The 57,671-nt window shown below is 49.6% G+C and carries 54 protein-coding genes, 2 tRNA genes, 2 rRNA genes and 1 riboswitch (2 of these 59 only partly in view); of the genes, 37 read left to right on the plus strand and 21 right to left on the minus strand.

The features are described 5' to 3' along the window. From R0134_RS02760 to R0134_RS02775, 4 genes are all read left to right on the plus strand, one after another. A 23S ribosomal RNA gene (locus R0134_RS02760) occupies positions 1–1,680 on the plus strand; it begins 1,213 nt to the left of the window's first position. Positions 1,681–1,795: 115 nt separating this feature from the next. After that, positions 1,796–1,910, plus strand: a 5S ribosomal RNA gene (gene rrf / locus R0134_RS02765). A 34-nt stretch (positions 1,911–1,944) separates the two neighbouring features. Continuing rightward, positions 1,945–2,021 (plus strand) — tRNA-Asp (locus tag R0134_RS02770). A 467-nt stretch (positions 2,022–2,488) separates the two neighbouring features. Next, a protein-coding gene (locus tag R0134_RS02775; RefSeq protein WP_413641446.1) for an IS630 family transposase occupies positions 2,489–3,513 on the plus strand; the annotation gives its coding sequence in 2 pieces (ribosomal slippage) (positions 2,489–2,938 and positions 2,941–3,513; 1,023 coding nt in all). 127 nt (positions 3,514–3,640) lie between these two features. Here the strand turns inward: R0134_RS02775 and R0134_RS02780 are convergent. The 6 genes from R0134_RS02780 to pyrB form a co-directional block, all read right to left on the minus strand. Then, positions 3,641–4,180, minus strand: coding sequence for an IS630 family transposase (locus tag R0134_RS02780; protein WP_319782623.1), 540 nt, complete (start codon positions 4,178–4,180; stop codon positions 3,641–3,643). Further along, positions 4,141–4,662: a helix-turn-helix domain-containing protein gene (locus R0134_RS02785; RefSeq protein ID WP_319782624.1), complete on the minus strand. Its 522-nt coding sequence runs from the start codon at positions 4,660–4,662 to the stop codon at positions 4,141–4,143. The genes R0134_RS02780 and R0134_RS02785 overlap by 40 nt, the downstream gene beginning before the upstream one ends. Before the next feature lie 352 nt (positions 4,663–5,014). Further along, positions 5,015–5,512, minus strand: coding sequence for a 6,7-dimethyl-8-ribityllumazine synthase (locus R0134_RS02790; RefSeq protein ID WP_319783370.1), 498 nt, complete (start codon positions 5,510–5,512; stop codon positions 5,015–5,017). Between the two features lie 149 nt (positions 5,513–5,661). Beyond that, a riboswitch (FMN riboswitch) is annotated at positions 5,662–5,837 on the minus strand. Between the two features lie 125 nt (positions 5,838–5,962). Further along, entirely contained in the window at positions 5,963–7,885 is a 1,923-nt protein-coding gene (locus R0134_RS02795) for a RecQ family ATP-dependent DNA helicase (RefSeq protein ID WP_319783371.1), read from the minus strand. A 201-nt stretch (positions 7,886–8,086) separates the two neighbouring features. Then, positions 8,087–8,545: an aspartate carbamoyltransferase regulatory subunit gene (pyrI, locus tag R0134_RS02800; protein WP_319783372.1), complete on the minus strand. Its 459-nt coding sequence runs from the start codon at positions 8,543–8,545 to the stop codon at positions 8,087–8,089. Positions 8,546–8,550: 5 nt separating this feature from the next. Next, positions 8,551–9,474 carry an aspartate carbamoyltransferase gene (gene pyrB / locus R0134_RS02805; RefSeq protein WP_319783373.1) on the minus strand — a complete coding sequence of 308 codons (924 nt, stop codon included), beginning with the start codon at positions 9,472–9,474 and terminating at the stop codon, positions 8,551–8,553. Between the two features lie 316 nt (positions 9,475–9,790). Here pyrB and R0134_RS02810 point away from each other — a divergent pair. The 11 genes from R0134_RS02810 (at position 9,791) to htpX (ending at position 19,765) form a co-directional block, all read left to right on the plus strand. Further along, positions 9,791–9,867 (plus strand) — tRNA-Trp (locus R0134_RS02810). Positions 9,868–9,919: 52 nt separating this feature from the next. After that, positions 9,920–10,315, plus strand: coding sequence for a DNA polymerase III subunit psi (locus R0134_RS02815; RefSeq protein WP_319783374.1), 396 nt, complete (start codon positions 9,920–9,922; stop codon positions 10,313–10,315). Continuing rightward, positions 10,291–10,779, plus strand: coding sequence for a ribosomal protein S18-alanine N-acetyltransferase (gene rimI / locus R0134_RS02820; protein WP_319783375.1), 489 nt, complete (start codon positions 10,291–10,293; stop codon positions 10,777–10,779). The genes R0134_RS02815 and rimI overlap by 25 nt, the downstream gene beginning before the upstream one ends. Positions 10,780–10,911: 132 nt before the next feature. Further along, positions 10,912–11,931, plus strand: a complete 1,020-nt coding sequence (locus tag R0134_RS02825) for a M23 family metallopeptidase (protein ID WP_319783376.1) — start codon at positions 10,912–10,914, stop codon at positions 11,929–11,931. A gap of 126 nt (positions 11,932–12,057) precedes the next feature. Then, a complete protein-coding gene (locus R0134_RS02830; RefSeq protein WP_319783377.1) occupies positions 12,058–13,350 on the plus strand; it encodes an NRAMP family divalent metal transporter in 1,293 nt (430 codons plus the stop codon). A 485-nt stretch (positions 13,351–13,835) separates the two neighbouring features. After that, positions 13,836–15,362, plus strand: coding sequence for a Re/Si-specific NAD(P)(+) transhydrogenase subunit alpha (locus R0134_RS02835; protein WP_319783378.1), 1,527 nt, complete (start codon positions 13,836–13,838; stop codon positions 15,360–15,362). A 4-nt stretch (positions 15,363–15,366) separates the two neighbouring features. Next, the gene (pntB, locus tag R0134_RS02840) at positions 15,367–16,746 is read left to right on the plus strand and encodes a Re/Si-specific NAD(P)(+) transhydrogenase subunit beta (RefSeq protein WP_319783379.1); all 1,380 of its coding nucleotides are present in this window, start codon (positions 15,367–15,369) and stop codon (positions 16,744–16,746) included. A gap of 165 nt (positions 16,747–16,911) precedes the next feature. Beyond that, on the plus strand, positions 16,912–17,433 hold the full coding sequence (locus R0134_RS02845; RefSeq protein ID WP_319782624.1) for a helix-turn-helix domain-containing protein: 522 nt from the start codon (positions 16,912–16,914) through the stop codon (positions 17,431–17,433). Further along, a complete protein-coding gene (locus R0134_RS02850) occupies positions 17,394–17,933 on the plus strand; it encodes an IS630 family transposase (protein ID WP_319782623.1) in 540 nt (179 codons plus the stop codon). The genes R0134_RS02845 and R0134_RS02850 overlap by 40 nt, the downstream gene beginning before the upstream one ends. 229 nt (positions 17,934–18,162) lie before the next feature. Beyond that, positions 18,163–18,732, plus strand: a complete 570-nt coding sequence (locus R0134_RS02855; RefSeq protein ID WP_319783380.1) for a LemA family protein — start codon at positions 18,163–18,165, stop codon at positions 18,730–18,732. Positions 18,733–18,814: 82 nt separating this feature from the next. Continuing rightward, entirely contained in the window at positions 18,815–19,765 is a 951-nt protein-coding gene (gene htpX, locus R0134_RS02860) for a zinc metalloprotease HtpX (protein ID WP_319783381.1), read from the plus strand. A gap of 104 nt (positions 19,766–19,869) precedes the next feature. Here the strand turns inward: htpX and uraH are convergent, their stop codons facing one another. Next, positions 19,870–20,181, minus strand: coding sequence for a hydroxyisourate hydrolase (gene uraH / locus R0134_RS02865; protein WP_319783382.1), 312 nt, complete (start codon positions 20,179–20,181; stop codon positions 19,870–19,872). 38 nt (positions 20,182–20,219) lie between these two features. On the opposite strand from uraH, the gene R0134_RS02870 reads away from it, so the two are divergent. The 6 genes from R0134_RS02870 (at position 20,220) to R0134_RS02895 (ending at position 24,522) form a co-directional block, all read left to right on the plus strand. Continuing rightward, positions 20,220–20,585, plus strand: coding sequence for a hypothetical protein (locus R0134_RS02870; protein ID WP_319783383.1), 366 nt, complete (start codon positions 20,220–20,222; stop codon positions 20,583–20,585). 6 nt (positions 20,586–20,591) lie between these two features. Beyond that, a complete protein-coding gene (locus tag R0134_RS02875; protein ID WP_319783384.1) occupies positions 20,592–20,966 on the plus strand; it encodes a HAMP domain-containing protein in 375 nt (124 codons plus the stop codon). Between the two features lie 9 nt (positions 20,967–20,975). Then, on the plus strand, positions 20,976–21,632 hold the full coding sequence (locus R0134_RS02880) for an ATP-binding protein (RefSeq protein WP_319783385.1): 657 nt from the start codon (positions 20,976–20,978) through the stop codon (positions 21,630–21,632). A gap of 113 nt (positions 21,633–21,745) precedes the next feature. Then, positions 21,746–22,420 (plus strand): AzlC family ABC transporter permease, encoded by a 675-nt coding sequence (locus R0134_RS02885; protein WP_319783386.1) that lies wholly within the window; start codon positions 21,746–21,748, stop codon positions 22,418–22,420. Continuing rightward, positions 22,417–22,746, plus strand: coding sequence for a branched-chain amino acid transporter permease (locus tag R0134_RS02890; protein WP_319783387.1), 330 nt, complete (start codon positions 22,417–22,419; stop codon positions 22,744–22,746). The genes R0134_RS02885 and R0134_RS02890 overlap by 4 nt, the downstream gene beginning before the upstream one ends. Before the next feature lie 204 nt (positions 22,747–22,950). Then, the gene (locus R0134_RS02895) at positions 22,951–24,522 is read left to right on the plus strand and encodes a ParB-like protein (RefSeq protein WP_319783388.1); all 1,572 of its coding nucleotides are present in this window, start codon (positions 22,951–22,953) and stop codon (positions 24,520–24,522) included. Between the two features lie 208 nt (positions 24,523–24,730). Here R0134_RS02895 and R0134_RS02900 read toward each other — a convergent pair whose 3' ends face one another. Then, positions 24,731–26,818 (minus strand): catalase, encoded by a 2,088-nt coding sequence (locus R0134_RS02900; RefSeq protein WP_319783389.1) that lies wholly within the window; start codon positions 26,816–26,818, stop codon positions 24,731–24,733. A gap of 401 nt (positions 26,819–27,219) precedes the next feature. On the opposite strand from R0134_RS02900, the gene R0134_RS02905 reads away from it, so the two are divergent. From R0134_RS02905 to R0134_RS02920, 4 genes are all read left to right on the plus strand, one after another. After that, on the plus strand, positions 27,220–28,107 hold the full coding sequence (locus R0134_RS02905) for a putative selenate ABC transporter substrate-binding protein (RefSeq protein WP_319783390.1): 888 nt from the start codon (positions 27,220–27,222) through the stop codon (positions 28,105–28,107). Continuing rightward, positions 28,104–28,793, plus strand: a complete 690-nt coding sequence (locus R0134_RS02910; protein WP_319783391.1) for an ATP-binding cassette domain-containing protein — start codon at positions 28,104–28,106, stop codon at positions 28,791–28,793. The genes R0134_RS02905 and R0134_RS02910 overlap by 4 nt, the downstream gene beginning before the upstream one ends. A gap of 51 nt (positions 28,794–28,844) precedes the next feature. Continuing rightward, positions 28,845–30,338 (plus strand): ABC transporter permease, encoded by a 1,494-nt coding sequence (locus R0134_RS02915; protein ID WP_319783392.1) that lies wholly within the window; start codon positions 28,845–28,847, stop codon positions 30,336–30,338. Positions 30,339–30,465: 127 nt separating this feature from the next. After that, entirely contained in the window at positions 30,466–30,813 is a 348-nt protein-coding gene (locus R0134_RS02920) for a hypothetical protein (protein ID WP_319783393.1), read from the plus strand. Between the two features lie 91 nt (positions 30,814–30,904). On the opposite strand, the gene fabG is transcribed toward R0134_RS02920, so the two are convergent. From fabG to R0134_RS02935, 3 genes are all read right to left on the minus strand, one after another. Further along, positions 30,905–31,657 carry a 3-oxoacyl-ACP reductase FabG gene (gene fabG, locus R0134_RS02925; RefSeq protein ID WP_319783394.1) on the minus strand — a complete coding sequence of 251 codons (753 nt, stop codon included), beginning with the start codon at positions 31,655–31,657 and terminating at the stop codon, positions 30,905–30,907. A gap of 413 nt (positions 31,658–32,070) precedes the next feature. Next, positions 32,071–33,384 (minus strand): urate hydroxylase PuuD, encoded by a 1,314-nt coding sequence (locus tag R0134_RS02930; protein WP_319783395.1) that lies wholly within the window; start codon positions 33,382–33,384, stop codon positions 32,071–32,073. 479 nt (positions 33,385–33,863) lie between these two features. Further along, positions 33,864–34,529: a tRNA-uridine aminocarboxypropyltransferase gene (locus R0134_RS02935; protein WP_319783396.1), complete on the minus strand. Its 666-nt coding sequence runs from the start codon at positions 34,527–34,529 to the stop codon at positions 33,864–33,866. Between the two features lie 220 nt (positions 34,530–34,749). Here R0134_RS02935 and prfC point away from each other — a divergent pair, with 220 nt between their 5' ends. From prfC to deoD, 5 genes are all read left to right on the plus strand, one after another. After that, a complete protein-coding gene (gene prfC / locus R0134_RS02940) occupies positions 34,750–36,339 on the plus strand; it encodes a peptide chain release factor 3 (protein WP_319783397.1) in 1,590 nt (529 codons plus the stop codon). A 288-nt stretch (positions 36,340–36,627) separates the two neighbouring features. Next, complete coding sequence (locus R0134_RS02945; RefSeq protein ID WP_319783398.1) at positions 36,628–37,452, plus strand: TatD family hydrolase; 825 nt, start codon at positions 36,628–36,630, stop codon at positions 37,450–37,452. A gap of 78 nt (positions 37,453–37,530) precedes the next feature. Then, positions 37,531–38,400, plus strand: a complete 870-nt coding sequence (gene deoC, locus R0134_RS02950) for a deoxyribose-phosphate aldolase (RefSeq protein ID WP_319783399.1) — start codon at positions 37,531–37,533, stop codon at positions 38,398–38,400. Positions 38,401–38,450: 50 nt separating this feature from the next. Then, complete coding sequence (locus R0134_RS02955; RefSeq protein ID WP_319783400.1) at positions 38,451–39,719, plus strand: phosphopentomutase; 1,269 nt, start codon at positions 38,451–38,453, stop codon at positions 39,717–39,719. 111 nt (positions 39,720–39,830) lie between these two features. Beyond that, complete coding sequence (gene deoD / locus R0134_RS02960) at positions 39,831–40,550, plus strand: purine-nucleoside phosphorylase (protein WP_319783401.1); 720 nt, start codon at positions 39,831–39,833, stop codon at positions 40,548–40,550. A 736-nt stretch (positions 40,551–41,286) separates the two neighbouring features. Here the strand turns inward: deoD and R0134_RS02965 are convergent. Continuing rightward, a complete protein-coding gene (locus R0134_RS02965; protein ID WP_319783402.1) occupies positions 41,287–41,637 on the minus strand; it encodes a hypothetical protein in 351 nt (116 codons plus the stop codon). A gap of 119 nt (positions 41,638–41,756) precedes the next feature. Between R0134_RS02965 and R0134_RS02970 the strand changes: the two genes are divergently transcribed. Next, positions 41,757–42,083, plus strand: a complete 327-nt coding sequence (locus tag R0134_RS02970) for a hypothetical protein (protein WP_319783403.1) — start codon at positions 41,757–41,759, stop codon at positions 42,081–42,083. Between the two features lie 70 nt (positions 42,084–42,153). Here R0134_RS02970 and R0134_RS02975 read toward each other — a convergent pair whose 3' ends face one another. After that, the gene (locus R0134_RS02975; RefSeq protein ID WP_319783404.1) at positions 42,154–42,855 is read right to left on the minus strand and encodes a hypothetical protein; all 702 of its coding nucleotides are present in this window, start codon (positions 42,853–42,855) and stop codon (positions 42,154–42,156) included. An 87-nt stretch (positions 42,856–42,942) separates the two neighbouring features. Between R0134_RS02975 and serB the strand changes: the two genes are divergently transcribed. Beyond that, on the plus strand, positions 42,943–43,920 hold the full coding sequence (gene serB / locus R0134_RS02980; protein ID WP_319784291.1) for a phosphoserine phosphatase SerB: 978 nt from the start codon (positions 42,943–42,945) through the stop codon (positions 43,918–43,920). Here serB and R0134_RS02985 read toward each other — a convergent pair. Next, positions 43,880–46,150, minus strand: a complete 2,271-nt coding sequence (locus R0134_RS02985) for a PilZ domain-containing protein (RefSeq protein ID WP_319783405.1) — start codon at positions 46,148–46,150, stop codon at positions 43,880–43,882. The two genes, serB and R0134_RS02985, sit on opposite strands and share 41 nt — an antisense overlap. A gap of 76 nt (positions 46,151–46,226) precedes the next feature. Between R0134_RS02985 and radA the strand changes: the two genes are divergently transcribed. Beyond that, the gene (gene radA / locus R0134_RS02990) at positions 46,227–47,597 is read left to right on the plus strand and encodes a DNA repair protein RadA (RefSeq protein ID WP_319783406.1); all 1,371 of its coding nucleotides are present in this window, start codon (positions 46,227–46,229) and stop codon (positions 47,595–47,597) included. Positions 47,598–47,822: 225 nt separating this feature from the next. Here the strand turns inward: radA and R0134_RS02995 are convergent, their stop codons facing one another. Further along, complete coding sequence (locus tag R0134_RS02995) at positions 47,823–48,185, minus strand: PilZ domain-containing protein (protein ID WP_319783407.1); 363 nt, start codon at positions 48,183–48,185, stop codon at positions 47,823–47,825. 13 nt (positions 48,186–48,198) lie between these two features. Beyond that, the gene (gene rsd, locus R0134_RS03000; RefSeq protein ID WP_319783408.1) at positions 48,199–48,669 is read right to left on the minus strand and encodes a sigma D regulator; all 471 of its coding nucleotides are present in this window, start codon (positions 48,667–48,669) and stop codon (positions 48,199–48,201) included. Between the two features lie 414 nt (positions 48,670–49,083). Here rsd and hemE point away from each other — a divergent pair, with 414 nt between their 5' ends. Then, positions 49,084–50,151, plus strand: coding sequence for a uroporphyrinogen decarboxylase (gene hemE / locus R0134_RS03005; protein ID WP_087037165.1), 1,068 nt, complete (start codon positions 49,084–49,086; stop codon positions 50,149–50,151). A 177-nt stretch (positions 50,152–50,328) separates the two neighbouring features. Here hemE and mepM read toward each other — a convergent pair whose 3' ends face one another. Together mepM and znuA are read right to left on the minus strand one after the other, a co-directional pair. Further along, on the minus strand, positions 50,329–51,675 hold the full coding sequence (gene mepM, locus R0134_RS03010; RefSeq protein WP_319783409.1) for a murein DD-endopeptidase MepM: 1,347 nt from the start codon (positions 51,673–51,675) through the stop codon (positions 50,329–50,331). A 322-nt stretch (positions 51,676–51,997) separates the two neighbouring features. Further along, positions 51,998–52,990 (minus strand): zinc ABC transporter substrate-binding protein ZnuA, encoded by a 993-nt coding sequence (gene znuA / locus R0134_RS03015; protein WP_319783410.1) that lies wholly within the window; start codon positions 52,988–52,990, stop codon positions 51,998–52,000. Positions 52,991–53,075: 85 nt separating this feature from the next. Here znuA and znuC point away from each other — a divergent pair, with 85 nt between their 5' ends. Both znuC and znuB read left to right on the plus strand, forming a co-directional pair. After that, positions 53,076–53,813 (plus strand): zinc ABC transporter ATP-binding protein ZnuC, encoded by a 738-nt coding sequence (gene znuC, locus R0134_RS03020; RefSeq protein WP_319783411.1) that lies wholly within the window; start codon positions 53,076–53,078, stop codon positions 53,811–53,813. Then, a complete protein-coding gene (gene znuB, locus R0134_RS03025) occupies positions 53,803–54,591 on the plus strand; it encodes a zinc ABC transporter permease subunit ZnuB (protein ID WP_319783412.1) in 789 nt (262 codons plus the stop codon). The genes znuC and znuB overlap by 11 nt, the downstream gene beginning before the upstream one ends. A 183-nt stretch (positions 54,592–54,774) precedes the next feature. Here znuB and R0134_RS03030 read toward each other — a convergent pair whose 3' ends face one another. Together R0134_RS03030 and R0134_RS03035 are read right to left on the minus strand one after the other, a co-directional pair. After that, complete coding sequence (locus R0134_RS03030) at positions 54,775–55,386, minus strand: uracil-DNA glycosylase family protein (RefSeq protein ID WP_319783413.1); 612 nt, start codon at positions 55,384–55,386, stop codon at positions 54,775–54,777. Between the two features lie 34 nt (positions 55,387–55,420). Next, the gene (locus tag R0134_RS03035) at positions 55,421–56,365 is read right to left on the minus strand and encodes a D-2-hydroxyacid dehydrogenase (protein ID WP_319783414.1); all 945 of its coding nucleotides are present in this window, start codon (positions 56,363–56,365) and stop codon (positions 55,421–55,423) included. Between the two features lie 154 nt (positions 56,366–56,519). Between R0134_RS03035 and R0134_RS03040 the strand changes: the two genes are divergently transcribed. Next, the gene (locus R0134_RS03040) at positions 56,520–57,098 is read left to right on the plus strand and encodes a YjaG family protein (protein WP_319783415.1); all 579 of its coding nucleotides are present in this window, start codon (positions 56,520–56,522) and stop codon (positions 57,096–57,098) included. A gap of 99 nt (positions 57,099–57,197) precedes the next feature. On the opposite strand, the gene cobU is transcribed toward R0134_RS03040, so the two are convergent. Continuing rightward, positions 57,198–57,671 carry the 3' portion of a bifunctional adenosylcobinamide kinase/adenosylcobinamide-phosphate guanylyltransferase gene (cobU, locus tag R0134_RS03045; protein WP_319783416.1) on the minus strand. The gene runs 45 nt beyond the window's last position, so 474 of the gene's 519 nt are visible here — the last part of the coding sequence; its start codon lies beyond the right edge, outside the window; it ends in the stop codon at positions 57,198–57,200.

A 57,671-nucleotide genomic window follows, 5' to 3' on the forward strand; every position in this document is an offset into this window, starting at 1 on the left:
GAAGCATGCTGGAGATATCAGAAGTGCGAATGCTGACATGAGTAACGATAATGGGGGTGAAAAACCTCCACGCCAAAAGACCAAGGGTTCCTGTCCAACGTTAATCGGGGCAGGGTGAGTCGACCCCTAAGGCGAGGCTGAAAAGCGTAGTCGATGGGAAACGGGTTAATATTCCCGTACTGACGTGTACTGCGATGGGGGGACGGAGAAGGCTAAGTGAGCCAGGCGTTGGTTGTCCTGGTGAAAGGGTGTAGGCAGCGTGTTTAGGTAAATCCGGACGCGCAATGCTGAGGCCTGAGACGAAATCGCTACGGCGGTGAAGTCACTGATGCCCCGCTTCCAGGAAAAGCCTCTAAGCTTCAGGTACACGTGAATCGTACCCCAAACCGACACAGGTGGTCGGGTAGAGAATACTAAGGCGCTTGAGAGAACTCGGGTGAAGGAACTAGGCAAAATAGTACCGTAACTTCGGGAGAAGGTACGCTGAGGCATGTGAAATCCCTTGCGGATGGAGCGTGACTCAGCCGCAGTGACCAGGTGGCTGGAACTGTTTATCAAAAACACAGCACTGTGCAAACTCGTAAGAGGACGTATACGGTGTGACACCTGCCCGGTGCTGGAAGGTTAAATGATGGGGTTAGCCTTCGGGTGAAGCTCTTGATTGAAGCCCCAGTAAACGGCGGCCGTAACTATAACGGTCCTAAGGTAGCGAAATTCCTTGTCGGGTAAGTTCCGACCTGCACGAATGGTGTAATCATGGCCACGCTGTCTCCACCCGAGACTCAGTGAAATTGAATTTGCGGTGAAGATGCCGTATACCCGCGGCTAGACGGAAAGACCCCGTGAACCTTTACTATAGCTTGGCACTGAACATTGGCCCTACATGTGTAGGATAGGTGGGAGACTGTGAAGTAGTGACGCTAGTTGCTATGGAGTCAACCTTGAAATACCACCCTTGTATGTCTGATGTTCTAACGTAGGCCCCTTATCGGGGTTGCGGACAGTGCCTGGTGGGTAGTTTGACTGGGGCGGTCTCCTCCTAAAGAGTAACGGAGGAGCACGAAGGTTGGCTAAGTACGGTCGGACATCGTACGGTTAGTGCAATGGCATAAGCCAGCTTAACTGCGAGACGGACAGGTCGAGCAGATACGAAAGTAGGTCATAGTGATCCGGTGGTTCTGTATGGAAGGGCCATCGCTCAACGGATAAAAGGTACTCCGGGGATAACAGGCTGATACCGCCCAAGAGTTCATATCGACGGCGGTGTTTGGCACCTCGATGTCGGCTCATCACATCCTGGGGCTGAAGTCGGTCCCAAGGGTATGGCTGTTCGCCATTTAAAGTGGTACGCGAGCTGGGTTCAGAACGTCGTGAGACAGTTCGGTCCCTATCTGCCGTGGGCGTTGGATGATTGAGAGGAGCTGCTCCTAGTACGAGAGGACCGGAGTGGACGAACCCCTGGTGTTCGGGTTGTATCGCCAGATGCATTGCCCGGTAGCTACGTTCGGAATCGATAACCGCTGAAAGCATCTAAGCGGGAAGCGAGCCTCAAGATGAGTCATCCCTAGGGCTTTACGCCCTCTGAAGGGCCGTTGGAGACTACAACGTTGATAGGCAGGGTGTGTAAGCGCAGCGATGCGTTGAGCTAACCTGTACTAATTACCCGTGCGGCTTAACCATACAACACCCAAGAAGTGTGAGACCTTGCGGTCAAGAACAACAAACACAAATTATTTAAATCAGAGCACCTAAACCTGCTTTGATACAAAATCAGCCTTCCAGATTACAATTTATGCCTGGCGGCCATAGCGCTGTGGAACCACCTGATCCCATGCCGAACTCAGTAGTGAAACGCAGCCGCGCCGATGATAGTGTGGCAGCTGCCATGTGAAAGTAGGTCACTGCCAGGCAACTCATTTAGTATCTTAACTATCCCATCTTTGCGGAGTGGTAGTTCAGTTGGTTAGAATACCGGCCTGTCACGCCGGGGGTCGCGGGTTCGAGTCCCGTCCACTCCGCCATTTTAAAGAAGCCCTTAGCTTATTGATAGCTAAGGGCTTTTTGCTTTTTTATCCTCGTTAAAACTCCTCATTTTGACATTATCAAATCCACCTCCGTCACCAAACCGTGACCATCTGATGAGCAGGCTCCTGTTTTGACTGGTGTTCATCACTACGGTTATCTTCTCTAGTGTTCCAACTGCAATGTCATGGGTATGCCAGCCAACACTATCCATTATCACTATCGCATGCCGGTCTGGCTCAGTAATGTCAGCGATCTGTCTTAGGTGAGTCCGCATTGTTTCTGTGCTTGTCTAGGGCATCACAAGGGCTTGATCTATTGCTCTGTCTGGGTAGACGGAGCAGAAAAAATAGGCATATTCAAACTGCTGCTGACGGACAACTCTTTATACCAATTACACTAAAGATATAGTCTAATATAATTACTAGGCTTTTATCGTTATCGGTACTTAACTATGTCCGACTCTATCAAGAATACCGACTTTGTGGCGCTGGCCAAGGCAGAAACCAATGCTCGTAAACGTATGCGACTACTCGCATTAGCGCATTTCCAAGAAGGTCATTCCCGAACTGATATCGCGCGATTTCTCAAAGTTAATCGTAATAGTGTTAATCGATGGGTAGCCAATTTTCTACTTCATGGCTTAGCGGGACTCGACAGTGTTCGCCCTTCGGGCCGTCCAGCTCACCTTACAACTGAACAACTATCTCAACTGAGTGACTATATCGATCAACAAAGTCGAGATACCAGTGGTGGGCGGTTACAAGGACTTGATATTCAAGCCTATATTGAGAAAGAATTTGGTGTGTCTTATCAGATAGCCAATATATATCGTCTGGTCCACCAGCTCGGGTTTTCTTGGATAACCAGCCGTTCACGCCATCCTAAGCGGGATGAGTTAGCACAAGATCTTTTTAAAAAAAGTTCAAACTAGAGACCATTCTTAGCATTCCCGGCCACGTTGCACTCAGCAAAGTCGATGTTTGGTTTCAAGATGAAGCTCGATTTGGGCAGCAAAATACGACCACGCGTTTATGGGCTAAACGCGGCAGTCGACCAAGGGCTGTTCAGCAGCAACAATTTGAGTATGCGTATCTTTTTGGTGCTGTGTGTCCAGCAACGGGAGCGACAGAGGCGTTACTGAGCCCAGTCGTTAATCGAGAGATGATGAAAGTACATTTAGCGCTGATATCAGCCCGTACCGAGCCCGGTCGACATGCCGTGGTCATCATGGATGGCGCGGGGTGGCCCACTGCTGAGTGCGCCAATGCGTTTCCCAATCTCACTATGATTAAGTTGCCCCCTTACTCTCCCGAACTGAATCCTATCGAACAAGTATGGAGCTGGCTCCGGCAACATACACTGGCCAATCGTTGCTTTAATGATTACAACGACATTATTGATGCCTGCACATCAGCATGGCAGCACTTTATTACCGACGTAGATCGGGTGAAGTCGCTTTGTCATCGAAGCTGGATAAATCTGACTTAATGATTAATGTAATTGGTGTTATTAGGGTGTGAGAACTTGAACAATACGAGTTTGCTCTTTCTATCAATAGCTTATCGACAAACGTCAACAGACCCTAGACAAGCAGAATAAGATTATTGCTAAGTAATCACGCATAACTTATGTGGAAGTCATTACCCACTCCCTTGAATAGCGTTGATACTTCATTCACTAACTTGTCTTTCTTCCAAGAGGTAAAGCTTCGCCAGTGATATTTAGCTTGCTTCCACAATATCTCGATCAAGTTCAATTCCGGGCTGTATGGGGGGAGATAAAGCAGTACAAACTGATGATCATACAGCCACTTATCTCGCATCGAGGGGGCGATAAAATGATGGATTGACGCATTGTCCACGACCACAATCGTCAATTTATCCTGGCAGGAAGATTGCGCCAACTTATCTAAAAAGGGTACCACGTGTTGCCGTTTCACTGAGTGTTCAAAAAGTTCAAAATGCAGCTTACCGGTAGCATAGTTCAGTGCGCCAATCACATTCACACGCTTACGGCTTGCACTGGCATCAGCGAGATGAGTGACACCGAGTGGTGCCCAGGCCCGCTGTACATTCGGTACGCAGGAGAAGCCACTTTCATCGCAGTAAAGAAGTTCTATTTTGTCTGCTTTGGCCCTTCCTTGGAGTCTTGCCAAGCGGCCTTTTGCTTCCTGGAAGGCTGCTTCGTCTCTTTTTTTTCGAGGCTGAGCCGGGTTCGTTTGAAAGATAGCTTTCTGGCTCTTAGTCCAACCGAAAGGCGGTCCAAACTGAATGAAGGGGCATCAGGATATTGGTCGCGAACGCGGACAGCTATCTTAGCCAGCGTCAGTGGCTCAGAGCGGGCAATATCTGCAGCCATATCCAACATTTCAGCTGTCAACTTGGGCGGTCGGCCGCCTTTATGCCCAGTCAAAATGCCGACCAATCCCGTAGTTCTCCAGCCTTTTGTCCAGTTGTAGATCGGTTGATCGCTTATCCGAAACATCTGGGCAATCTGGACAACCGTAGAGCCATCATTCAGCGCGAGCAGTGCGAGAGCCCTTCGTCTGAAATCTGGGAAAGGATGGTGTTTTGACATCTCTTTCAGAGTGATAGTTTCTTCGGCTGTTAGTGGTTGTCCTAATAAGTGTCGCTTCATATCTGGGCCCACAAAATGGCATCTATAATGACAGTGTAGATCCACATGAGTTACGCGGCATTACTTACCTAAGCAATCGGCCATAACAGATGTGGAATCATCGTTCTCAGCGTCAATGCTGCAGGCTCATACGTACGAACACTTCCACATTAGTTACGAAGGATTACTTAGAGCATGATTATTTAGAAGAAAGTTATCTAGAAGAAAGCTATTTCGAGGAAGGTTATCTAGAAGAAGGTTAAAGCGGAGTCAGTGGATAAAGCCATATTATTGTTATCGGTTAATAAAACGCTGGGTATTTAAAAAAAACGGGCATTACGCCCGTTTTTATATTGCCTAGAGTGCGCTTTCTTTAACGTTGAGTGAGCGCTTTTGCTTGAGTAGTCATGCGCATAGCACCATCGGCAGCATGGGCAAGCTCTTGCCCTTTCTGTACAAAGTGGCGGCTAAAATATTGCTTGTGTTCACCGTGCTCATGAAAATGATGAGGAGTAAGAATGGCAGTAAGTACCGGGATTTCAGTTTCTAGCTGTACTTGCATCAAGCCGGTGCACACGGCTTGTGCCACAAAGTCGTGACGATAAATTCCACCGTCGACCACTAAGCCGCTGCAAGCAATGGCAGCGTAATGGCCAGTTTTAGCTAGCAGCTTAGCTTGCAGGGGAATTTCATAAGCCCCGGGTGCAGTAAATACATCAATTTTATCAGTATCATAGCCGAGTTCGGCAAGCTGGCTACGAAAGCCCTCTAGCGCCTTAAGTACGATGTCGGTATGCCATGAGGCGTGAATAAAGGCAATGCGTTGGTCGCGAACATTAAAGTCGCTTTTTTTCGTTAAGCTCTGATCCATGGGTAAATCCTATTATAAAAATCACTGAATCAGGGTGAACGTACAGGCAAGCACAGCATAGGCGAAACTAGATTCGCAAAAGGCTGTGGGTCTTTGGTCAGCACAAACCACACTTAACGGTGCAGTAAAACTGTATTAAAGGACATGTCTGACGCTCTCTCACATCCGGACTATCACCGTCGGCTCTGGAATCACACCAGATCTGCTAGACCCTTATCGGCTGAGTAATCTAGCCAGTAAGGCGCTCGCGGGCTTCATGGTTGGCCTGTTGTGGCCTCTTATGTTTACCGCCGGTGGGGAATTGCACCCCGCCCCGAGAACGAAATCGGTTATACCGATACGCCAATATAGATTTTTATGCTTGGTTAGTAAAGCCCTAGCCTTTTAGATGGCTGCCCACCGTGCATTATAGGCTGTAAGTTAAGGGTAAAATAACCGGCGTCATGTTTCTTACACCTCACGCTCAGCGACCAACGCCTGACGAATATCGTTAAAGCTGTGCTGCTCTAGTTTGGCAAAGCCGGCTTGTTGCTTGGCCTTTAAGCGGTTAAGCAGGGGCGTGCTGATACCCGATAAAAAACAGGCCAGCGTATGTGGACTTAATGGCTCAGGGTTCTGTTCTTGCAAGGGCTGACACCAGTGCTGTAATTGTTCGCGACTGGGTAACGCTGGAATGTTGGGTTTGGGCAACTGGGCGGGTTTACCTGCGCACACCGAGCAATGGCCGCACGCTTGCGGCGCATTATGGTCGGCAAAGTAGCCGGCTAAATGATGGCTTAAGCACTCGGGGCTTTCAAAAAACTGGATCATTTCTTTAAGACGGGCAATTTCGCTTTGTTCTTTTTGGATAAAGAGCTGATACAGACGTGCCGTTTCTTGTTCTAGATTTATCTGGGGCTGCAGTACTTTATACACTTCAATCATCTGTTTGCTTTCGAGGCTGATCAGACCCTGCTGATGCAAATAATCCAGTGCACTGATCACGCGCTGACGCTCGCCGCGGCTCTGTTGCCAAATAAGATCAAAGTCAACTTGGCACCAGGTTCGAGCCTGAGGAGAGCCATGAAACACGGCACTTAAAAATGCCTGCCGCTCAGGGTTAAAGCGGTTAAGAATCTCATCGCTTGAGGCCAAAAATTTAAAACGATAATCCCCGTAGTAGCTGTATTGCGACTCTATTATGTGGTTGAGCTCCAAGTACACCAGTAGGGTGCGCAGCGGCAGTAAGCGAATATTGCAACTGTTGGCCAAGCGGATAGGCATGATTTCCCAAGGCTCGCCGTTAGTAGGAAGTTGTTCGAGTAAGGCTGCAATGGCTTCTGGCTCTGGGGTATCGCCGTACACAAAATTTTCTAATACATTCAAGCCCGCCTGATTGCCCAGCAGCGTGCAGCGAGAGGCTTGGCCATCTCGTCCGGCGCGGCCAATTTCTTGGCTGTAGTTTTCAATCGACTTGGGCAAGTCAAAGTGAAATACCCGACGAATATCTGCCTTATCCACACCCATGCCAAAGGCGATGGTGGCCACGATGCACGGAATTTCCCCCGCCATAAACGCCTGTTGTAGCGCTTGGCGTTTATCTTGATCCATGCCAGCATGATAGGCCTGAGCGTTAATCCCCGCTTGACTGAGCTGTTTGGCGACCAGCTCGGCGGTGTGTTGCAAGGTCACGTACACGATAGTGGGTGCGGCGGGGTTTTGTGACACTTGTGCAATTAAGGTGGCGATTTTTTCGCTTTCTACCACCGGCAGCACTTCCAGATACAAATTAGGGCGATAAAAGCCGGTGATCACCACGTTTTCTTTATTCAGGGCAAATTTTTGCTGCATGTCGTTTATCACGGCTGGCGTGGCGGTGGCGGTCAGCAGTAACACTTGTGGAATATTCAGGCTGTGGCAGTAAGCGGGCAGTTTCAAATAATCTGGGCGAAAGTTATGACCCCATTCAGAAATACAGTGCGCTTCGTCGACAACCAGTAGCGAGATAGGTACTTGGCCGATAAATTGGCGAAAGCGTTCGTTTTTCAGCCGTTCTACTGAAATCATCAATACCTTAATACGGCCTTCGCGTACGCCTTGCATCACGGTCCGGCTTTCTTCAAAACTTTGGGTGGAGTCGATACTGGCGGAGGGAATATTCATGCGCGCTAAAAATGCCAGCTGGTCTTGCATCAAGGCGAGTAATGGCGAAATGACTAAGGTGAGATGCGGCAATAATACCGCCGGCAATTGATAACATAAGGATTTTCCAGAGCCGGTCGGAAAAATGGCTGCCGCCGACTGGCCCGCCATAATAGTGTTGATCACCGTTTCTTGGCCGGGGCGCAGGGTAGAAAATCCAAAGTACTGCTGTAACGTCTGATGTAAATTCATATACCGCCAACCCATTGCAAACAATGCTAACTAGCTTGGCTGGCGCTCAGGCCTTTGGCAACCTTAAAACCTGCGGCAAGCCTTTGAAAGGCAATGCTGAATGCTGAATTTTTAATGTTGAATAAAAATAGGGCATAAAAAAGCCAAGATCCTTAAACGGGATCTTGGCTGTAGCTTGGTGCTCAGCGCTTATGCAGCTATTTAAAACGCCATAAAGTCTTGGTGGAAGGATTTTTCGCAGTAATTACAGCGAAAACGCACCTGACCTTTAATGGCGCGCACTTTAAACTTGCTGCTGACCGGCTCGTTATGGCTGATGCAATTGGAGTTAGGGCACGAAAAAATGCCCTCAATGCGTTCTGGCAATTGCAGCTGTAGTTTTTCTACCACGCCAAAGTCTTCGATTAAGTTAACGGTGGCATCGGGGGCAAACAGCGCCAATTGGTTGGCTTGTGCCGCAGACAGGCGTACGTTTTCTACCTTAATAATATCTTTGCTGCCCAGTGCTAACGACGGTAAATTCAAGCCGACGGTAATTTTTGCTTTGGTTTGGATCAATCCAAACAGTTGCAAGATCTTGATACCTTGGCCGGCCGGAATATGATCGATAACGGTGCCATTATGGATGGCTTCCACTTGCAGTTGGCTTTTATGCATCATATCTCTCAAATGTTCTCGTTCAACACCAGCGCCAGCAGAGCTTGACGCGCATAGACACCGTTTTCTGCCTGCTCAAAATAATAGGCATACGGCGTGTCATCCACTTCTATGGCTATCTCGTCGATGCGCGGCAGTGGGTGCAAGATTTTAAGGCTGTCTTTGGCGCCCTCAAGCACTTCGGGCGTGAGCACGTATTTGGAGGCCACATGCACATATTCGGTTTCATCGAAGCGCTCTTTCTGCACGCGCGTCATGTAGATAATATCCAGCTCATCCATGACTTCTTCCATGCTGTCGCAAATTTCGAAGTTAATGCCTTTTTCAGTTAACTCATCACATAAGTAATCGGGCATCGACAGCGCTTGGGGAGCAATAAAGTAGAATCTACAGCCAAACAAACTCAATGCTTGAGTCAAAGAATGCACGGTACGGCCATATTTAAGGTCGCCTACGAAGGCGATGGTCAGCCCTTGTAGGGTGCCTTGGGTTTCATAGATGGTAAATAAGTCGAGCAGGGTTTGCGTCGGGTGCTGATTAGAGCCGTCGCCGGCGTTGATCACCGGTACCGAAGAGAATTCGGAGGCCAAGCGGGCGGCGCCTTCTTGGGGATGGCGCATCACGAAGGCATCACCGTAGGAGCTGATAACCTTGACCGAGTCGGCCAAGGTTTCGCCTTTTTTGGCTAGAGAGGTGCTGGCGCTATCGGAAAAACCGATCACAGAGCCGCCTAAGCGCTGAATAGCCGTTTCAAACGACAACCGCGTTCGAGTAGAGGCTTCAAAAAAACAACTGGCCACCACTTGGCCTTTTAATAGGTCTGGATGGGGCTGAGTTTTAAGTTTTACGGCGGTATCTATGATCAACTCAAGCTCAGAGCGAGAGAAGTCAGAAATCGAGATAATATGTTTTTGATATAAGGGATTTGCCATCAGCGACGCTCTTGCAGGTGTAAGGTGAAGGCCACAAAAAAGCCCCGATAGGGGGCCATGAGAGCTAGTTGATTACAAACGCTGGCGCCTTCGCTCTCAAAGTGCGGAGCGAGTCTTGAGACGAATAACGGGTTAGACACTGCAATGAGCATTTATTCACCACTCCAAGCGCTTGCTAATCAGGCAGATTATAGAGAAATGTCCAGCAGAAGCAAAATATCTGATGAAGTTGACGAAAGATTGAGCGAACACACTGCTTAATGGCAAATAGCACTTTACCTTTGGCTAAGGTCCTCTATAATCCGTCTCGTATTGCAGGGGTGTAGTTCCAATTGGTAGAACGGCGGTCTCCAAAACCGACGGCTGGGGGTTCGAGTCCCTCCACCCCTGCCAAATTTTGTAAAAAGCCAGCCTAACCGCTGGCTTTTTGCATTCTGGAGTACTGATGACGCCGACTCAATCGCAACTTTGGCAGTTTTTAGGTTTGGCGCACTGGCATTGTGCGCACCCAGAGCGACTGCCTTTAGCGCCCATGCCAAAGGTAGCGCCTGCTGAGGTGCTTATTATCTTCGGTTCTGCTGCCAATCTATCCTCGCGCTTTATTGCCGACTTATTAGTGGCGCTGTCTTTAGATAAATCCCAATTACAGAGCATGAGCCAAGCTGATTGGCTGGCGGCAAATAAGCCAACGGCTCGGGTATTGTTGGGACTGAATGTAACGGGTGAGCTTGACGCTTTTCACTGGCAGGCCAACTTACCTCTTGCTGTCTCACCAGTACTGACTTCATCACAAAAACGCGCCTTATGGAGCTGCTTATGTCGCTGTTATTTAGAGCATTAACACCAGAAGACTTAGATGCCATGCAGCGCTTAGAGCAGTCGGCACACAGCCACCCTTGGACGCGAAAAACCTTGGCCAGCAGCTTTGGTCAACGCTACTTTACCGGTTCGCTTTGGACGGCTGAGTCAGGCCTTGGTGCTGAAGAAGGCTCTGAAATGCGCCCTGAATTAGTCGGCTACTTTATTGCCGATGGCGTGCTGGATGAAAGTACCTTAATGAACATTTGTGTGGCGCCCGCTGCTCAAGGACAAGGCTTGGGTCGCCAGTTACTGGATCTTTATTTGGCGGCCTGTGCTGAGCGCGGCATTACCCAGCATTGGCTGGAAGTGAGAGCCTCTAATCTTAAGGCACAAGCCTTATACCTCTCGGCAGATTATCAAGAATATAGCCAGCGTCCAGATTATTATCCCACCCCCACGGGCTGGGAAGATGCGGTATTAATGGCATTTAAAGTGTACGACTAACGAGTTGTTCCTATACTTAGCCTCTCGGTCTCTTTCAAGGATGAAAGCATGGGAGATGTACGGTTAGCTATCAGCAGTAGGGCGCTTAGCGGCGCCGCCTTCACGAAATGTATTTTTGGATTGGGCATATTGATGCTTGGGGCCAGTAGTGCACAGGCCGATATCTATCGCTATCGTGATGCCAATGGTATGGCTCACTACACTGATAATCAGCTGTTTATCGCTAAGCGCTTACCTACCAGTGGCCAAGAGTATGAGTTGAATCGCGATGGGGTGTTAACCCGCGTGATAGAAAAAGAGGATGGCCATTATCTGTTGATGCTTAATCGCCTCGATAAGGCCGTTAACCTCAGTCTGCAATTTTATGACACGCGCAATGTGGTGATTCCTCCCGAGCTGCAGAAAACGCTCTTGCTCCCTGCTAAAACAGAAACCGTGATTGGTAAAGTTACTGCCAATGGCTCGGGTGATTGGCGTTATCAATATAAATTTTCTTATCAATATGGCGCTTCAAAGGGTCAGTTAGCTAAAAAAAATGTGTCCAAGCTCAAGACTGGCGCGCATAAACAACGGGATTACTTTCCTGCCTCACGCACTCCTAGCCTGCAAAACTCAACGTCAAGTCTGGTTTATCGTGGCAAGGCTTCACATCTGAATTATCAGGGCGGGGCTCACGATCTCGGCTCACCCGTAATTGGTCGTTACCGTATTAGTCAGGGGTTTAATGGCGCTTATAGCCATAATAAGCTCGATAACCGTTATGCTTTGGACATCGCTTTGCCCGTCGGCACGCCTTTATATGCCAGCCGAGCCGGGGTAGTAGTGGCGGCGGTGGATACTCATGTGGGCGGCGGTTTGGCCCCGCAATATCGTGGCAAAGCTAATCACTTGCGAGTGCGCCACAGTGACGGCAGCATGACCTTATATGCTCACTTACAAACTGGCTCACTGCGGGTGGCCAAAGGGGACAAAGTACGACTAGGGCAACCGATAGCTGCGTCCGGTAATACGGGCTATACGTCAGGCCCACACTTACATATGGCGTTGCAAATAGATAACGGCGGGCAACGCGAGTCTATTCCTTTCACCTTACAAGGCAACCAGCCGCTGGCAGGGAAATGGCTTTCGGGCACCGCGTGGGGGGATGAATAGACAGGCATGCGGTACAGCTACAAGGTATCGCCTGCATTTAGCTAGAAAAGGGTTGCATTATGGTATTGTCTGTCGCCTCATATTGCTCTTTTAAATGCACACACTATGAAGCGACAGGATATAAAGATGGCAGAGTTAACGGGTGAGGCACAGCAGGGCTCACGCAGCATAAGTCACTATATGCAGGTATTGGGCCCTGGTATTTTAGGGGCCGCGGCGGCCATTGGCGGCTCGCACTTGGTGGCCTCCACCCAAGCGGGCGCCATTTACGGTTGGCAGTTAGTGGGCCTTATCCTATTAGTGAACCTGCTTAAATATCCCTTCTTTCAAATTGGCGCCCGTTACACTATGGCCGCCGATGAAACCCTGATCCAAGGTTACGATCGCATTGGTCGTGGCTATCTCTATTTATTTACTGCTCTCAACTTAGTTGCATCGGTGATCAGTACCGCCGGCGTCGCCATGCTCTGTGGCAGTATTTTAGGGCTGTTTATCGGCGACAGCTTAACCGTGACTCAGCTCAGCATGATAGTGCTGGCGGGATCCTTGGTGTTTTTATTGACCGGCCACTACAAGACCCTAGACCGCGTGACCAAATGGATAATTGTAGGACTGGCGATTGCCACCGTCTCTGCCGTTTGTTTAGCGCTGAATAAAGGCGGTGTGGCCCCGCCAGATTTTGTATCGCCCAGCCCCTGGAACTTAGCCTCGGTCGGCTTCTTAGTGGCCTTAATGGGCTGGATGCCAGCACCCATTGAGCTGTCTACTTGGAACAGTGTGTGGTTGCGCCAGAAAAAAGCCTTGAACAAGAGCTTGGATTATAAAGATGCACTGGTGGATTTTAACGTCGGCTACATTACCTCTACCTTACTGGCGCTGGCATTTGTGGCTTTAGGTGCCTTGGTGTTGCACGGCAGCGGCGTGAGCTTGGCGACGTCGGGCATTGGCTTTGCGCATCAATTAGTGGATGTCTATGCCAGCGTGATGGGGGAGTGGAGCCGTTGGCTGATCGCGGTGATCGCCTTTCTTTGCATGTTTTCGACCACAGTGACGGTATTAGATGGGTACAGCCGCGCGCTCAGTGAGTGCTTCGTACAATTTGGTCAGCCCCAGGGCAGTGGCCCTACCGATAATGGTAGCCGTTATACCTATCCGTTAATGATCGCCATGGGTATTATTAGCGCCTTTATTATTATGTTCTTTAAAGGTGCGCTGCTGGCCATGCTGGAATTGGCCATGATCTCGGCCTTTATCAGTGCGATGGTATTTGCGTGGCTAAACTATCGTTTAATGTTTTTACCTCAAGTTTCTGAGCGCTATCGGTTAGGCACAGGTATGCGAGTGCTAAGCTGGCTGGGCATCCTATTTTTTGCTAGCTTTAACCTGCTGTTTGCTTACTGGTACTGTTTTGTGAAATAAAAGAGCGGTTGCGCCGTAAAAATGAAGAATGAAATAAAGATATAAATAGGAAATACTGACTCAGCCAAGCTGCTGACGTTAGTGCGTTACTTAAACCTTACCTGAGCACAGAGCGAGCATTTGGCTGGCCCTGTGCTTTTTAATGTCACCCCAACAGTAGAATCTACTTTTGTGACCGCGCGCGCTAAAACGCCGCGCTATTGGGGGGCAATCGGTGCTAACGTAGCTAACTAGGTCGTTTGGTTACGTAAAATAAAGTTAGGTCACGTCAAATAAGAGTGAGAACGCTTAATATAAGCGCAATGCTGAACTGTTTTTAGCAAAAGCAGGCCGAGCCCGAGTCTTAAATAAACGTTAAGTTAGGCGCTAGCTGCGCTTAAACCTAAATAACAGCGCCAGTTTGCGCCGGGTAAAGAAGTCACTGCTCACGTGACTAAGTAAGTAAGGAGCAATGCTGTGGTATCAACATTAATTAGGGATGTATTATGTTAATCGCAATTCCAAAGGAAACCTTTAGCGGTGAGACACGAGTGGCGGCTTCGCCCAAATCGGTCGAGCAGCTGTGCAAGTTAGGGTTTGAGGTGAGCGTGGAGCAAGGCGCAGGTAGCCAAGCCAGCTTTGATGACAGTGCCTATCAAGCGGCAGGCGCTACCTTAGTGACCGCCGACCAAGTATGGCAGGCGGCCATTATTTATAAGGTGAATGCGCCCAACGAGGCGGAAATTGCTCAGTTGCAAGCGGGCACCACCTTAGTGAGCTTTATTTGGCCAGCCCAAAACCCCGAGCTGGTTGAACAGCTGAAAAATAAAGGCGTCACCGTGCTGGCCATGGACATGGTGCCGCGTATCTCGCGTGCTCAGTCGCTGGATGCGCTGTCATCCATGGCCAACATTGCCGGTTATCGTGCGGTGATTGAAGCCGCACACGAATTTGGCCGTTTTTTTACTGGTCAAATTACCGCAGCAGGCAAAGTGCCCCCCGCTAAAGTGCTAGTCATTGGTGCGGGTGTGGCTGGCTTAGCGGCCATAGGTGCGGCCGGCTCACTGGGTGCCATAGTGCGCGCTTTTGATACGCGCGCGGAAGTTAAAGAGCAAATTCAATCCATGGGCGGCGAGTTTTTAGAGCTGGACTATGAGGAAGACACTAGCTCCACTGACGGTTATGCCAAAGAGATGAGCCAAGCGTTTATTGACGCAGAAATGGCGCTCTTTATGCAGCAAGCCAAAGAAGTCGACATTATTATTACCACCGCCCTCATCCCCGGGCGCCCAGCACCTAAGCTGATTACCGCCGAGATGGTGGCCGAGATGCAGCGCGGCTCCGTGATTGTGGATCTTGCGGCACAAAATGGCGGCAACTGTGAGTTGACGAAACCTGGTGAGTTATTTGTGACCGATAATGGCGTAAAAATTATTGGCTTTACGGATCTCAACGGTCGGTTACCGGCGCAGTCTTCCACTTTGTATGCCACCAACTTGGTGAACTTAGCCAAGCTTTTGTGTAAAGAAAAAGACGGCCAGATCAACGTCGACTTTGACGACGTGGTATTGCGCAATATGACGGTGGTAAAAGAGGGCGAAGTGACCTTTCCGCCACCGGCCATTAGCGTGTCTGCGGCACCCAAGCCACAAGCGAAGGCAACAAGCACTGCTCCAGTTGAGCCGAAAAAACCGAGCCGCCTGAAATATTATGTGGCCGGCGGGGGAGCATTGTTATTTGCTTGGTTGGCAGCGGTAGCGCCGGCGGAGTTTTTATCTCATTTCACCGTGTTTGTCTTGGCCTGTATCGTGGGTTATTACGTGGTGTGGAACGTATCGCATTCTTTGCATACGCCTTTGATGTCGGTTACTAACGCCATTTCAGGAATTATTGTGGTTGGCGCTCTATCTCAAATGGGGGACGGAGGCTTTGTTAGTTTTCTGGCCTTCGTGGCCATATTGATAGCGTCAATTAACGTATTTGGCGGTTTTACCGTTACCCACCGCATGCTAAAGATGTTTAGAAAGGGCTAATCGTATGTCACACGGATTTGTAACTGCATCATATATTGTCGCTGCTGTGCTCTTTATTATGAGTTTGGGTGGTTTATCTAAACAGGAGTCGGCCAAGGCCGGTAACTGGTATGGCGTGGCAGGTATGGCGATTGCCTTGCTGGCCACCATTTTTAACCCGGAAGTCACCGGTATTGGCTGGATTCTCGTGGCCATGGTGATAGGGGCGGCCATTGGTATTCGCTTGGCGCTTAAGGTCGAGATGACCCAAATGCCGGAGTTGATTGCCATTTTGCACAGCTTCGTCGGCTTAGCTGCCATGTTTGTCGGCTTTAACACCTATCTGGATCATGAGCCGTTGTTTGGCGCCATGCTCAATATCCATAATGTTGAAGTTTTTCTCGGGGTGTTTATTGGTGCCGTCACCTTTACGGGCTCCATCGTTGCTTTTGGTAAGTTGCGCGGCTCTATTTCCTCTAAGGCACTGCAACTGCCGCACCGCCATAAGCTAAATTTATTGGCGATAGTACTGTCTGCGCTGTTATTGATTTGGTTTGTACAAGTAGAAGGCTCAACCTTCCCCTTGTTATTGATGGCACTGATTGCACTGGCCTTTGGCTGGCACTTAGTGGCCAGTATCGGCGGTGCCGATATGCCGGTAGTGATCTCCATGCTTAACTCCTACTCGGGTTGGGCGGCAGCGGCGGCAGGCTTTATGCTGTCTAACGACTTGCTGATCGTAACCGGTGCTTTGGTGGGCTCAAGCGGTGCCATTCTGTCTTACATTATGTGTAAGGCCATGAATCGCTCCTTTATCTCAGTGATTGCCGGTGGCTTTGGTAGCGATGCGGTGAGCAGTAGCAGTGAAGACGACGATCAGGGCGAGCATGTTGAAATGAACGCTGAAGATGTGGCCGACATGCTGAAAAACTCCACCTCTGTGGTTATCACGCCCGGTTACGGCATGGCAGTGGCACAGGCGCAATATCCGGTGGCCGAGTTGGTTTCTAAGCTTCAAGCGGCAGGCATTAAAGTGCGCTTTGGTATTCATCCTGTAGCGGGGCGCTTGCCCGGCCACATGAACGTGTTATTAGCCGAAGCTCGTGTGCCTTACGACATAGTGCTGGAAATGGATGAAATCAATGATGATTTCAGCGATACGGATACGGTATTGGTGATTGGTGCCAACGACACGGTTAACCCGTCTGCGGCTGAAGACCCGGCCAGCCCGATTGCCGGCATGCCGGTATTAGAAGTGTGGAAAGCTCAGCAGGTGGTGGTGTTTAAACGCTCCATGAATACCGGTTACGCGGGTGTACAAAATCCACTGTTCTTTAAAGATAATAGCGTGATGTTGTTTGGCGATGCCAAAGACAGCGTGGATCAGATCTTGAAAGCTTGGTAGTGGTTAGCTACTGAGCCTAGGGCTCGATTAGTGTTAAGTGAAAAGAGCAGCCTAGCTGCTCTTTTTTATTTTTCATTTAGACTGTTCGTTTAGGGAGCTAAGTAATGCCGCGTAACTCATGTGGATCTACACTGTCATTATAGATGCCATTTTGTGGGCCCAGATATGAAGCGACACTTATTAGGACAACCACTAACAGCCGAAGAAACTATCACTCTGAAAGAGATGTCAAAACACCATCCTTTCCCAGATTTCAGACGAAGGGCTCTCGCACTGCTCGCGCTGAATGATGGCTCTACGGTTGTCCAGATTGCCCAGATGTTTCGGATAAGCGATCAACCGATCTACAACTGGACAAAAGGCTGGAGAACTACGGGATTGGTCGGCATTTTGACTGGGCATAAAGGCGGCCGACCGCCCAAGTTGACAGCTGAAATGTTGGATATGGCTGCAGATATTGCCCGCTCTGAGCCACTGACGCTGGCTAAGATAGCTGTCCGCGTTCGCGACCAATATCCTGATGCCCCTTCATTCAGTTTGGACCGCCTTTCGGTTGGACTAAGAGCCAGAAAGCTATCTTTCAAACGAACCCGGCTCAGCCTCGAAAAAAAAGAGACGAAGCAGCCTTCCAGGAAGCAAAAGGCCGCTTGGCAAGACTCCAAGGAAGGGCCAAAGCAGACAAAATAGAACTTCTTTACTGCGATGAAAGTGGCTTCTCCTGCGTACCGAATGTACAGCGGGCCTGGGCACCACTCGGTGTCACTCATCTCGCTGATGCCAGTGCAAGCCGTAAGCGTGTGAATGTGATTGGCGCACTGAACTATGCTACCGGTAAGCTGCATTTTGAACTTTTTGAACACTCAGTGAAACGGCAACACGTGGTACCCTTTTTAGATAAGTTGGCGCAATCTTCCTGCCAGGATAAATTGACGATTGTGGTCGTGGACAATGCGTCAATCCATCATTTTATCGCCCCCTCGATGCGAGATAAGTGGCTGTATGATCATCAGTTTGTACTGCTTTATCTCCCCCCATACAGCCCGGAATTGAACTTGATCGAGATATTGTGGAAGCAAGCTAAATATCACTGGCGAAGCTTTACCTCTTGGAAGAAAGACAAGTTAGTGAATGAAGTATCAACGCTATTCAAGGGAGTGGGTAATGACTTCCACATAAGTTATGCGTGATTACTTAAGCAATCGGCCATAACATGTGTGGAAACATAGTCCTTAGCGTCAACGCTGCTGGGCCATACGGTCGAACACTTCCACATTTAGTTACAATGGATTACTTAAGAGCTAAAGATAGGCGAGAGTTGGTGTTATCAAGAGCGGTGCGTATAATCTATTTAACACTTTTCTAACCCCTCAGTGAATAGCTAACCAATTCATTGAGTAGCAAGCTAACAGGGGATGTATGGAATATATAATTTTAGTGATAGCGGTTGCCATCTTATTTTGGGCAGTCACCGTCTATAACAAGTTAGTGTCACAGATTGAAGCCGTGCATAACTCAGAAAAAGAGATTTCGGTGCAGTTAGACAGACGTGGTAAGGTGTTCGACAGTCTGATCGCCGCTGTTAATCGTTACCTGAGCCATGAAAGTGATGTGTTTACCAAGGTCACCGCCTTGCGTGCGCAAACCCTAGATCCCAATGCTTCACCAGAAGTGGTGAAGCAGGCGCAAGATGAATTGTCTAAAGTGGTGAGCAGTGGCTCTATCAACATTGCGGTAGAAAGTTACCCAGAGCTAAAATCTGATCGCAATATGATGCAACTGCAAGAAGAGATAGTGTCTACCGAGAATAAATTATCCTTTGCCAAGAAAGCGTATAATAACGCCATTGAACGCTATAACGTCACGAGAAACAGTTTTCCAAACTTGGTAGTCGCCAATATATTTGCAGATTTACATCAAGATTTTGAATATTGGTCTTTAGATGAAGCTAGCATTAAGACAGAAGAAGCCCGCCGCGTACAATTTTAACTTAGGCTATATGACTGTCTAGAACATTAAACAGCCCCGAAAGGGGCTTTTTTAAGCCACTTTCTATTGGCGGTGAACGATTATGGATTTTAGAGCGTCAATTGCGATTAATAACCGTAAAACTAAGCTGGTCGTCGTCACCTACATTGCCATTATGTTACTGGTCGGCTTATTGGCGGATATTGCTTTTCGCCCGTTATCTAATAACGGTCTGCTGTATGATATGCAGCTGTATATTACCTTTGCCGCCATTCCTTATATTACCTTAGGCATTCTGGCTTGCACCTTGATTGGCATTGTTATTATCAGTAAGTTTGGTCATAAGATGATGTTGTCAGGTTCGCAGTATCGAGAGCTAAGCCCACAAGCCGAGCTTGCTGCACAAGACCGCCAAGTGGTGAACATGGTGGAAGAGATGGCTATTAGCGCCAACCTTGGTTATGTGCCGCGAGTATTTGTGATGGAAACCGAGCAAATGAATGCCTTTGCCGCCGGTTGGAATCAGCACAACGCCTTGGTGGCTGTCACCTCAGGCTTACTGGGTAAGCTCACCCGCAGTGAGGTGCAGGCGGTAATTGCTCATGAAGTGGGACATATCTTGCACGGAGATTCTAAGCTGACTTTGTATGTGGGTATCTTGGCGAACGTGATTTTAACACTGACCAATATTTTGGGCCGAGTATTTTTGTTCTCTCGCAGCAAAAATAATAATGCCAACAAGGCCAAGATGCTGTTGCTGGTGCTTAACTTTGTGCTGCCCATTATCACTCAAGTGCTTTATCTATACCTTTCGCGCAGCCGAGAATATATGGCGGATGCAGCAGCGGTGCAGTTAACGGGCGATAATCAGGCCATGATCTCGGCGCTGCAGAAAATATCCGGTGATTACGAGGTACATAAAGATGACCGAGAAAAATACGAGTCCTTTACCGAAAAATACCGAGCGGCGGCTTATATATTCAGTAAAGGCGACTCTCTTTTTTCGACCCATCCCTCTATCGAAAATAGATTGAAGAAGCTACGTGGCGAATAGCGCCGATTAGCACCACACTCGCCGCAGCGCGTGTCGTTTTTATAGGCCTAATAAGCGCTTAATTCTTTTCTCAACTCTTTTCTTAACTTTTTTATTAACTAGGCTTAATTGCCGCGATAAGTCGAGAAGCCGTAAGGGCTGAGCAATAATGGAATATGGTAATGCTCGACGCTGGCATCGGCCGAGAAGATAACCGGTACTTCGGGGAAGAAAGTGTCGGTATCGTGCTTTTTAAACCAGTCTCCAGTTTCAAAGGTCACGCGATAGGTGCCTTGCTCCAGCTTTTTACCTGCTGGATATAAAGCAGGAATACGGCCTTGTTCGTTGGTCACGCCTGTATTGAGCTGAGTCCAGTTATCACCCTGCTTTTGTTCCAACACCACTTCGACGACGGCTATCAGCCTAAGCTTATCCACACCATGCGTGGCATGGGTTATGTGTGTGAGGTGCGTGCGTGAAGTGGCGCAACTCGCTTAGCCTAAAACTGGCACTGATGTTTGCACTGGTGAGCACTTGCTTACTAGGTGGGATTGGTTTTTATCTTAATTACTCGCTGCAACGAGAGTTGGTGTGGCGCGATGATCAAAGCCTGCTCGGGCGTTTGGAGCACATAGAAGCACTGTTAAGCGAGAGCGACAGTGTGACCGAGTTGCGCAGGCGGCCACAGTTATATGCCAATATGCTGGGGAATCAAGACAGTCTGCTCTGGGTATTAGATGACAGCGGTACGGCCTTGATCAGCGTGAATCCCGGCCAGCTGCCGTTACCCACGTTAAGCCAAAGTGAGTACTCACAATTGGGCTTTGATGATGACAAGTAGGCGCGATTGGCCTGGCGTTATGTGGAGCATGATGGCCAATCATTGCTGATGATTGCCGTTAAGTTATTAGCACTCCGTGAGCAAATGCTGGCCGCCTATCGCTTGAAGTTACTGCTGACGCTGGCGGTGGGTGCCTTGATGGCGTTTGTGCTGGGCGGCTGGGTGAGTCGGCGAGCGTTGCAACCTTTGCGAGCGCTAGGGAGCAAGGCGGAGTCGATTGACGTGCGTCGCTTGCACGTGCGTTTGCATAAAGCTGATTTGCCCCAAGAGCTGCAAGGTTTGCAACATAGCCTCAATCAAATGCTGGCGCGCCTAGAAGCAGGTTTTACCCAGCTGTCGCGCTTTTCTGAAGATTTAGCCCAGGAAGTGCGCACCCCCTAAAATAATTTAATGGTGCAAACTGAGCGCACCTTACGTAAACCTCGGCCTTTGGAAGAATATGAAGGCCTATTGGCCTCTCATCAAGAAGAGTATGAGCGTTTATCGCGCATGGTCGACAGCATCTTATTTTTAGCCAGAACAGAACAGCCACAAGCGTCGTTGAATCAGAGCTGGGTCAATTTGAGCAAGCTGACAGAGCAGTTGTGTGAGTATTTTGAAGGCATGGCCGAAGAGGCACAGATGGCGCTGCTGAATGAGGTCAGCTTGACCAGCGCTCAGGGTGTGGATGCTAAGCAAGCACTTACTTTGGTGTGGGCTGATGAAGATTTATTACGCCGTGCATTAGCAAATCTGCTGAGTAATGCCTTGCGCTACGGTGCCAAGGGACAGCCTATTCGGCTCAGCAGTTATCATCAGTCAGGCAAGACCGTGACCCAGGTGAGTAATCAGGGGCCGGTAATCGCCGAGCCACAACTAGCGCCGTTATTCGAGCGCTTTTATCGCTGTGATCCGTCCCGTGCTAACCCTAGGCAAACCGGCGGTTTGGGTTTGTCGATTGTGCGCTCTATTATGCAATTGCATCAGGGGCGGGCTTGGGTCGAGAGCGAGAACCACGGCGTGCGTTTTATGTTGGTGTTTCCGGATCAGGAGCCGTTAGTAGTGTGATCCGCCGTTTGCTATCAAAAAGCCGAAACTGATCGCCATTTCAGGGCTATTACCTTGCTAAACACAGATAAATCCCTTACTTTTTAGCGTTTTATAGCTATTAAGGAAAGTAAATGGCCAGTTGGCGTAGCGCCTTGTCGCTCACATTTCCGGTGATGATGGGGTATTTACCCTTGGGAGCCGTATTTGGCGTGCTGTGGGTGGATGCAAATCTAACTTGGTATTGGGCGCCCTTGATGAGCATCATTGTGTATGCGGGCGCGCTGCAATATTTGGCGGTGGGCATGCTGGCGGCTGGCATCGGCTGGATTGATCTGGCGGTGGCCTCCTTGCTGGTGAATTTTCGCCACCTTTTTTATGGCTTGTCGCTCTACCATTTATTACCGAAAGGCGTGCTGGGCAAGCCCTATTTTATTTTTGGTATTACCGACGAAACTTACTCTTTGCTGAGTGCCTCCGGTCAGGTAACCGACAGTAAAACTGCGCTGCAAGTGGTGGCCTTTAATCAAGGCTATTGGATACTGGGCACTTTGATTGGCATGGTACTGGCGAAAGGCCTACCACCTGGCTTACAAGGTTTAGACTTTGCCCTCACGGCGTTATTTACCGTGTTGGCGGTAGAACAAATTCGAGCGAAAAAAGACTGGGGAGCAGTCCTGCTTGGGTTAGTGGCCGCCGCAGTGGCGGGATTCTGGGTCAGTGAGTACTTCTTATTGGCCGCCTCCATTATGTTGGTATTAGTCTTATTGGCATGGCCGCAACCTCGATTACAGGAGGATAAAGCATGAGCGAACTGGATTATCTTATCAGCGCGCTGATCATGGCGGCGGTCACCTTTGGTTTGCGGGCGTTTCCGTTTGTAGCTCGCGGCTTTATTGCCCATCATAAACGCATCCAAATACTAGGTCGGCGCTTACCGGTGGCCATGATGGTACTGTTGACCCTATATGCCATGAATGTGCACAATTGGAGCCAGCCCAGTGATGGTTACGCACAAATTATCGCTGTAATAGTAGTGGCCGTGCTGCAGTTATGGCGCCGACAAGCCTTGCTCAGTATTTTAACCGGCACGCTGGTTTATATGGCGCTGATGAACGGCTGGTTTGGGCTGTAAGCCCTGAGTTATAAGCACTGACTTATACTTTCTGGGCTCAATATTAAGCACCTCTCTTGTTACTCTGGCTCACGGCGAGCCAGAGTTGGCGTCATTCTTTATTTATTCATATAACTTTCACTCAGGCTTCATCCTGTGTCGTTACGCTGCGAGCATCTTATAAACTGATAAGCGGCGGACTTAACGTCTATGAATATAAAAAGCATGTATATAAAAAATGTGCATACCAAAACAGCCTTACCAATCAGCCTAGCGCTGTTATTGATAACTATTCCTGCTTTGGCAAGCGATAACACGCCTAAATCTAATCCTAAACCTATAAATATTATTCAGTTGAGCTTGAGTGACTTGCGACCCACACAAGCCATCGTCGGCTTTGATCAGGTTTACTATAAATTAGGGAGCTTTCAGTTTGACGCCGAGAAGTTGTATGACGAAATATGCGAAGTGAATGGTCAACAAGGTGTGGCAACGCTGCCTGCCACCGCCACACCTAACCTCGCCGCCAGTTTTAGCTGCCAGCAGCCCGTAGGCACACAGCCACAAGGTATGAAAACCGTGGTTATCGGCCCTGATGATCACTACTACCTCACCGATGGTCACCACACATTTAACGTATTTTGGCAGATGCCCCAAGGCGGCCCTGACTTTAAGGTGCACGTGCGGGTCGAGCAAGACTACCGTCACCTAAAATCAATGGCCGACTTTTGGCAAACCATGGCGGCTGATGGCCATGTTTGGTTATCGAACCAAGATAGCCACGCCATTACGCCGGCAGAGCTGCCGCCTACATTAGGGCTGGCAGGTTTTGGTAATGACCCTTATCGTGCCTTGATGTATTTCTCCCGTGACGTGGGCTGGAATAAACCCCAAGCGCCGATTCCTTTTTTAGAGTTTTATTGGACGAAAGAGCTGCGTAAAGGCATAGATGTGAATGACTTTGATTTGGCTAGCGCCGCCGGTTATCGCCAAGCGATTGAGGCCAGTAGTCGATATCTACTCAACGTGAAAACCGATGATGTAGGCGGCTCGGGTTTATCTGCAACAGCCATGGGGCGTTTTGATGAATTTCAGCAAGCTGGGCTGGATAAACTGCTGCGAAAAGCTGGCAAAGTAGATTACATGTTGCGCTATAAAACGGCGTCTAGCGGCAATGGCTTAGCTTACGATCAAGCCGTGCTCAACGCCCCCAGTGTGACTCAGTTAAATCCACTCACACTTCAAGCTAGTCAGAGTTATAACGCCTATCCCGCCACCGTGGGCAGCACTAACATTAATGCCATTGTTGAAATTCCGGCCGGTACTTTGGCTAAATGGGAGTTAGATGGGGAAGACGATAGCCGCATTATTTGGGAAATGAAAAACGATAAACCGCGCATTGTAAATTACCTCGGCTATCCCGGAAATTACGGCACTATACCGCGCACTGCTTTGCCGAAAGAGCTCGGAGGAGACGGAGATCCATTGGATGTGTTGATCTTAGGTCAAGCCATAGCGCGGGGTGCCGTGGTCAGTGCACGCTTGATTGGCGTTATGGAAATGCTCGATCATGGTGAGCAGGACGATAAGTTAATCGCAGTGTTAACCCAAGACTCGCCATTTGCACAGGTGCAAACGTTGGCTCAGTTAGAGACTGAGTTTCCCGGCGTGAAAGACATAGTGAGTACTTGGTTTACTAGCTATAAAGGGGCGGGTGCGGATATCAAAGTATTGGACTGGAAAGATGAGCAGGCGGCGCGTGCTATTTTGCGCCAAGCGCAAGCGCAGTTTCCATAATGGTCATTTTCATTTTTTCTCGCGATTAACCTAGCCCGCTTAGTGCGGGCTGTACACGCTTTTAAGTGTGTGGCGCGCGCGGCTTTAATGGCCATCATTAATAAAGCTCAACTAAGCCATAACTAAAACCCCAAGCTGCTAGCTCGGGGGTTTAGTTTGTATACGCGTCTTGTAAAGATGCAGTATTAGCCGTTATGTCCTAATCACATTATGCAAGATCACGCACCTTGGGTTCACGTTCCCATAAGCGCGATTTAGCATGTTCAATAAAGGCATTTACATCAGCCAGTGGCGTGATAAAAGCATCTTTCTCAATCGGTAGCTTACTTAAGATATGTTTATCCGTGGCACCGCAATAGGCTATCGCCTTGCAATGCACGTAAGCGTCAGTGAACCAGTCTAACGTGGCACTGTCTTTGGCCAGCTTTTTAGCCTGCTCTGGCATAATAATACTGACCACCGCATCAAATAGCACAGACGGTGCTCCCGCGATGCGCTCTGCCGATTGAATACGCGTACCGTCATCCAGCACTACTTCACGGCCAGGAGCTACAATCTTCACGCAGGCGCCTTGTGCGTGAGCCGCCTGCTTATATTTTTCTATCTCACTTTTCTTTGAACCTTGCGCCACTAAGATACCAATCAAGCGACCTTGTAAACTGTTTGGAGTGCGACCAATCGTCTGTAAGGCAGCAGAGGTAGCCATCTCTTGCACGGGGGCAGCGGCAGTAGCCGCGGCTGGCAACTCCATGCCTAGCGCTTTTGCCACACGGCTCGCCAAATCTTCATCAATATGGCGCAAATGACTGAGCGTGCGACTACGCACATGCGGCGTGTCTACTTTGCCCAGCTCAAAAGCATAAGCGGAAGCAATGTGTGCTTGCTCGGGCGGCGTCTGGCTAAGATAGAACATACGAGGCTGGCTATAGTGATCAGCGAACTTTTCTGCACGAATACGACCTTTAACGCCATCATCAAGCGGCTCTGCGAAGGATTTAAAACCGCGCTTGGCACTTTCACGCGGCATATTGGGATCCAAGCTTTGCGGTTCATAAGCGACACGACCTTTGGGCACTTGCATCTGCATATGGCCGTCACGCTGCATATTAGCAAACGGACATTTAGGCGCGTTGATGGGTATTTGTGCAAAGTTAGGTGAGCCTAAACGTGATAGCTGAGTGTCTAAATAGCTAAATAGTCGGCCTTGTAGCAAGGGATCGTTACTGAAATCAATACCGGGTGGCAGATGCGAAGGGCAAAATGCGACTTGCTCCGTTTCAGCAAAGAAGTTTTCTGGATAGCGATTGAGTACCATTTTTCCGACTATTTTAACGGGTACCATTTCTTCTGGGATTAGTTTGGTCGCGTCTAAATGATCAAACGGAAACTGCTCTGCTTCTGCTTCACTAAATAATTGCACTCCAAATTCCCATTCTGGGAAATCCCCATTATTAATCGACTCAAATAAGTCGCGACGGTGATAATCCGGATCTGCACCGGAGATTTTTACGGCTTCATCCCAAGTGGTCGATTGCACACCCAGTACCGGTTTCCAATGAAAGCGGACAAAAGTACTGTTGCCGTCTTTATTAATGAGGCGATAACTGTGGATGCCAAAGCCCTCAATCATGCGCAGGCTGCGTGGTAGCGCGCGATCGCTCATCAGCCAAATCACGTTATGCATGGTTTCAGGGCTGAGAGAAACAAAATCCCAGAAAGTGTCATGGGCTGAAGCTGCTTGAGGGAAACCACGGTCTGGTTCAGGCTTAACGGCGTGCACCAGATCAGGAAATTTCATGGCATCTTGGATAAAGAATATTGGCATATTATTACCGACGATATCCCAATTTCCTTCTTCGGTATAAATCTTAACCGCAAAACCCCGCACATCTCTCGGCGTATCTTTTGAACCTTTGCTGCCCGCAACGGTGGATATACGAGTGAATAATGGCGTTTGTTTATTGGTTTCGCTAAGGATCTTGGCGGTGGTGTAGTCTGCTAGTGACTCAGTTAGCTCAAAATAACCGTGTGCCGCACTGCCGCGCGCATGAACAATGCGCTCAGGAATACGCTCATGATCAAAATGGTTAATTTTTTCACGTAATACAAAGTCTTCAAGCAGGGTGGGGCCACGACTACCGGCTTTAAGTGAGTTTTGATTGTCAGCAATCACCACGCCTTGCTGGGTGGTCAGCGCTTGCGTGTCAGCGCCAGCATCTTGATGGGTCTCACCCCCATTACCAGATGTAAGATTCATCGTGTTAGCGGGGTCAGTATGATCAATGTTTTTTTTCATTATTCACCCTAGCTGTTGTTTTAGTTAATTTTATGGGCCATAAATTCTGTTTTTGCTCACTTATGTGTAAGTAGATGAGTATAGAAATAAGCGGTGTTTCAATGGGTGGCGGGCAATATTAAAATTAAAGCGCCAAGTATAGATACTAGCCGAAGTACTAAAGCGTGCTTAAAAATGGAAAAATACCGACTCATAAGATGAGGGTTACTCTTTCTGTTAATGCTAGCGCTACCGCGCAGGGCATGTTTCTAGGAGATTTATATAAGCTCGCATGAGCGGGTAACGAAGAAAATTACGGACTCATTTGTTAGCTTTCTGTTTTATAAACCCGTTAACAATGCAGGCCTATTGGGAGAAATAAGGCTATAATCGACCTCCGTTTATTTTGGATTCGATCCGTTATGACTACTTTTATTACGGCTTGCACGCGACTGCGTGCCGCTTTGTTCAGTATCTTGTGTTTAGCCGGCAGTGCGATGGCACAGGCTGAGGCGTTCGTGTTTACCGCGATCCCAGATCAAGATGAGCGCCACCTCACCGAGCGTTTTGGCAAGATAGCCGACTACCTGAGTGAAAAGCTCGGGGTAGAAGTGCAATATTTACCGGTTAAAAGCTATCCCGCTGCGGTAAGTGCATTTCGTAACGATCAAGTACAACTGGCTTGGTTTGGCGGCCTCACCGGCGTACAAGCTCGCGAATTAGTGCCCAATAGCGAAGCCATCGCCCAAGGTAAAGAAGACACAGAGTTTGTGAGTTACCTCATAGCCCACACCAGCACCGGCCTTGAAAAAAGTGAGCAGTTACCCGCTGAATTAGCCGGTAAGCGCTTTACCTTTGGCGATAAGGGCTCTACCTCTGGCCGTTTAATGCCGGAATTTTTCTTGCGTGAGCATTATGGCAAGGCACCCAGTGAGTTGTTCTCGCGGGTGGGCTTTTCTGGCGATCATAACCGTACCTTGAGTTTGGTGCAGTCCGGTGCTTTTGAAGTGGGCGCGCTTAATTACGCGGTGTGGGACGCAGAGCTGGCCAAGGGCAATATAGACACCAGTAAAGTGCAGGTGATTTGGGCCTCGCCCAGCTATCCGGATTACCAGTGGACCATTCGCGGCGATGTAGACGCACGCTTTGGTACAGATTTCAAAGAAAAGGTACAAAAAGCCTTGTTAGAGATGACGGATCCCACCTTATTGGCCGCGTTTCCGCGATCTGGCTTTGTGCCTGCTACTAACCAAGATTATACGCCTATTCGAGACACCGCCGTGGCCATTGGCTTAACGGACGCCGAGTGAGTTTAGGCACTTGCTCAAGCCTAAGCCTGCCGTTGTTTCGCTTGCAGCAACATAGCCTAGGCTATGCGGGAAAAACCATATTGCATGAGCTGAGCTTGGACATTCAGCCCGGCGAGCGGGTGGCTTTGTTGGGCAAGTCCGGTAGCGGCAAGAGTACCTTGCTGCGCCAACTACGCGCTCAGCAGGCTGATAAAGTAGCCTGGTGCCCTCAGCAACCCGGGTTGGTGCCTATGTTATCGGCCTTTCATAATATTTATATGGGCCGACTGGCGAGCCAGCCGTTCTGGTATAATCTCGCCAATTTAGTGCGCCCACAAGCTAAGCCTAAAGCCGAAATAACCGAGCTGGTCGCGAGCCTTGGTTTAAGTGAACAGCTTTGGCAGCCAGCGGAGCGCTTATCCGGTGGCCAGCAAAGCCGTGTTAGCTTGGGCCGTGCCTTATATCAACAGCGCCCTATCTTTATGGGCGATGAGCCCGTGTCCGCCTTGGATGAACGCCAAGCAGATGCATTATTACAGTTGTTGTGCGCCCGCCATCACACCCTAGTGTTGGCGCTGCACAATGTGGAGCAAGCGCTGGCGCACTGCACTCGTATCATAGGGCTCGCCGGCGGTCGTGTACTGCTGGACGCACCGGCTCATACCTTGAATGCCGCCGAGCTTAACGCCTTATACCTCAGCCACTGATGCGCAGCCTTAACACCATTCTCGTCATGCTAATTCTGTGAGCCCTTACCTGTGAAGCCTGCTACCGGCCCCACGCGCGCCATGCTTAACACCAGCTTGCTGTTTGTGCTGCTGGCATTGTTGTGCTTGCCGTGGGCGGATTTATCCATTCAAGCCTTTGATCCTTGGCAAGAATTAGCCCGACTGGGTGCCGGACTGGCTCAGCCGAGCTGGCCAAGTTTTAGCTTACTGGGTACGGCACTGGCCAATACCCTGGCCTTTGCCATACAAGGGGTGGCGCTGGGGGCTGTGGGTGGCTTGTTATTAGCAGCGGGTTATCGGCATGCGGGTATTCGTCGCTTGGCGGCGGGTTTGCGTGCTGTGCATGAATTATTTTGGGCGTTGCTATTTATTCAGCTGATCGGTATAGCACCGCTGACCGGCGTGTTGGCCATAGCACTGCCTTATGCGGGCACCTTTGCCAAAGTATTTGGTGAGCTGTTTGAAGAAGCAGATCCCGCCCCTGAGCAAGCGTTAGGGGCAGACTTAGACACGAAAAACCAGCTAGGTTGGTGCTCTCGACTCTTTTATCTGCAGCTGCCGCTGTGTTGGCGACCCATGGTCAGCTATTTTGGCTATCGGCTAGAGTGCGGTATTAGAAGCTCGGCGGTGCTGGGCTTTATTGGTTTGCCGACCTTGGGTTATCACCTGGAATCTTTGCTGCGCCAAGGTTATTACGCAGAAGCCGCCAGTTTTTTTTATGCGCTAGTGATAGTGATTGCCACCTTAAAATGGTGGTTGCGCCCTAAGTTGTTATTGGTGTATTTGGGCGCCGCTTTGTGGTGGTTACCGCCTCAAGCCAGCATGAACTGGGCGCTGACGGTACGCTTTTTTACCCAAGACATAGTGCCTTCCCCCTTGCGCCGTGGCGACTGGGCTGAGCTGTGGCCTTGGCTGCAAGAGCTGGCCTGCCAACAAATATTGCCAGGCTTGGTGAATACGCTGGTATTGGCCTTATTGGCGTTAATCGTGATGGCGGTGTTAGCGCTGTTGTGGTTCCCGACTATTTCACGCCGCTTTGGTAATGGCGCTACTCGCCTTGGCAGTCATTGGGGGTTAGTGCTGATGCGCGCCTTGCCTGAGTATTTGCTGGCGTTTATTGGCACGCTATTGTTAGGCCCGAGCATGCTGCCGGCCATAGCTGCGCTGGGCTTACACAATGGCGCCATCGTGGCCCACTTATTGGGCCAGCAACTGAATAATTTAACCTTTCGTGAAGATGCACCTAAAGGATTAAATCTGTATTTTTTTGAGGTGCTGCCGCGCTTATATCGGCCCTTTATGGCGTACAGCCTGTACCGTTTTGAGAATATAGTGCGTGAAACCGCCATCCTCGGCATGCTGGGTATTCCGACTTTGGGCTTTTTTATTGACTCGGCGTTCAGTGAATTTCGCCTCGACCGAGCCTTGGTATTACTGCTGGTCTGTGCGGGCTTAAACATAGGCGTAGATGCCTTGGCTCGGCGTTTACGTCGCAGTTTGCATCTAAGTGAAACTACTAAATGACTATAACCTGTGTTACGTAGTTAGCCTGTGTTATCTAGTTTCTTGTTTATGCATTAGTATTCTGTCTATATTGTAAGCAGGGAGAGAAGGATTACCTCCCATAAAATAGTAAACTAAGGTGGTAAAAATGAATAATATACTAAAAATAAGTGCGCTTAGCGTTACTGTGTTACTGACAGTTGCCTGTACCGGAACGCCCACCAAAGGCGATCAAATGCTGTCTCACAGTGCTTCCGCTAAAGACATTGGCAAGATGTGGAATGAAGGCAATAAGCTGGTTAAAAAAGGTGAAAAGCTGCAGGCCAAAGGTGAGCGTCAGGTCGATGATGGTCAAGATGACATCAAAAAAGGCCAAGATCTGGTTGATGATGGTAAAGACAACATCAAAGAGGGTAAAAGCATGGTCCGTGAAGGCCAGCAGTTGCTAAAGCAAAGTGAAGCCCAATATAGCGCGCATTTTCCTAGCGGGTCTTGATAACAGACTGATTAGTTACCGTTACTAAATTAAAAAAAGCGCAGCAGCCAAAGGCTGCTGCGCTTTTTTGCTAAGAGAGGTCGGTATCCTCTTATAACACCAAGCCGCCGTCTATTTTCAGCACTTGGCCGGTAATGTAGCGTGCACGATCACTGGCTAAAAATAATACGCCATCGGCGATATCTTGCGGCTCACCTAAGGCCCCGAGGGGAATACGCGCTGTCATTTTTTGCAGCACAGCTTCAGGTACTGCTTGGGTCATTTCGGTATTAATAAAACCCGGTGCTATGCAGTTTGCACGTACTTGTAAGCCGCCGTGTACCAGCTCTTTGGCCCAACCTTTAGTCATGGCAATAATGCCGCCTTTGCTGGCTGCATAGTTACTTTGGCCGATGTTGCCATCTGTGCCCACCACAGAAGAAATGCTAACGATGCTGCTTTTGCCTTTAGCTTTTAGCAGGGGCAGCATGGCTTGGGTCATCAAGAACACCCCTTTAAGATTCACTTCCAGCACTTGGTCCCACTGGGGTTCTGTCATCTTACCTAACAGAGCATCGCGGGTAATACCGGCGTTATTGACCAATACATCAACACAACCTTGCTCATCGGCAATACGTTGGCGCAACACCGCCAGTGCCTCTGCATTACATACGTCCAAGGTAATGGCGGTGATATTTGGGTAATCACCAATCCAGCTGTCAGCGGGGGCCATATTAATGTCACAGGCATAAATCCGGCTAGCGCCAGCTTTGGCCAAGGCTTCACTAATAGTACGGCCTAAGCCGCGAGCGGCACCGGTCACCACACATACTTTTTCTTGCATATCATAATAAGTCGGCATCATTGTCATCCCATAGAAGTGAAAGGACGGCCTATGACGAACGACCGCGCTAGGTTCGATTGTAACCCTATTTTTGCGCTGCATTGTTACTATATTCTGAAATAATCTTAAGCAGGCTGTTGATATAGAGTTTTTAATTGGACGTTAGTGGGGGTGTTTATTGTGCTATGCATTATTTTCTTTAAGCGAGAAAGGCTAGGCTTGGGATTAGGAGAGAGGTTAGGCGTGGGATTAAGCGAGAGATACGACTGTGTTCAGCGAGATGCGAACTCATATCCGCGAGCAGCGACGCATCCATTAGCCTCTATTAGCACGCAAGAATAGCAGGGCCGATGGGAAGGAATTAGAGAAGGAAGCTGGGGGCTAAAAACAAAAAGACCCGCACGAGGCGGGCCTTTTTAATTGCGAGGACCTACTTAGTTGCCGTTCCAGGCTGCAACTAGGTCACGCTCTTCGTCAGTCATGTGCGTCATGTTGCCCAAAGGCATGTACTTATTCGCCACAACTTGCTTTAAGTGCGCCGCTTGCAACAGAATTTCTTTCTGTGAGTCCAGCACTATGCCCAGCGGAGGAGCCGCAAAGCCAAAGCTTTTATCTGGGTTTACTGCATGGCACTGCACGCAACGGTCGTTCATCACGGCTTCAACTTGTGCCAAGGTCACTTCACCGCTTGCAGCAACTGTGTTGTTTGCTTCAACAGCACCCACCACTTCGCTATCTACTACCGCAACGTCGGTCGCTGCTTCAGGAGCAACAACGCTGCTCTGAGTCACAGGTGCTGGAGCTTCCACCGCTTTCTTAGGAGCTGGCGCGCCAACCCATACTGCAACCAAAATCAAAGCCACGCCGGCAATGGGGTAGCCTGGGCGAATTTGACCGCGATGCATCAATACAAAGTACTGACGAATCAAAGCACCGGCAAAGATGAACAACACCATGATCACCCAAGATAATGGGTGGCTAAAGGTGAACGAGTAGTGGTTGCTCAGCATCAGCAGCACTACGGGCAGCGTGAAGTAAGTGTTGTGTACTGAACGCTGTTTGCCACGTAACCCGTCAATTGGGTTTGGTTTGTCACCGGCTTTCATGGCGTTAACCATGCGGCGCTGGCCCGGAATAATCCAGAAGAACACGTTAGCAGACATGGCGGTGGCCATTACGGCACCGGTCAGCAAGAAGGCAGCACGGCCAGAGAAGATGTGCGTGCTTAGGTAAGCAACAACAACCATCATCACGCCAACAGCAACACTCAGAATGCCGTCACGAGTCATGTTAGGGCTAATGCGCTTACACAATTCGTTATAGACAACCCAACCTAACAGCAGGAACGCCAAGGCAGCAATGTTTGCCTGGGTGCCAGTCATGTTAGCGGCCCATTCCCACGGGCTGTTGCGGTTAACCAAGTAAAAACTAGGCTTAGTCAGGTACAACATGGTGAACAAACCAAAGCCTGACAACCAAGTGGTGTAGGCCTTCCAGAATGACCAATGCAGGTCTTCTGGCAGATCTTCTGGGCTGCTTGCATACTTTTGGTTGTGGTAGAAACCACCGCCGTGTACGGCCCACATTTCACCGAATACGCCTTTCTTCTTACAAGCTTCGCCTTTAGGCGGCTTCAAGCCGTTATCCAGCATAACGAAATAGATGGACTCACCCAGCCATGCAATGGCTGCGATGACGTGCAGCCATCTGATTAATAAGTTACCAAAATCCAGCAGATACGCTTCCATGGTCTTACCTTCTCTGTTTCAAATTTATTAGTTAGGACCCTAGCGCATCGAAACAGGTGCCCAGCTAAAAAGCTGAGGGCTGAGACCACATGCGCTGCCTTCGTGTGTGCAAACTGTGTACGATTTCAAAAGTAAAATGTTGACAATTTGTGTGTAGATTTTTTTCAATTACGTGATGAATGTCAATGCTATTTAACCATTAAATTTTACAAAAAAGGTTTAAAATTTAAAGGTGGCATCCAATTGTTATGTAAAATCTTTATTTTTCAAAGGCTTACGTTTTTGTCTTGTTAGTCAGGAAAAGCGCAACTAACGAGATAAAAAAACAATCACCTAACATTCAGCGGCAACATCATAACGGACTTTGTGATCAAATGAGCAGCTATTTTCTGAAAAATTGTATCTTAAATGCTAAACACTTGCTGCGGGTTGCCCTCGATTTAAAATATTGTACACAATATCAGTGGCTTGGCTCAGTGCTATTTGGCCCCCGTTTGTGGCGCGTTTCCCTTATGGACCTGAAATTGGCCGACTCTAGCCTGTAATAACGCCCGTAATGGCGCCGGTGAAAACTCAGGATGCAATTTATGCAGCACATGACAGACACTTTCTAAGGTCGACAGCGCTTGGCCGCCCGGCCCTTTGCGAATGGCATAAGCACTGGCCGGTGCCTGACTAAAGCTCAGGGTAGGTAAAGCCTTAAGCCAAGGGTTAAGGTGCAATAACAGCCGCGTTTTGCGCCATGTCCCATCCAACACAATTAAACCGCCAATCTGCCTGTTTTTCGTTTGCATTCCTGTAGATAGCTTAGCTGCTGATAGTTTATCTGCAGCTAGCTTACTTGCTGAGCGCTTAACTTCTAATAGAGAGTGTTGCTGGGTATCGATATCCAGCGCCGCCGCATCCGGATAGAGCAACCACCAATCGCCATGAGCTAAGGTGGGCGGCGGGGTGAGCGTTTCAGCCACCTCCACGCGAATATCGGGCACGCTTAAACGCAGCAACGGCACCGTGCTTTTGGCGTGTTTGGCTTCCAACGGATGTTGGTAAATAATCACCGGCATTGGGCAGGGCTGTGGGCGTACATACGCACACAAACAGGCCGCGTGCGGTAGCTGACAAGAACAACAATACGTGCGAGACATTTCTTTTATTCACCCTATAAAATCCTCACTTATGATAACCACAAGGTGGGTGCGGTTGAAGTAAAGCAGGCCGCCGGCCATTTTTACTGGCGCAAGTTTTAACTCTTGATTGAGGATCTGCCCCAGATCAGAGACAATAGCCACCGTTTTATTCGTCGCTCCTTGAGTTTGCGCCTGTGATGGCGTTTGACTCCTTCATCAAAGTAGAAGAAATCCGACCATGTCAGCACAGTCATTCCTGCAGGAAGTCGCCAAGCGCCGCACCTTTGCCATCATTTCGCACCCGGATGCGGGTAAAACCACCATTACCGAAAAGGTGCTGTTGCACGGGCATGCGATTCAAACGGCCGGTACCGTTAAGGGTCGTGGCTCAAACCAGCATGCTAAGTCTGACTGGATGGAGATGGAAAAAGAGCGGGGCATTTCAGTTACCACCTCTGTGATGCAGTTTCCTTACAATGACTGCCTGATCAATCTGTTGGATACGCCCGGCCACGAAGACTTCTCAGAAGATACCTACCGCACCCTCACCGCCGTCGACTCCTGTTTGATGGTGATTGATGGTGGTAAAGGCGTAGAGGACAGAACGCGTAAATTAATGGAAGTGACGCGCCTACGCACCACGCCCATCGTTACCTTTATCAACAAGCTGGACCGTGATATTCGCGACCCCATGGAGCTGTTGGATGAAGTTGAAAACGAGCTCAATATTATGTGCGCTCCCATTACGTGGCCCATTGGTAGTGGCAAGTGGTTTAAGGGCGTGTATCACTTAAAAAATGATGAGATAACCCTTTATCAGCCAGGCATGGGTCATGCTATTCAAGAGATCCGTGTCATTAAAGGCTTAGATAACCCTGAGTTAGAAACGATTCTGGAGGCCAGAGAGCTGGCCGAGCTGCGCGATGAACTCGAGCTGGTGATGGGTGCCTCTAACGAGTTTGATCACGAATTGTTTTTAGCCGGCGAGCTAACGCCGGTTTATTTTGGTACTGCACTGGGTAACTTTGGTGTGGATCATGTGCTGGACGGTTTTAGTAGATGGGCGCCAGCACCCATGCCGCGCACTACTCATGAGCGTGAAGTAACAGCCACGGAAGATAAATTTTCCGGCTTTGTGTTTAAAATTCAAGCCAACATGGATCCGCGCCATCGTGACCGCATCGCCTTTATGCGCATTGTGTCTGGTACTTATAACCAAGGCATGAAGATGAAACACGTGCGCCTTGGTAAAACCGTGAGCATTTCTGATGCGGTAACTTTTATGGCCGGCGATCGTGAACGTGCTGAAGAAGCCGTAGCTGGCGATATTATCGGCCTGCATAACCACGGCACCATTCAAATTGGCGATACCTTTACTCAGGGTGAAGATCTAAAGTTCTCCGGTATCCCTAACTTTGCGCCGGAATTATTCCGCCGCATTCGCTTGCGTGATCCACTTAAGCAAAAGCAGCTACTAAAAGGCCTAGTGCAGTTATCAGAAGAGGGCGCGGTGCAGTTATTCCGCCCCATCGATAACAACGACCTTATCGTAGGTGCAGTGGGTGTGCTGCAGTTTGATGTAGTGGTATCGCGCTTAAAGTCAGAATATAACGTGGATGCGCTTTATGAGGCGATTAACGTCTCTACCGCGCGCTGGGTCTATTGCGATGATGAGAAAAAGCTCGACGACTTTGAACGCAAGATGTCACAGAACTTGGCACGAGACGGCGGCAATAACCTCACTTATATTGCCCCGACCATGGTGAACTTGAACCTCACCCAAGAACGCTACCCTGATTTTGAGTTCAGCAAAACCCGCGAGCACTAAGCTTTACGCGAGTGAGTAAACATAAAACGCCGGCATCCAGCCGGCGTTTTTGTTTCTCTGCGGATCGCAGCAAGGGAAAGGGCTAAAAATATTTTTGCCACGGAATCCACGGAACCCACGGACAAGAGCCAGTTCAAGGGCGACAAGAACATGAGCTTTAGATTTGTAAGGTCTTACCCCTGATATCTTTCGCTGTTTTCACTTTTATCTCTATTTTTCCGTGTTCTTCCGTGTATTCCGTGGCAAAAGGTCTTTAATCGTTAATAACGTTTCTTATCAGGAGATTAAATGCTGCTCACCGACAGTCATTGCCACTTTGATTTTGCCGCCTTTGGTCCTGATTCGGGCACAGAGCGAGCCGAACACTGGCTGCGGGCACAAGCGGTAGGCGTGCATCGTTTAGTGATCCCTGGGATCGAAGCTGCACAATGGCCGACGCTACCTAAGTTGTGTGCGGCACATAACGGGCTTTATTACGCATTAGGCCTGCATCCCTGGTGGTTGGCTAAGGCCGAGAGCGCGCTAGAAAAAACCAACAGCGGGTTAGCTAATGCAGCTCTAGATTGGCCAAGCGAACTGACAGCCGCGCTTGAGCGTGCCAAAGACGATCCACGCTGGGTGGCGGTAGGAGAGATTGGGCTGGATAAGCATTTACCACTGGCGTTAGAGCAACAAGAAGCTGCATTTATTACTCAGCTAAAACTGGCCATTGAATATCAAAAGCCGGTGATCATACACAGTAACGGCACCCACGACCGCGTTTTAAAATGGCTGCGGCGGTATCCCGTCATCGGCGGCGTGGTGCACGGTTTTTCTGGCTCTAGACAGCAAGCGGAAACTTTCTGGCAGCTTGGGCTACACATCGGTGTCGGTGGCACCATTACTTACTCCCGCGCCAATAAAACCCGCCAAGCCATAGCTGCCTTGCCGATAGAGGCGCTAGTGTTAGAAACCGATGCCCCTGATATGCCGCTTAGTGGATTTCAAGGTCAGCCTAATCATCCCACTCAGTTGCCCTTAGTGCTGAGCGCCTTGGCTGCACTGCGCCAAACCGATGAAGCGAACTTAAGCCTACAGCTGGAGCGCAACGTGGAGCGCTTGTTTGGCTGGTAGCGTTAGCTATTCGCACTGGCAGGTAGCTCGTTCCTTTCGGCCATTCTGATATGCTGATAAAAATAGTGGGAGTTGTATATGAAGCAGTCTAATTTGTCTTTAGCTGCTGCCGCAAGGCAAGCGCTTTTTTCCGCAGCAAGGCAAGCCTTGGCCATGATGGACTTAACCAGCCTTAATGATGACGATACCGAACACAGCATTCAGGCGCTCTGCCAACAAGCGGCCACGCCCTTTGGTAATGTGGCGGCTATTTGCGTCTATCCGCGCTTTATCAAAACGGCTCAAGCTGCCTTACATACGTTAGGACTTAGCGAGCAAGTGGCCATCGCTACTGTGGTTAACTTTCCCCGTGGCTTAGATAGCATCGCTCAAGCTGAGCAAGATATTCGCGGCGCCATTACCGCCGGTGCCCAAGAGATAGACTTGGTTCTGCCTTATCAACAACTGATGGCGGGCGATAACGCTTTTGCACTGGCCATGGTGCAAGCGGCTAAGGCGGTGTGCGTTAAGGCGAGCCCCGAGCCACACATGGATAAACCAGTGCTTGATAAAACTAAGCTTAATAAATCAGTGTCATTAAAAGTCATTATCGAAAGTGGTGAGCTAGCCACGGCGGCACTTATCACGCAAGCCAGCGAACTGGCCATTAAAGGTGGCGCGGACTTTATTAAAACCTCCACTGGTAAAGTGGCGGTGAATGCTACTTTAAATGCAGCTGAGCTGATGCTGATAGCCATTCGTGATAGCGGCCAAAACGTCGGCTTTAAAGCCGCAGGGGGCGTGCGTACCGCTCAAGATGCCCAGCAGTATTTACAATTGGCTGCGCGTATTATGGGAAAAGATTGGCTAACGCCGACTCACATGAGATTTGGTGCCTCTAGCCTATTGGCGCAACTGTTAAATACATTGGATGAACAGCCAACAGTGCCATCGGCGACGGGCTATTAAGACAATTTATTTAAGACTGAGCTAGCGCCTAACTCGTACAAGGAAACCTTATGAAACGTGCAGTGGTATTAGTACTCGACTCTTTTGGTATTGGCGGCGCACTGGATGCGGCCGAGTTTGGCGATCAAGGTGCCGACACCTTGGGCAGCATTGCCTTGGCTTGTGCCGAAGGCCGAGCTGATCTTGCTGATGCCAATGGCAGTCAGCATAGAAGCGGCCCTTTGCTGCTACCTAATCTAGCCAAGTTAGGCTTGTTTCATGCCCACCTTGCCAGCACCGGCCAAGTGGCAGCAGGGGTGAGCTTGCCCGATAGCGTTATCGGCAGTTATGGCCATGCTCAAGAAATCTCATCAGGCAAAGACACGCCATCTGGCCACTGGGAATTAGCAGGAGTGCCGGTATTGTTCGACTGGGGTTATTTTTTAGATACTGAACATAGCTTTCCGGCCTCACTAGTGGCGGATCTCATTGCTCAAGCCAAATTGCCGGGCATATTAGGTAACTGCCATGCCTCTGGTACCACTATCTTGGAACAGTTAGGCGAAGAGCATGTGCGCACTGGCCAGCCGATTTGCTATACCTCCGCCGATTCGGTGTTTCAGATTGCGGCTCATGAACAGCACTTTGGCCTAGCGCGCTTATATGAAGTGTGTGAAGTAGCCCGCGAGCTATTAATGCCCTACAACATAGCACGCGTGATAGCGCGGCCCTTTGTTGGTGGCGAAAAGGTTGGTGGCGAAGAGTTTGGCCAAACACCAGCGGACTTTGTTCGCACCGGTAATCGTCGTGACTACAGCATTACGCCACCGGCACCCACAGTGCTCGATAAATTGGCGACGGAGCGCCAAGGCCAAGTAGTGTCGATTGGTAAAATTGCCGATATTTATGCCCACTCGGGTATTACAAAAAAGGTGAAAGCCACCGGCTTGAATGCCTTGTTTGATGCATCGTTGGCTGAGCTCGCATGCGCAGGCGATAATACCTTGATCATGACTAACTTCGTGGATTTCGACTCTAGCTTCGGCCACAGGCGCGACATTGCCGGTTATGCAGCCGAGTTAGAGGCCTTTGATCGCCGTCTGCCTGAATTATTAGCGCAACTTAAACCTAACGATCTCTTGATCCTTACCGCCGATCACGGCTGTGACCCTAGCTGGCCCGGTACCGAGCACACCCGCGAACAAGTACCGGTATTGTGTATAGGTGCAAGATTAACGGCCGGATCTTTAGGCCCGCGCGATACCTTCGCCGACATCGGCCAAAGCCTAGCCCAGTACTTTGGCACCAGCCCCATGGACTACGGTACTTCGTTTTTGTGAAAGGCGGCCATACGCGATACGTATCACGCGTTACGTTAAGGCTAACACTCTCTTTTTTTGACTTACAGCGTATGGCGTAAAGCGTACCGCTACTTGCGACAGGAACCTATCATGGCGACTCCTCATATTAATGCCGAGCGGGGCGATTTTGCCGATACCATTTTAATGCCGGGCGATCCGCTGCGCGCACAATACATAGCCGATACCTTCTTAACTGACGTTAAACAGGTTAACGAAGTGCGCAATATGTTGGGTTTTACAGGTCGCTATAAAGGCCGTGCGGTGTCGGTAATGGGCCATGGCATGGGCATACCTTCGGTGTCGATCTATGCCAAAGAATTGATCACCGAGTTTGGCGTGCAGACTTTGATCCGCGTCGGATCCTGCGGCGCGGTGCGTGACGATGTTCAGCTGCGGGATCTGGTGATCGGCTTAGGTGCTAGTACGGATTCTAAGGTGAACCGCATGCGTTTTATGGATCATGACTTGGCCGCATTGGCGGACTTTGATCTAGTGAGTAATGCAGTAGCGGCGGCCAAAACCTGCCAAGTACCGGTTAAGGTGGGGAATTTATTTTCTGCAGATTTGTTTTATTCACCTCAGCCAGAACTGTTCGAGCTAATGAAACAATACGGGATCTTAGGCGTAGAGATGGAAGCGGCAGGTTTATATGGCGTGGCCGCCCAATACGGCGCCCGCGCCGTGACCTTATGTACGGTATCGGATCATATTCTGCGCAAAGAAGCGCTCAGCTCAATGGATCGACAAAATACCTTCAACGATATGATAGAAGTGGCGCTGGAGTCGGTGCTGTTGGGAAATGCAGTTTAGCGCGTCGGTGGAGGCAAGCCTGCTGCCTCTTTAGCTTCAGCCTAAATTAATGTTATGAGTGCAGAAAAATATCTAATCTACTCGTCCGTAGCTGCGGTCTGGATTAGTTCAAAAAATTCCGCTGAAGCGGAACTGCCGAATAAATTGGCAGGCTACAAAACAGCGTTAATTACGCATCGTGATTATCTTTGCGTGCGTTCTGTGTACTTGCGTGGCAAAAATTATTGAGACTTTTATGACGCGCGTTAGCGCCACAGGTTGTGTTGGGCGGTAGATAAAGGATTATTCGCGAGTTGCAGGAGTAAGAAGCCTAGCGGTTGCTCGTCTTAGTACAAGGGGCGAACATGAGTGAATGCGGGTATGTTATCCGCTACTGCTGCTGTTATTGCTTCGGGTTCGAGAGCTGGTGCTGCTGTCGCTCTGATTCCGCTTCTGCTACCTGAGATGTAGCCAATCAGTGCCCATATTCGCCGTATTACATTCCTACCGAAATGAGCCAAAGCTGCCCGATTGATGCTTATTTTTCACGAGTTGCCTAAAAATAAGCATCAATCCTTGGTTATGTAGCTGTTTCCAGCATATTTCATTACTGAAAAGGTCAAGCAACGTATATTTTTTCTTTAAGGGTCGTTATTGGCGCTTATTTAATATGGGTGGTTCGTTAGGACATATTAGGTTGTGCTTGTTGGGACTTGACAGGGATCCTTGAAGACAACTTAGTTTCGCTGGCATGAGGCTATTTCACGCTCACGAATATTCGGAAGGGCTCAGCCTCGATTGCGCGCATTAATTGGCCGACCCGAATCTCGTACTGCCGCGCCTGCGTAGTGAAAGAGATCTCTTCGCGTGCATCGGCAACGTCAAGGACGGTAACTACGGTGTTTACGCCCTCAAGCATCTGGATCTTAGCCTGCTGATTTGCGCCGGTACGCATGAGGTAGCAGAGCACATCATCTGGTGGTGCTTCGCCCTTAATTTCCACAGAGGTCGCGCCGTGCGCGAAGCGTATTTCAGTACATTCTTCAGTGGCATATGCCCCAAAGGACAGTATGCAGATGCCGAGCATTATGTTTGACAAGCTTCTCATGACATTTCTCCCACAAAGCGATGACCAAGCCGATTTCTTTCCTCATTATTGTAGGCAAACAATAACTGTGTGGGGATGGATGGGGCTAGAGAGATTGCTTGATAACGGAAGGCATTCCGATGGCTACAGAACGATTTATTGTGCAGCGGCTGCCTTGTCGTTCTGAGATGTCGACCATTTTGGAGGCATTGAATACTAACTCCAATTACAAAAATCACAGAAACAATAGCTTAAGTTGCATCACAAACGATGAGTGTCATTACATTAGAGTCGGTGGAGGCAAGCCTGCTGCCTCTTTAGCTTCAGCCCAATTAGCGTACTCAGTACTGAATGTCATCTACTCGAACGTAACCGTAGCCTTCATGAGCACCAAAAATTCCGCTGAGGCGGAACTGCCGAATAAATTGGCAGACTACAAAACAGCGTTAATTGCTAGTCGTGATTAACGGGCTCGGTGATAACGAATAGCTGCACAATTGAGAGTCGGGTACTGATTTAAAAAATTCGTTTTGATCTTTATTTTTCTGTGCCTTCCGTGGCACTAAGTCTTGAGTCTCTTAATGCTCGGCGCTGGCGCCAGTGTTGTATGCCCATGCCTAATAACAAGCCGAACACTAAGCACAAAGGGAATAACCAACTTAAATGATGCTCTAGCTGGCGCCACAGGCTGTGTTGGACGAGGGATAAAGGATTGCTGGCTAGTTGCAGTCGTAAGAAACCCAGCGGCTGGTCTTCTTGATATAAGGGACGCACGTAAGTGAGAGCGGGTGTTTTATTCACTATAGAAGCTGGTTTTTTAGCTTCAACTGAAGGCTCTTTAGACTCGGCTTGTGTCTCAACTTTTGCCTTAGCTTCTTGCTCAGCTTTTTCCTTCAGTGGGGTATCTTCTTCCTCTGCTGGCTCCGCCACTGATTCCGCTAACAGGTGACCATCGTTGCTGTAGAGCTGTGCGGAACTAACAAGCTCGGCTGCGGCCAGCTCTGTGACTAAGCGCTGCGCTTTGGTAGTGTCGTCGGCCAAGAGGGCGCGCACGGCTGCAGGCTCTGCATAATCTACCAAGGGTTTGGCTAAGGCGTGCTGGGGTAAGGTTTGCCATGCGTAGCCTAATTTTGCGACCTGCAACCCTTGCCAAGCGGTGAGCAGCAACAGTAATAAAACCAGCAGCCAGAGCCGCAGTTTAGGGCGAGATAAATGAGGGTAGTGCAGTCTTTTCCACATAGGCCGCAATATTGTCTCTTGCTTGGTCAAAAAGCAATACGCTACCCTAGCGCTAAGTCTTAGTGAGTAAGGATAAGTTAAGTGACACTGTTAATGGATGTTTTGCCCGAGCAGTTAGGGGAATGGACTGACGCATTATCTGGCCAATCTTATGTTTGGCAGGCTGGAACGCTCGTGTCCGGTCAGTTAGATGCACCAAAAGGGCACTTAGTGCTGCTTGCTGAGCAACTGACTAAGTCTGCGTTACAGCAAAGCTTGCAGGTATTGGACGCCGCCGGCGTGCGCGTTGAAGTGGCTAGCCTCAAGCGTATTGCCGAGCGTGAGGTATTAAATTTGCGTTTATCTGCTTGGTCGCCGGAGTTGAAAGCGCATTTACAAGAAATTGCCACCAGCTGGGATATCGCCTGTGTGCCGGCTTTGCCTAATGGCGCACAGCCCGGTTTAGTGCTGATGGACATGGACTCCACTGCTATTCAGATTGAGTGCATTGATGAGATAGCGCTGTTGGCTGGTGTGGGTGAAGAAGTGGCGGCGGTAACGCGTGCGGCCATGGAAGGGGCGCTGCCGTTTTCTGAAAGTTTACGTCGTCGGGTCGGCGCATTAGCCGGTGCCGATGCGGCAATTATCGACCAAGTGATCGCTAAGATGCCCTTAATGCCCGGTTTGCTGACGCTGGTGGCAGGCTTAAAAGCCATGGGGTGGAAAGTGGCTTTGGCGTCTGGCGGCTTTACGCCTTTTACTGGTCACCTTCGTCAAACCTTAGGCTTGGATGCAGATTTTGCTAATACCTTAGAAATTAAAGACGGGCGTTTTACCGGTAAGGTGCTGGGCGATATTGTGGACGCCGAGGCCAAAGCGCGCATTTTGTGTGAGCTGGCCGAGCGCTATGATATACCGCTCAGCCAGACGGTGGCGGTGGGTGATGGCGCCAACGACTTACTGATGCTGGCTCAAGCCGGATTAGGTGTGGCGCTGCATGCTAAGCCTTTAGTGCAAGAGCAAGCGCCAGTATGCTTAAACCTGCTTAGCTTGGAAGGGGTGTTGGGCTTAGTACAGACTGCTTAACCGCAGCTTTACGTCGTACCGCTTCGGTAATATCAAATACCTGGCTCAGAGCAGATAACTCGGCTAACTGTTGTTCCAGTTGCTGAGTTTTATATAAAGAGGTCTGAGTCAGGGTGTTCCATTCTGGTACCAGATGTTCAAGCTGGCGCAATTGTAAGCGGTTGATGACCACTAAACTCACGTTCAGCTGCTGGCTGTGGCGCGGGTTGAGTAAAAAAGCCTGACGCTTAGGCTCAGGATCGATCAACAACCAGCTCTGTTGGCTAGAGTCTACTGCCTTGGCGGTCCAAATCTCATAGCTATGATGACTGCGGCCATCGGGGCGTAATAATTTAGTGTAAATAGACTGCCACTGCTGGCGGGATATTAAGCGACTAAAATGTGCCTGCTGAAATTCATTCGATAAAAAGCTCATCAAGCTCTGTTGTAATAAGCAGGCGATGGCTCCTTGCAGGTAAAAGCCGCCGTCGTTTCGGCCCAGCACAAAGGTGGGTGAAGGCGGTTGCTGCAAGGTTTGTCGGGTCAACCAGGTTAACCAAGCCGGCGTATGGTGGGTATTGGGCCGCGCCCTGAGCTTGTCTTGGTTTTGTTCGAGTAAGGCGTTAAAAAACTGATAGCCCGCGTGGCTTTCTTCCGCGCCTTCAATACGCAAGTGCACCACTTTGCCATTGCCACTCACATTCACCACCCGATAGGGCAGCCCTTTAAGCTTCCATTCGCGGCTGCGTTGATTAAGCTCCGTCAGATGCACCTGTACTAAACAAGGGATATCGAGGCGTATCGGCTCGGCTAATACCAGCTTAAGGCCACTATTAGAGAGATCTTCCGTTTCACCCATCAGCACTTTATTGCCAACACTCAGCTCCATGGTGCTTTGCAGTTTAAAGCGCGCTTCTCGCCGCTTTGATGCCTGACGACCCAAGGGCGTAACCGTGGCTTGATGCAGGCTGGCTGGCACCATAAAAGGGGCCAGTTGCTTAAGCGTACTGTCGATGGGCCACTGAGATTGGGGGGCGGGAATGGGCGTGAGCCACAGCTGCCACTTTAGTTGCTGTAAATGGCGCACCCCTTGAGCGTCTAGTGCGCCCGTGGCCTGATCCCCATAATGCAGTGGGCGTATGCTCAGGTAATAGCAAGTTAAGGTGTTGGCCCGTATGCCTTCATTAATAAAAGCGGCATAGGCGTGATGCTTAATGAGTTCATCTTGATTGGCGACAAAATAATAGGGCTGCTGGGCGCCGGAGTGGCAAAAACTGTACAGCAGGCTGGGCTTATCGGCCTGTTTAGCTAAATGCAGCACCCGCTCGGGTGATAGTAATGTTGGCAGCAAATCGCCGGGCTTGGCTTGTTGCCAAGCACTCAGGGTTTTAGCGCTATGGCGATTGGTTAATAGATGCTGCAGCTTGCCCTCGCCATCAAAGAACAACGAGCAGCTTAAACTGGTTTCTAATAGCGCCTGGCCCCAACATTGGAATTTGACTGTTGCGTATAAATCTTCGGCGTCTAAGCCATAGCGAGGCCGATTCTGCTCAATAAAAGCGGCAATGGCCTGCTGCCAATCGGCATCCTCTTCCACTCTTTGCATCTTGAGACGGTTTAGCTCGCCTGCGTCTTGGCGCACCCGATAACGCTTAGGAGCAGCCAAACATGCTAATCCTGTCTGCTTGGCTAATTCAGGGAAACTGATTGCCACTTCTTCTGGCAAACGCGGCGCGTCTTGCAACTGGACTAATAAGCCGGCGGGGGAAATATCCAAGGTATTACCTTGCAGCACTTGCCCATTATCTAACTGCAAACACACAGGGGTGACGAAGCGCAGTCGGCTTTCTTTACGTTGCAAGCCCAAAGAGGGCAGATGCCAAGGCACGGTATTAAATTGCGCGGGTAATTTACGCAGTGTCGCTAATTCGGCCAGTAAAGATTCATACAAGCCTCTGGTGTATTCGCCGCTGTACCCTTGCAGTAGGTTTTGAAAGCGGGTGACCAGATGCTCGGGCAGTTGGTGATCCAGCCCTTGATGGCGGAATAAATGGCAGAGGCCAGGAAATAGGCTGCGTAAATCCAGTACTCGCAGGCAAGGGGAGGTTAAACGACGCACTTCAGCTTGCAACTGAAAACGAATGTCCTCGTCGGCCTCGGGCAACATAGTGTCGAGTAAGCCATCAAGATCGTATTGGTAACTTAGCGGTACCAGTTTATTGAGCAGAGTTTTATATGCGCTGAGATCCATCTTGGCCTAGCTTGGGGTTGAGTGGCTGAAAAACTTAGGCCAGTATAACAGCTCAATATTAAATGAGTGAGTGTGCATGGCCAAGTCTAAAACGGCGTTTGTTTGCGGTGAATGTGGGGGCGAATATCCGCGCTGGCAGGGCCAGTGTACGGAATGCAAAGAGTGGAATACCATCACCGAAATTCGCTTAGCACCCGCCACGGCGGCGGCCAGTCGTAATAGCCGCTTTGTCGGTTATGCGGGCACGCAAGACAATAAAGTACAAACCCTAGACCAAGTGGCACTCACCGAACTGCCGCGCATTCCCAGCGGTTTTAGTGAGCTAGACCGCGTATTAGGCGGCGGCATGGTGCCCGGCTCGGCCATTCTGATTGGCGGCAGCCCAGGTGCGGGTAAGAGTACGCTGTTATTACAAGTGATGTGTGGCTTGGCCAGCCGCATGAAAACCCTCTATGTGACTGGTGAAGAATCACTGCAACAGGTGGCTATGCGCGCCCAGCGTTTAGGGCTGCCGCGAGATCAGCTGCGCATGTTGTCGGAAACCAGCGTCGAGCAAATTTGTCATATCGCGCGGGAAGAAAAGCCAGCGGTGATCGTTATCGACTCCATTCAAGTGATGCACGTGGAGGGGGTAGCTTCATCCCCAGGTTCGGTCAGCCAAGTGCGTGAAGCGGCGGCACAACTCACCCGTTATGCCAAGCAGCACGGCGTGGTGGTGTTGATGGTGGGGCACGTCACCAAAGACGGCGCCTTGGCGGGACCAAAAGTGTTAGAGCACTGTATCGACTGCTCCATTATGTTGGACGGTGCCAATGACAGCCGTTTTCGCATGCTGCGCAGCCATAAAAACCGTTTCGGTGCCGTGAATGAGTTGGGCGTGTTTGCCATGACCGAAACCGGCTTAAAAGAGGTCAGCAACCCGTCAGCCATTTTCTTAAGTCGCGGCGAAGAGCAAACCACAGGCTCAGTGGTGATGATTATTTGGGAAGGCACGCGGCCCTTGCTGGTGGAGCTGCAAGCGCTGGTGGATTATTCTCAATTAGGTAATCCGCGTCGCGTCACCGTGGGCTTGGAGCAAAATCGACTGTCGATGCTGTTGGCGGTGTTGCATCGCCACGGTGGTTTGCAAATGGCAGATCAAGATGTGTTCGTTAACGTGGTGGGCGGGGTGCGGGTGGAAGACACCAGTGCCGACTTAGCCTTATTACTGGCCTTGGTGTCGAGCTTTCGCGATAAGGCGCTGCCTAAAGAGCTAGTGGTCTTTGGCGAAGTGGGCTTGTCGGGCGAAATTCGGCCCGTGCCATCGGGTCAAGAACGACTCATGGAAGCAGCCAAACATGGCTTTACCCGCGCGATTATCCCTTGGGCGAATCGGCCAAAGCATTCGCCACCCGGCATGGAAGTGATAGCCGTGAAGAAATTAGAAGAAGCGTTAGAAGCGTTGTAGCAAACAAGGTGGGGAGTAATACACAGTTGTAAGTTCACAGCTGTGATTTATATGTAGGGTCGAATTTATTCGACCTCTTTTAAGGTGTGCCATATTTGGGCCAAACGCTATGCTCCATATATTCGGCCTGTGCATCAGATTCGGCGCTGCCGCCGGTGTTTGTATTGTTCCCGGGCGGGTTATGTTTCTCTACCTGCTTGGATGTTGTCTCTTCATCCCTCACTTTTACACATCAAGTAACTCTTCAAATTGGCGCCGCAAGAGCGCTTCATCGCCTAGGTTTAACTCCACTAGGCGGCGTAATTGGCTGGCGCTATTAATGTCGAGCTGTTCGCATTCAATGCCGATGCAGCCGTCTTTATGATAACGCTGCCGCGCTTGCATAATAATTACCTTCTCGTGCCCATCTAAGGACATGCGCAGCTGCAAGGGCGTGCCTGACTCTGCTTGCCAAGGCTCTGTAACGCTTAAGAGCGCCCCGTGCAGTGAAATATCTTGCAGCTGAGTCGGTAGCTGATGGCCGTCGGGAGTAACCAGCCACGCGGGCAGGTTAAACCCGATGCGTGTAAATGCTCTGCGCTCGGCCATATCGCTCTCCTGATCAAGCAGGTTCGTTAATACTCAGGTGATTAAGCAGTGAGACGGCAAATACCAATCGGTCTTCAAGGCTAAATCGCTCTTCTAACATTTCGCCTAGCATGCTGAGATCTTGATCTAACTCTAGCAGTACTTCGTCGTTGTCAACTTGGGCGTATTTATCGTGAAAGTCGAGCGCCAGTACCGAGCTTTTCTTCAGGCGCAGATAAATACGTTCCGCTAAGGTACGGCCATTACCGCGCGCTGCCTCATAAGCTGCCATCACATAGTCATAAATTTCAAAGTGAGCGGCACTGACGTAGTCCACCAATTGACTGCAAAAGTCGGTGAGCTCTTTCGGATCGGGCAGTACTTTTCTATTAGTAGATAAGCGGATGTATTCCACCAGCAAGGCTTGGCGGGCATCCATAAAGGTGTCTAGCGCGTGGTGTTTACCGGCGAGTTTAGCTTTGCTTTGTGCCATTTTCCTGAGCATGATTCCCTCCTTGGGATGACCTGAGCAGGTTGAGAGCTCTACCTTAACGTAAGTTAAAGTTTCCATCGTTCAATAACCTTCGATGACTCCATCATTAAAGAAAAGCGGGCGCGGGGTCAATCGTTTTACAACTAACTTGGGCGCAAGCTCGCGCTAAAAATAAGTTTGTAAGACAGAAATCAGCCTAATGCTTTCGTTACTAACACCCAACTTAACAGTTGCTTACTGGTAGCGTAATACCTGCAAATATGAAACATTAAACGTGTTAATTTAACTAAAATCTTACTCTTTTATAACGTTAAGTACCAGAGTGATTAAAAAGCGCCCAAAGCAAGCGTGTGTAACGTCTGATTGGGGCTTTATGCTATCTGGTGGTACAATAGCGGCATTTGCCACCTGTTTTGGGACGATAGAATGCAACCTTTGAAAAATGATCGTTACTTACGTGCACTGGCCCGCCAGCCCGTAGATTACACCCCTGTTTGGATGATGCGTCAGGCCGGTCGTTATTTGCCTGAGTACAAGGCAACGCGCGCCGAAGCGGGCGATTTTATGGCGTTGTGTAAAAACGCAGAGTTGGCGTGTGAGGTGACCTTACAACCCTTGCGTCGCTTCCCGTTAGATGCGGCGATTCTGTTCTCTGATATTTTGACCATTCCCGATGCCATGGGTTTAGGCTTGTACTTTGAAGCCGGTGAAGGTCCTAAATTTCAGCGTCCTATTAGCTCAATGGCTGATGTGCAAAAACTGGGTATTCCTGATCCAGAAGGCGAACTGCAATATGTAATGAATGCGGTGCGCACCATTCGTCGTGAGCTAAAAGGCGAAGTGCCGCTGATTGGTTTCTCTGGCAGCCCTTGGACGCTGGCCACCTATATGGTGGAAGGCAGTGGTTCTAAGACGTTCATGAAAACCAAAGGCATGATGTTTTCTGATCCGAAAGCCATGCACTTGTTGCTGGACAAGTTAGCAGACAGCGTGACCAGCTACTTGAACGCGCAAATTGCGGCCGGTGCTCAGTCGTTGATGATTTTCGATACTTGGGGCGGCATTTTAAGCACCCGCGATTACAACGAGTTTTCACTGCAATACATGGCGAAAATCGTGGACGGTTTAGTGCGTGAAAGCGACGGTCGCCGAGTGCCCGTTACCCTGTTTACCAAAAATGGTGGTCAGTGGTTAGAGGCGATTGCCGCTACCGGTTGTGACGGTATTGGTTTGGATTGGACCATCGACATGGCAGACGCTAAGCGTCGCGTAGGTGATAAGGTTGCACTGCAAGGCAACATGGACCCATCCATGCTGTATGCGCCTATTCCGCGCATCGAGCAAGAAGTTGCTTCTATCCTAGAGAGCTTTGGTGAAGGTCCAGGTCATGTCTTTAACTTAGGTCATGGCATTCACTTGGACGTAGATCCTGAGCATGCGGGCGCCTTTATCGATGCAGTGCATCGCATCTCTCGTCCGTACCACGCTAAGTAAGTCATGCCTCGTTCGCTAACCTAGAACGCAGCCAATAAAAAAAGCGCCTTAACGGCGCTTTTTTTATGGAAAATGTAAGGTGTAAATAGTGAGGTGTGAGGAGCAAACAGAACATCGAATCTTCAGGCTCGTGTTTACGCCTCACGCCTTACATCTCACTCTTTACGTTAATCCTATTTATCCCAATTCTTTCTGATATTTGTCTATGGTCGCCAAAAAAGTGCGTTTGCTCTGGCCAGATAAACCTTCAGCCATTGGCAGTTTTACTTGCATGGCATCCACGGCACGGTTATTGACGTGGAACTCATAATGCAAGTGCGGGCCAGTAGAGCGACCAGTATTGCCGGATAAACCAATGCGCTGGCCACGGCGTACCGTATCACCCTGTTTGACCAAAAACTTACTCAAGTGCAAAAAGCGCGTGGTGTACTGGCGGCCATGGCGGATCACTATGTAGTTACCCGCTAACGGGTGATACACGGCTTTAACTACCACGCCGTCGCCTGGGGCTACGACTGGGGTACCCGTTGGCACTGCAAAGTCGGTGCCTTTGTGGGCTGTAACTCGGCCTGTAATCGGATGCTTACGGCTTAGGTTAAAGGTGGAGCTAATACGTGGCGTGCGCTCCAGCGGAATACGAATAAAACCCCGCTCTAAGCTTTCGCCTTTGCTGTCGTAAAACTTACCGTCTTCATGGCGAAAGGCGTAAAAAGTACGGCCTTTATTGGTAATTTCTACCGCTTGTAGCTCAGATTTACCAGTGCTTTTGCCTTGTACAAATTCACGCTGTACCAAAACTTTAAAGCTGTCGCCTTGGCGCAAGTCCCGAGCAAAGTTGAGCTGCCATTGGAATAAGTTAGCAACATGCTGAATTTGTGATGCGGATAAACCTGCATCGCGGGCACTTAAATAAAAGCTGCCTTTGATCACGCCTTTTAAAGCGCGACTTTCCCAGTTACTGGTTTCGGTTTTAACTCTGCTTTTATAGCCATCACCATCACGAGTAAAAGTGCGGGTATGCAGCAAGTCTTGCTTGATCTTAAATTCAAGCAGCAAGTTCTCAGAGTCAATCAACATGCTTAAATTTTGGCGGGGCTTTAGGCCGTCTAGTACACGTGATTTGTCGGCTTCAAGCAACTTATACATAGTGGCTAACGGTAAGCCTAATCCATTAAAAATAGTACTTAAGGTGTCGCCATTTTGTACGGTGTACTGCTGCCATTCAGGTTCGGTTGACGCTAATTCATCCAAGGCATCGACCGATTCAACCGGGCCTAAATCATCATCCGACAGCGTATAAAACTCAGTGTTATCGACTTGAGTTTTAATGGCCCCAGAAGAGAGCCTCAGGTTGTTGGGCAAGCTAAGTTTATTTGGCTGCTCTAATATATTTTGCGCCGAGGGCAGCATAATGGCCGTCGTCAGCGTTAGGGTGCTCAGTAAGACGATGCCATACAGGTGCTTTTTTGGCAGTTGTGTGGGCATACCTTGCAGTTTCGTTTGTATCGGGCGGAGAAAATTCATCCGGATTACCTGTGCCTGAGTGGCTAAAATAATGAATGCAAAAACCGCTTTAGCTATCCAAGCATCATCTCAAGGACAGTAAAGCGGTTCATCTTATGACAAAAATGTTCCTTGGCGGTATCCAGTACTTCTTTTGGTATCAATAGCCTGAATACCCACACAGCCTGTTTGGACACCTGCACTTCTTTCTTTTGGACAAAGAGTATGAACAAGTTCGTACAATTAAGTTCCCTATTGTATCGGATTTAATTGTAAAAAATGAGTGTTTATTGATAGCGGTTGATTTTCCGAGATTAGATTTCTCATCAAAAAACGGCAAAAATCAGCGCGCAGGATCCGCAGATCCGAGTAAACATCCGGTCATGGCATCAGCGAGCTGCTGCATAAACACAAAGTAGCTGTCTGGGCTTGGCGTAATATCTGTCGCCAACGGATCCAAGATACCACTGCGAGCTTGGGTATTACGCAACACCGCATTCACTACTGCGGGTTGAAACTGCGGCTCTGCAAACACACACACCGCCTGCGACTGCTTTAGTGCCTGATGAATACTGGCCACGGTTTTGGCGCCCGGTGCCCGAGCCGGATTCACCGTAAAGTGGCCCAGTGACGACAGCTGATAGTGACGCTCCCAATGGCCGTACGCATCGTGAAACACGAAATAACCTATGCCTTTTACTGGTGCCAGTTGCGCGGCTATCTTCTGGTCTGCTTTTTTTAATCTTGCTTGAAAAGTGGCTAAATTCTCTTGATATCGATCAATACTGTCTGGATCCAGCTCGATCAAACGTGCGGCCAGCAGTGCGGCAATGTTGTTTGCTTGATGGGGATCCAGCCAAATATGGGCGTCTTGGCCTGAGTGATCATGACTTTCTGCTTCATCTGGGTTGGCGACAACTATTTTATCGGTATTATGTGCGTCGCTTATTTCATGGCTGTGATGCGCATCTTCATGATGATGAGCATCCTTATGGCCATGATCAGAATCATGCTCAGCATTTAATGCGTTCGCATTGAGTTCGGGCAAGAGCGCCAAACTGTTAGTTTGATCCTCGAGTAAGCGGGTTAAAAATACTTCTAACTCAGGCCCTACCCAGAGTACTAAGTCGGCTTTTTTTACTTTACGCACATCCGAGGGGCGCAGCGCATAATCGTGGGGCGAGCTACCCGGCGGCAGCAGCAGTTGCGGAGCTGAGCCCCCTTGAGTAATGGCGCTGGCAATCAGCTGTAAAGGTTTAATGGAGGTTAAGACTTCCACGGCGCGCGCTTGGCTACTGAGTAGCAAAGAGACGAACAGCAGTAATAGAGTTTTCATGAGCGCTAGATCCCAATGGATAATAGAGTTTAGTGGATAAGCAATGTTATAATATTACAAATTAAGAAGTAAAGGCATAAAACGCATGACTAGACTGGTGGAATTAACAGACGTGGGGCTGAACATAGGCGGCAATGTCATTCTAGAAAGGGTGTCATTAACGCTACAGCGAGGGGAAATTCTCACCATAGTGGGCCCTAATGGTGCTGGAAAAAGCTCTTTGATCAAACTAGTGCTGGGCCTGATTCCTGGGCACACCGGCACTTTGTGGCAAAAGCCCAATCTGCGTGTGGGTTATGTGCCGCAAAAATTACATTTAGACTCGGTATTGCCATTGACGGTGGCGCGTTTTATGAGTTTATCTCATGGCCGTCGACTCACGGTTGCCCAAGCCTTGGCTAAAGTCGGCGCCGAGCGGTTAGCGGATCGTGCCATGCAGGCGTTATCCGGCGGCGAAATGCAGCGTATTTTATTGGCGCGCGCCCTGATGATGCAGCCAGAATTACTGATCCTCGATGAGCCCGCCCAAGGGGTGGATGTGCACGGCCAAACCGAGCTATACGGCTTGATCAAATTGCTGGCCGATGAGTTGCAATGCGGGGTGCTGATGGTGTCTCACGACTTGCATTTGGTGATGGCCAGTACTCACCGTGTGATTTGCTTAAACCAGCATATTTGTTGCCACGGGGAGCCAGAAGATGTGGCTCGACATCCTGAATTTGCCCGTTTATTTGGCCGCCCTGAGCTCGCGCAGCTAGCGGTATATACCCATCATCATGACTGTGACGATGAACATCACGGAGACGTACGTCATGTGGGATAGTTTTTTATTGTATGCGTTGTTAGCCGGCTTAGGCATTGCCATTTTAGCGGGCCCTTTGGGCAGCTTTGTGGTGTGGCGGCGCATGGCCTATTTTGGCGACACCTTGGCCCATTCTTCCTTGCTGGGGGTGGCCTTTGGTTTACTGCTACAAATTGATTTAACGCTGGCCGTTTTAGTGGCCTGTTTATGTTTAGGCATAGTACTGGCGGCCCTGCAGCGTGCGAGTTGGCTGGCCACGGATACGCTACTGGGTATTTTAGCGCACACCTCTTTATCGTTAGGTCTAGTGGCACTGGCCTTTATGGATAACGTGCGCGTGGATTTAATGGCGTATTTATTTGGCGATCTGTTGGCGATCCAATTGGTAGATTTGTATTGGATTTTCGGTGGCGGTTTGGTGTTGTTAGTGGTGTTGCGCCATTACTGGAGTCAATTGTTGTCGATCACCGTCAGTGAAGAATTAGCCCGGGTTGAGGGCATTAAGGTCGAGCGCTTAAAGCTGCTGTTGTTATTGATGATCAGTGTGTTGATCGCCGTGGCCATGAAGTTTGTGGGTGCCTTAATTATTACCTCACTGCTAATTATTCCTGCCGCCACAGCGCGCCGCTTTAGTCGCTCCCCTGAGCAAATGGCCTTTTACGCCATGGGCCTTGGCATGGTAGCGGTAGTCGGTGGTTTGCAGTTATCGGTGAGTTACGACACCCCCGCCGGCCCTTCAGTAGTGGTGATCGCCGCCGCCTTATTCTTATTATCACATTTGGTGCCGAAAAAAGGGTAAATAGCAGCGCCGAGCACCAAGCGCCCGGCGCCAAGCTAGACACAAGATCCACAAACTATGCGTCTTACCGAACTCGCCCGGTATCTCGCACATAGGCACTTAAGGCACTAAAGCACTAAAGCCTAAAACGAGATCCTGATTTTCATCAGGATGACGGCATAAATTCCAAACACAGCTCCTTCTTTAGCTCGGCGCTTGGTGCTGGGCGCTTGGCGTTGCCAACACCTGATGTACTCGTTCGCGCAGAGCGGGAAGTTCTTCTGCTTCAAACCAGGGGTTTTTAGTGAGCCAATAACGGTTACGGGGAGAAGGGTGGGGCAGGGGTAATTGGCTGGGCGCAAACTCTTGCCAATTACGCACAGTTTCGGTGAGGGTTTTGTAACGCTTACCAAGGTAATAACGCTGGGCATATTGGCCAATCAAGAGCGTGAGCTCAATATTGGGCAGCACATTAAGTAGCTGTTGATGCCAAGCGGGCGCGCATTCGGGGCGCGGCGGCAAATCACCGCTTTTGCCTTTTCCCGGATAACAAAAGCCCATCGGCATAATGGCCACTAACTGTGGATCGTAAAATTGCTCACGGCTGAGCTCTAGCCAACGGCGCAACGTATCGCCGCTGGGGTCGTTCCAGGGAATACCGGTTTGATGTACTTTTAAGCCCGGCGCTTGGCCGATGATCAAAATACGCGCCTCAGGCGCCATTTGTAACACCGGCCGTGGTCCCAGTGGTAGATTCGCTTCGCAAATACGGCAGGCTCTGGCCTGCATCAGTAACTGCTCAAACTCACTATTCATGTGGGCTTCCTTCTCTCACTCCTCAAGCTCTTCACTAGTAACCTAGATTAAAGTCCACTAATCCTTCCATGGTTTTGCCAGACGTATATTTTAAATAGTTACGGCTAAAGCGCGTTACTATTTGTGCCGGAAAGCTATAACCCGAGTTGTGCGGTGTGATAACGACATTGGGCATGTCCCATAAGGGGCTGGCGACCGGCAATGGCTCGCTGGCAAACACATCTAATACCGCAGCACCTATATTGCCATGGCGCAGCGCTTGAATAAGCGCGCCTTCATCAACTGCATCACCTCGGCCCACGTTAAAGAAAATAGTGCCGGGTTTAAAATGATCGAGTCGGGCGGCGTTAAATAGGCCACGAGTTTGCGGCGTGGACGGCAAAACACTGACCACCACATCGGCCCGAGGCAACACGTTATTAAGCGCCGGTAGCTGATAAGTATTATCAAAGCCTGCCGCTTCTCGACCAGAACGACTGATGCCTAATACCGTCATGCCAAAGTGCTTGGCGGTGTGCGCTATATGCTGGCCAATGCTGCCGGTGCCCATAATCAGCATGGTTTTACCGCGAATGCTTTCATAGGGAATAGGGTGCCAGTTATGCAGCCGCTGTTGTGCCTTGTAATGGCGCAGGTGGCGGGTGAGCGCCAACAAGTGGCCAAACACATATTCGCTCACTAAAGGGCCAAAAATGCCCCGAATATTGGTGAGCTGATAATCTTGGCGGCAATCACCGTGCAATAATACGTCCACACCGGCATAGGTCGACTGCGCCCATTTGAGTGCTTTCGCTTCATTCAGGCGCGCGCGCAGTCTAGCGGGCTCGCCCAGTAAAATATCGGCTTTAGCGAGTGCTGCGCGAATGTCGGCTTCGCTTTCTGGCGCTAAAATCGTCAGCCCGGGCAGGTAGGCCTGTTTTAATAATGCTTGGTATTCAGCATTATCTTGGCTGAGCAATAACAGGGTATGATTGGCCATACCTTCTCTCCTTATTATGCTTTTTGTAAGGGCGTTCTATGAGACAATGGCACACGCATAAACTTATACCAACGTTTGCGGCCTAAAATGTGAGCCTTAGCAATAAAGACGCACAATGGCAAAAAAACGGCCATGTAACCACAAGGAAATATCCGTGTTTGGCGATAAATTTTACAAAAAAATCAACAAGCTAGCTCCCTGGCAGCAAACTGTATTTGCCCTGGCGTTAGCCGAGCGGATGTATCCTAATTATCAGCTATTTAGCGAAACTAGCGACTTTGGAAATAGCCAGCGCTGCCGAGAAACGCTGAATACCTTGTGGACTTACCTGACGGTAAAAGGCTCGAAGGTCGATTTAAGCGCCGAGTTGGAGTCTTTTGAAGCTTTTATTCCTGATCCTACGCTGTCTGAAAGTTACGGTGCTTACCCCGCTTTGGACGTCTGTGTAGCTTTGGGTTGTGCTTACAACTCGGTGATTTGTCGGGTGGGCGAAGAAGCCACCGAAGCCAGCCATGCCTCTTTGGGCACGGTGGCCGGTTTTGTCGAATTATTGGCAGAGCGCGAGCTGAGTGAAGAAGAGTTGTATGAAGATGAGCTGTTGATGACAGAAATGGAGTTTCAAGTTGAGTTGCTAGATCGCGTCAATCAGCCCAGAGATGCCGCCACTATACTGGCCATTCGTGACTTTGCCGCTCAAGGTGGGGTTTCTAATATTGGTATCAGCCTAGAATAGCCCGCATTTGGCTTGCCTGATGCAGGCATTAGACGATTGCTGCCAATAAAAAACAGACAGTTAAGGTCTGTTTTTATTGGGTTTTTTAGCACCCTGCACTCAATCTAAGCTCGGGCCTTTCAGTACCAGTGGCAAACCTGCAGCGGTAAATATTACCCGCTCGCAGCGCGCAGCGACCGCTTGATGCAAAAAACCACTCTCATCCACAAAACGGCGGGTTAGCTCACCCAAAGGCACTATGCCCATGCCTACTTCATTGCTCACTATAATCAGCTGGCCATTAAAACTTTCTAAGGCGGTTAAGAAAGTTTGGCGCTGTTGTGGCCAGTTTTCCAAATGCAGGCAGTTGCTGAGCCACAGCGTTAGGCAGTCGATCATAACCGCATCATAATCGTGCAATGTTGCCAGTGTTTGGCCAAGTTCAGTGGGTACTTCTAAGGTCTGCCAGTGTGCTGGGCGTTGTGCTTGATGTTGGCTAATACGCGCCGTCATTTCTGCATCATTCAACGCTTGTTCAGCGGTGGCGATATAGGCGACCTTATTGCCTAAGTCGGTGCAGAGCTGTTCTGCGAG

It is taken from the genome of Oceanisphaera sp. IT1-181 (assembly GCF_033807535.1).
Taxonomy (GTDB): Bacteria; Pseudomonadota; Gammaproteobacteria; order Enterobacterales; family Aeromonadaceae; genus Oceanimonas.

Excerpts from the sequence above, each read along its gene's own strand:
- R0134_RS02785 (WP_319782624.1), bottom strand. The coding sequence starts at position 4,662 with ATGAAGCGACACTTATTAGGACAACCACTAACAGCCGAAGAAACTATC.
- R0134_RS02790 (WP_319783370.1), bottom strand. The coding sequence starts at position 5,512 with ATGGATCAGAGCTTAACGAAAAAAAGCGACTTTAATGTTCGCGACCAA.
- R0134_RS02795 (WP_319783371.1), bottom strand. The coding sequence starts at position 7,885 with ATGAATTTACATCAGACGTTACAGCAGTACTTTGGATTTTCTACCCTG.
- pyrI (WP_319783372.1), bottom strand. The coding sequence starts at position 8,545 with ATGATGCATAAAAGCCAACTGCAAGTGGAAGCCATCCATAATGGCACC.
- pyrB (WP_319783373.1), bottom strand. The coding sequence starts at position 9,474 with ATGGCAAATCCCTTATATCAAAAACATATTATCTCGATTTCTGACTTC.
- R0134_RS02815 (WP_319783374.1), top strand. The coding sequence starts at position 9,920 with ATGACGCCGACTCAATCGCAACTTTGGCAGTTTTTAGGTTTGGCGCAC.
- rimI (WP_319783375.1), top strand. The coding sequence starts at position 10,291 with ATGTCGCTGTTATTTAGAGCATTAACACCAGAAGACTTAGATGCCATG.
- R0134_RS02825 (WP_319783376.1), top strand. The coding sequence starts at position 10,912 with ATGCTTGGGGCCAGTAGTGCACAGGCCGATATCTATCGCTATCGTGAT.
- R0134_RS02830 (WP_319783377.1), top strand. The coding sequence starts at position 12,058 with ATGGCAGAGTTAACGGGTGAGGCACAGCAGGGCTCACGCAGCATAAGT.
- R0134_RS02835 (WP_319783378.1), top strand. The coding sequence starts at position 13,836 with ATGTTAATCGCAATTCCAAAGGAAACCTTTAGCGGTGAGACACGAGTG.
- pntB (WP_319783379.1), top strand. The coding sequence starts at position 15,367 with ATGTCACACGGATTTGTAACTGCATCATATATTGTCGCTGCTGTGCTC.
- R0134_RS02845 (WP_319782624.1), top strand. The coding sequence starts at position 16,912 with ATGAAGCGACACTTATTAGGACAACCACTAACAGCCGAAGAAACTATC.
- R0134_RS02855 (WP_319783380.1), top strand. The coding sequence starts at position 18,163 with ATGGAATATATAATTTTAGTGATAGCGGTTGCCATCTTATTTTGGGCA.
- htpX (WP_319783381.1), top strand. The coding sequence starts at position 18,815 with ATGGATTTTAGAGCGTCAATTGCGATTAATAACCGTAAAACTAAGCTG.
- R0134_RS02880 (WP_319783385.1), top strand. The coding sequence starts at position 20,976 with ATGGTGCAAACTGAGCGCACCTTACGTAAACCTCGGCCTTTGGAAGAA.
- R0134_RS02885 (WP_319783386.1), top strand. The coding sequence starts at position 21,746 with ATGGCCAGTTGGCGTAGCGCCTTGTCGCTCACATTTCCGGTGATGATG.
- R0134_RS02890 (WP_319783387.1), top strand. The coding sequence starts at position 22,417 with ATGAGCGAACTGGATTATCTTATCAGCGCGCTGATCATGGCGGCGGTC.
- R0134_RS02895 (WP_319783388.1), top strand. The coding sequence starts at position 22,951 with ATGTATATAAAAAATGTGCATACCAAAACAGCCTTACCAATCAGCCTA.
- R0134_RS02900 (WP_319783389.1), bottom strand. The coding sequence starts at position 26,818 with ATGAAAAAAAACATTGATCATACTGACCCCGCTAACACGATGAATCTT.
- R0134_RS02905 (WP_319783390.1), top strand. The coding sequence starts at position 27,220 with ATGACTACTTTTATTACGGCTTGCACGCGACTGCGTGCCGCTTTGTTC.
- R0134_RS02920 (WP_319783393.1), top strand. The coding sequence starts at position 30,466 with ATGAATAATATACTAAAAATAAGTGCGCTTAGCGTTACTGTGTTACTG.
- fabG (WP_319783394.1), bottom strand. The coding sequence starts at position 31,657 with ATGATGCCGACTTATTATGATATGCAAGAAAAAGTATGTGTGGTGACC.
- R0134_RS02930 (WP_319783395.1), bottom strand. The coding sequence starts at position 33,384 with ATGGAAGCGTATCTGCTGGATTTTGGTAACTTATTAATCAGATGGCTG.
- R0134_RS02935 (WP_319783396.1), bottom strand. The coding sequence starts at position 34,529 with ATGTCTCGCACGTATTGTTGTTCTTGTCAGCTACCGCACGCGGCCTGT.
- prfC (WP_319783397.1), top strand. The coding sequence starts at position 34,750 with ATGTCAGCACAGTCATTCCTGCAGGAAGTCGCCAAGCGCCGCACCTTT.
- R0134_RS02945 (WP_319783398.1), top strand. The coding sequence starts at position 36,628 with ATGCTGCTCACCGACAGTCATTGCCACTTTGATTTTGCCGCCTTTGGT.
- deoC (WP_319783399.1), top strand. The coding sequence starts at position 37,531 with ATGAAGCAGTCTAATTTGTCTTTAGCTGCTGCCGCAAGGCAAGCGCTT.
- R0134_RS02955 (WP_319783400.1), top strand. The coding sequence starts at position 38,451 with ATGAAACGTGCAGTGGTATTAGTACTCGACTCTTTTGGTATTGGCGGC.
- deoD (WP_319783401.1), top strand. The coding sequence starts at position 39,831 with ATGGCGACTCCTCATATTAATGCCGAGCGGGGCGATTTTGCCGATACC.
- R0134_RS02965 (WP_319783402.1), bottom strand. The coding sequence starts at position 41,637 with ATGAGAAGCTTGTCAAACATAATGCTCGGCATCTGCATACTGTCCTTT.
- R0134_RS02970 (WP_319783403.1), top strand. The coding sequence starts at position 41,757 with ATGGCTACAGAACGATTTATTGTGCAGCGGCTGCCTTGTCGTTCTGAG.
- R0134_RS02975 (WP_319783404.1), bottom strand. The coding sequence starts at position 42,855 with ATGTGGAAAAGACTGCACTACCCTCATTTATCTCGCCCTAAACTGCGG.
- R0134_RS02985 (WP_319783405.1), bottom strand. The coding sequence starts at position 46,150 with ATGGATCTCAGCGCATATAAAACTCTGCTCAATAAACTGGTACCGCTA.
- radA (WP_319783406.1), top strand. The coding sequence starts at position 46,227 with ATGGCCAAGTCTAAAACGGCGTTTGTTTGCGGTGAATGTGGGGGCGAA.
- R0134_RS02995 (WP_319783407.1), bottom strand. The coding sequence starts at position 48,185 with ATGGCCGAGCGCAGAGCATTTACACGCATCGGGTTTAACCTGCCCGCG.
- rsd (WP_319783408.1), bottom strand. The coding sequence starts at position 48,669 with ATGCTCAGGAAAATGGCACAAAGCAAAGCTAAACTCGCCGGTAAACAC.
- hemE (WP_087037165.1), top strand. The coding sequence starts at position 49,084 with ATGCAACCTTTGAAAAATGATCGTTACTTACGTGCACTGGCCCGCCAG.
- mepM (WP_319783409.1), bottom strand. The coding sequence starts at position 51,675 with ATGAATTTTCTCCGCCCGATACAAACGAAACTGCAAGGTATGCCCACA.
- znuA (WP_319783410.1), bottom strand. The coding sequence starts at position 52,990 with ATGAAAACTCTATTACTGCTGTTCGTCTCTTTGCTACTCAGTAGCCAA.
- znuC (WP_319783411.1), top strand. The coding sequence starts at position 53,076 with ATGACTAGACTGGTGGAATTAACAGACGTGGGGCTGAACATAGGCGGC.
- znuB (WP_319783412.1), top strand. The coding sequence starts at position 53,803 with ATGTGGGATAGTTTTTTATTGTATGCGTTGTTAGCCGGCTTAGGCATT.
- R0134_RS03030 (WP_319783413.1), bottom strand. The coding sequence starts at position 55,386 with ATGAATAGTGAGTTTGAGCAGTTACTGATGCAGGCCAGAGCCTGCCGT.
- R0134_RS03035 (WP_319783414.1), bottom strand. The coding sequence starts at position 56,365 with ATGGCCAATCATACCCTGTTATTGCTCAGCCAAGATAATGCTGAATAC.